Here is a 53,905-nt window from a genome sequence, read left to right as displayed (position 1 = left end):
TTCTTTGGTTTTCGTCGACTTAATTTTAGCACTAGGACATACGGTGTCCTATTTTTTTTGCAAAAAAAGATGTCGATGATTTTACTCATCAACATCAAATAGTGTAGAACCGTTATTAACGCAATATATCCAATAGAAATAAAAGCGCTTAGCAAAGATAAAGTTTGCTAAGCGCTTTTGCGTATGAGATTCCATGGCAGATAACTGTTATTTTACTTGCATTATGCCTAATACATTTTATAAGATTAATATAGTAATTTAAACTTGAGTGACAACTTAAACATTCGTAGGTTTAACTTGCAACATTGTTGTGACCGTACTCGTACTAGTTAGTTTATTACTTGGTTGTTGATGAATTTCAACTTGCCAAGTTTGGAGGTTTTTACCTAGGCTAATTGGCGTGGCTGTGGCAACAAGATGGCCAGTGACAACCGGTCGGAGATGATTTGTATTGATATTGACACCAACAGCAACATAGTTAGCAGGCGCATAGGCGTTGGCAGCTAGGCTAGCTGCTGTTTCAGCCAGAACGGCATTAATGCCACCATGCACGATACCATAGGGTTGTTTTAAAGCATCAGTGACTGGAACAGAGATGATAGTCTTTTGAGCGTCAACGGCGTCAATTTGGATGTTTAAATGATCAAGTAAATTCATATGTTACACTCCTGTAGTAGTTTTATATATTTATTGTACGTGAAAGGATAAGAAAAATGGAAACACGTAAATGGGAAACTGTTAAAGAATATTCAGAAATTTTATTTGAACGAACTGGGGCAATTGCTAAATTGACAATGAACCGGCCTGAACGGCACAACGCCTTCACACCAGTAACCATTGCCGAATTGATTGAAGCCTTCTCAATTTGTCGTGATGATGCCACGATTGGAACCATCATCCTTACCGGGGCCGGCGACAAGGCCTTTAGTTCTGGTGGTGACCAAGGAGTTCGTGGTAACGGTGGTTACGTGGGTCCAGATGATATTGCCCGGTTAAATGTGCTTGATTTACAACGCTTAATTCGGATTATTCCTAAGCCTGTGGTTGCTATGGTTAAGGGCTGGTCAGTTGGTGGTGGTAACATCTTGCAATTAGTTTGTGATTTAACAGTGGCCGCTGATAACGCAATGTTTGGGCAAACTGGTCCGAAGGTTGGTAGTTTTGATGCTGGTTATGGTTCAGGTTACTTAGCCCGGGTCGTTGGTCACAAACGGGCCAAAGAAGTGTGGTTCTTAAACCACTTCTACACAGCCGAAGAAGCGTTGGCCATGAACTGGATTAACCGCGTGGTACCATTGGCGGAAGTCGAAGCAGCAACGTTAGAATGGTGTGATGAAATGCTTACTAAGTCACCAACCGCTTTACGTTTCATCAAAGCAGCCATGAATGCTGATACCGATGGGTTAGCTGGTCTCCAACAATTTGCTGGGGATGCAACGATGCTTTACTACACAAGTGATGAAGCTAAAGAAGGTCGGGATGCCTTTAACGAAAAACGGACCCCAGACTTTTCTAAGTTCCCTAAATTCCCATAAACAACTGGAGGCAATAAATTGCAAAATTGGTTAACAAAACAGGTGAGTTTAAATCCTGAACGCGTCGCTTTAACCGTCGCAAATCAAAGTTGGACTTTCAAAGAATTACAGGCCGCCGTCCTAAAAATTGCCGGCCAGTTAGCAACTTTAACGGCGACAACCAACCAGCGTATTGCAATTTTAGCTAAAAATACCGCGGCTAGTTATATGACTATTATGGCGGTTCAACAGTTGGGAATTCAACCGGTACTTTTGAATTTTCGTTTAGCCAATGATGAACTACACCGGCAGTTACAAGATGCTGGCGTGACAACGTTACTGATCGATGATGAGTTGGCTGATAAAATCCCTAATTGGATGGCGTTGCCAGTTGATATGCATTTACTTTCAACAGTCCAGGCGGCCGCCGTTTCACCAATCGAAGTTGTAGCTGATTTTTCCGATACGGCCGTTGCGTCAATTATGTATACTTCTGGGACTACGGGTAATCCACATGGGGTCTTACAAACATACCAAAATCATTTCTATTCAGCTATCGGTTCGGCGTTAAACCTTGGTTTACAAGCGACCGATCGTTGGTTATGTGCGGTGCCGTTATTTCACATTAGTGGGTTATCAATCATGATGCGTAGTTTGATTTATGGCATGGGTGTTGATTTAGTAGCCCGGTTTGATGATGTTGCTGTCACAAAACGCTTAATTGAACAACCAATTGCGATTATGTCAGTTGTACCAACGATGTTAAAACGTTTATTAGCAGTTGCCCCAATAACGGGTTACAATGCTAAATTTCGGTGTTTTCTTCTTGGTGGCGGGCCAATTGATCCGGCAACGTTAACGCAATGTGAGCAACAAAATATTGCTGTCATTCAGTCATACGGGATGACGGAAACCGCATCACAAATTGTGGCATTAAACTTTGATGATGCGCGAGCTAAAATCGGTTCAGTAGGTAAACCACTTTTTCCGGTGCAAATTCGCTTAGCAAATCCAGAACAAGGCATTGGTGAAATTGAATTACAAGCGCCGAATTTAACGGCGGGCTACTTAAACCAAGCAGCGGATTTTGCGCGTAAAATTACGGCTGATGGATGGTATAAGACCGGTGACTTAGGGTTCATCGATGACGATGGCTTTTTATTTATTAAAGGCCGTCAAGATGATATGTTCATTTCAGGTGGTGAAAATATTTTCCCTGATGAAGTAGAACATGCCTATAGTCAATATCCAGGTATCCAAGCGATTGCAGTTGTTGGTAAAGCCGATAGCGATTGGGGGATGATTCCGGTGGCGTTTGTCATTAGTGATCAAGTCCTTGATACCCAGGCACTTCAACAATTTGGTCGGATGCATTTAGCACACTACAAAGTTCCGGTGGAATTTAGGTCCATTGCCGAATTTCCAACGACGGCGAGTGGTAAAGTGCAACGGCATAAATTACGCGAATTATTTTAGAGATTGTAAAGGAGCTGTGACAGAAGTCGGGCGATATCGAGAAATACACTAAAAATCCTCTATGAAGAAAATTCTTCGTAGAGGATTTTGTCGTATTTCGAATATATCGGACTTCTGGAGCGCGTTTTGATAGCAATTTAGTACTTGAAAAGAGTTATGTCACAACCTGCTTTTTTAATGTTTTATAAGATATGTTTCATGTGAAACAGGGTGGAAGTGAGTAAGGTGGCAGAGCCAAGACGTGCTCGTAGCCCCAAAGTATTCCGCCTAACTTTAAAACGATTAAAATAGCAAGATCGTATTTTATCGTTTTTCGTTAGTGCTCACTGCCTACCGGTTGTTCTCGCACTCTATCACTTTTTCATAAACAAAGCACTTATCATCCGGATGATAAATTCCCGTCAACGTGCCGACTTTTTCAAAGACCATCTTACTTGTGATAATCCGTTGCATTGCTAAATTATCAACGTGCGTATCAACCCGTAAACTCTTAACTTCTGGATGGTCACTAATAATATGATCAATAGCTTGTGTAAAAAGCTTCGTGGCATAACCATTTCCAGCATGGTCAGAATGAATAGCTAAGCGATGAATGGTCAAGTACGCATCCGTATCAATCAACCAAGTACCATCCATACTATCGTAAACGTGATCCGGGGCTGGTTGGGCGGTTACCGTACCAACTGTTTCGTGCGTATCATCGTTGAATAGATAAGCATTACCTGCGGCGATATCTGCTTTTACTTGCTCAACATTAGGATAATCACCTTGCCATTGATTAATGCCTGCCTCAGCAAGTTGGGCCCGCCCATCTTGCAAGATAGTTAGCAAAGTATCAAAATCATTTTGCGTTGCCTGCTTAAAATACATAAATAGCCTCCAAAAGTTAAAATTTATTTCTAAAAGTCAAGTTTAACGATTTAGCTAGTAAATGTAAAATCAGATGTTTTTAATTAATTGTCGGGTGTAAAAATTTGAACTGTTGGGCTTGTTCAAAAAGTTGGCCAATTTGGAGGAGCAAATCTTCACGACCTTTACGGGCAGTAAATTGAATGCCAAGGGGCAAACCATTGCTAGCAAGTGTTGTTGGTAAGCTAATCGCCGGTTGACCTGTCAGATTAGCTTGTTGGGTAAAGGGGGTCAACGCTAGACTATCAGCAAAGAATTCATATACTAAGTCTAACCGGGCTTGTTTTGAAAGTTCGGTCACATGGAGCATTTTATCAATTGTTGCAGCCGTCATTAGTGGTTGACCGTCAATTTTAGGGGCGGTTGTGGCTGTCGTGGGCGTTAAAAATAGATCATAGGTTTGTAAAAAATTGTCCATCACAAAGCTAGCCTGATCCCATGTGGCTAATGTTTGGCTATAGTCAACTGCGGTTAGGGGCAACCCGGCTTGATAAATCGTCCACGTAGTTAATTCCATATCGTCACGGGTAAGGGGTCGTTGCATGGCGGCTTCAATACTGGCAAACATGGCGGCCGTTTCCCCACCATTAATGACGTAATAACTTTCCATCATCGCAATCCCATCAAGGGGGTTATCGATTTCAACCGTGGCAATGCCATGTTGATTCAAAAAATCAACCGCCGTTAAGACACCCTTAATCGCATCATCACTCACTGTGGTACCGACGGGGGATTTTAAACTGTACGCGACGGTTAGTTTAGGTGGTAGGGATGTTGTTAGCGCCTTTGTAAAGCCAGGGGTAAATACAGGGGTGCTAAAGGGGGCGGCTGGTTGATAGCATTGTAATGCATCTAATAGACTAGCAGTATCGCGCATTGACCGGGTTAACCCAAAACTAATTGAAGCGCCTTGCCAACCACGCCAACCATTTGGTCCCACGGGAACCCGGCCACGAGTTGGTTTGAGACCAATTAAGCCGCTAAATGCAGCAGGAATACGAATGGAACCGCCACCATCACTGGCCGTGACAATACTAACTAAATTAGCTGCTAAGGCACTAGCTGAACCGCCAGAAGAGCCCCCAGAATAGTAGGCCGGATTCCAAGGATTACGGGTGGGACCAAAGAGCGTTGGATCAGTGATATTTTTAAAACCAAATTCCGGGGCATTTGTATTGCCGATAATCACAAAGCCCGCATCGATAATGGCTTGGACAAAATTATCAGTCTTGGTGGCAACGTTGGTTTTAAATAATCGGGAACCGGAAGTAGCTGCTAGGCCGACTAAATCTTGCCCAAGATCTTTAAGCAGAATGGGGACCCCAGCAAATGGGCGCTGACTAGGGTGCGCATCGTAATAGCGCGCTTCGTTTAACGCTGCGGTCGTTCTTAAATGGGTAACGGCATTTAACCGCGAGTTAGTGATCTTAATGGCCGTTAAGGCTTGTTCAACCAACGCCACACTGGTTGTTTGCTGCGTACGGATTTGTTGGGCTAAAGCCGTGGCATCGTAAGCTAAATTCATGACACAATCCTCCAATATTTTAACGCTAGTCTAACGTGACAATTTATAAAAGGCAATCTTTTTGCTAATAAATGTAAGCGTTTTCTAAATATTTGATAATATCAAAATATTTCCGGCATAAAAGGTGTAATCGAATTTACAAAGTAGTATTATGAACTCATAAGAATTGACTGTATAAAGCAGCTGATCCTTAGTGAAGTTTCTAAAAAATTTAACGTAATTTGAAAAGAGGTATTTAATCATGAAGGCTGCTGTATGGCACGGTGTTAAAGATGTTCGAGTTGAAGACGTGGAATTGAAACCATTAAAGGATGATGAAGTTGTTGTTCGTGTTGCGTGGGCTGGAATCTGTGGTTCTGACTTACACGAATACTTGGAAGGTCCAGTTTTTATTCCCGTTGATGCACCCGAAGAATTAACGGGTGGACATGCACCATTAACAATGGGTCACGAATTTTCTGGGGTTATCGACAAAGTTGGCGCGAATGTAACTGACTGGAAAGTTGGCGATCACGTATCAATCAACCCAACTGTTACTCACGAAATTCGTCCTGACGGTGATGATGTGTACGATGGTTACGCCTTTATTGGTTTGAGTACAGATGGTGGCTTTGCTTCATTTGCTAACGTTCCTGCAAAGAACTTGCTTCGCTTGCCACAAGACTTCCCATTGGACTTGGCGGCAACAATCGAACCAACTGCTGTTGCTGTTCAAGCGGTTAAAGAAGGTGGCTTGAAATTTGGTGAAACTGTTGCTATCTTCGGGGCGGGCCCAATCGGGGTGTTAGTTGCTGCGGCTGCCAAAGCTGCCGGTGCCACTAAGATTATCGCCGTTGACTTGTCAGAAGTTCGTTTACAAAAAGCCCTTGAAATGGGTGCTACTGATGTAATTAACCCAGCTGACGTTAACGCAATTGAAAAAATCCACGAACTTGTTCCTGGTGGGGTTGATGTATCATTTGAAGTTGCTGGTGTTCGGCCTACTTTCGAACAAGCAATTGATGCCACTAAAGCCCGTGGTACAGTAGTTATCGTTTCAATCTTTGCCCGCCCAATTGAATTCAACCCAATGCAATTGATGAACTCTGGTGTCAAGCTTACAACTACCATTGCTTACTCAAAGAAGACCTTCCAACAAACGGTTGACTTGGTAACTAGTGGTCAAATTGATGTTAAACCAGTTATCACTAAGAAAATCGAACTTGACCAAATCGTAACTGATGGTTTTGACGCCCTTACAAGCGACAAATCACAAGCTAAAATCTTGGTTGACTTTAGTAAATAATTCAATCAAAAAATCCAACCATAAATGGTTGGATTTTTTTAATTGGTATAAACATAATTAGCAGCATGCTCTGAAATTTGAATTTGTTTTTTTGATACTAAGCTTTCAATTACTAATGGCCCGGAAAATGGCATACGGCCAATGAATTTCCAAGTTGAATTGAGAGTAACCCCCGTTAATTCAAGATATTCGAGTAACTCGGCATCTTCGTTAAAACCAACAATTGTGAACTCAGTTCCAGCAACCAGCGTGTTTAAATTACGATGTGGATGTGAATCGCAAGTGTAAGTAGCGTCTGGAATGGGTAAGCCATGTGGACATGTTTGTGGATGACCTAAAAAATCATCTAAAGCTGTTAGCAATGTATCATCAGCATGATGATCAAAATGCACAGCGTTCGCGTAGGCGTTAGTTGATGATAAATGGAGTTTTTCGGAAAAAAAGACTTCCATTAAACGATGAATCCGAGTTAAACGTAGTGCGATTTGTTGACCTTTGGGTGTTAAAGTAACTCCGTAGTAAGGTTCAACATCAACTTCCCCACTTTCTTGAAGTTTAGCCATCATATTTGAAACAGATGATGGGGTTACGTGGAGATGTTCCGCAATTTGATTATTTGCGACTTGTTCGCGACTCTGACCGTATGTAAGTTCGAGAATCGTTTGAAGATAGATCGTTTTTGAAACTGAATCTGCCATGTCTAATACTTCCTTAAGTTGATATGTGTTAAACGGTAAAAAACTAATCAAAGTTAATTATTATTTTTACCTCTTAATTATATAATATTTTGTAATGACTTATACATAATTACTAAAAAAATACAAACTTTTTTGAATAAAATATGAAAATGAGTATCTAAAAAGCAATAAACTTAGGCTAAAGTGATAAATATAACATTAAAATAAAGCGTACAAGGGTCGGAGTTTAATGATAAAATGAATAACAATAAACTAATGTAAATGAAAGTGGGGCTGATTGATGAAAAAAATTCGCATTTGGAAAGTGATAACAGCAATCCTAGTTGTTGTAGTACTTGGGGTAGGGGGTGTCGCTACGTATACGTACATTAAGACGCAAAACTTGGTTAATGATAGTTATAAAGCTGCCCACAATAAACAATTGCGTGATCCGAATGATCAGATTGCAAGTCGGAAACCAATTTCAGTTTTGTTGTTAGGAACTGATACTGGGGCGTTTAATCGAACGGAACGGGGCCGGACAGATACCTTGATTTTAGCAACCGTTAATCCAAAACAACAAAAAACAACTTTGATGAGTATTCCCCGGGATACCCGAACAGCGATTCCGGGTTTTCCGCAATTAGGAAAAATCAAAATTAATGCGGCCTATGCATATGGTTCAACCGGGACGGCGATGAATACGGTCCAAAAGTTAGTCGATAGTCCAGTTGATTATTACGTGCTTATTAATATGGGGGGCTTAGAAAAATTAATTGATGAAGTCGATGGGGTTGATGTTAAGTCACCGTTATCATTTGATTTTGCGGGTTATCAATTTGAAAAAGGCCAAACATACCATATGAATGGTAAAAAAGCCCTTGAATTTTCACGGATGCGCCATGAAGATCCACAAGGTGATTATGGCCGGCAAACTCGGCAACGTTTGGTGATTACAGCGTTAATTAAAAAAATTGCCCGGCCATCAACGTTAGCGGATACGTCATTGTTAGAAGAATTAAGCAAGAACGTGCAAACTAATTTAAAATTTGATCAATTACGTGATTTAGCATTAAATTATCGCGATGGTGCTAAGAAAGTTGTTAGTGATCACATGCAAGGTCAAGGCCAAATGATTGGTGGTCAAGCTTTTGAAGTGGTCTCAGATCAAGAGCGCGAACGGGTAATGAAGGTCGTTAAAGATTCGTTGCAATGAATAGTGTATATTAGATAGTAGAAATTAAGATAGACGAGTTGTTTATCCTGATTTCTACTTTTTTTCAAAGGAGCATTACAAATGCGGATTATTAAACGAATTTTACAAACGTTAGCGATCATCATTATGGGTTTACTTATCGTTATCGTCTTACTTTTAACAGTTTCACCTAAACCAAGTGCTAGTTTTTTTGCACAAGCATTTAACGGGACGGTTAAAATAACTAATCCCAAAATGTACATGAGTAACCAACCAAATGTGAAAGTGACAAAATCAGTTGCGTATGGTCAACAAAAAGACGAAACGGCCGATATTTATCAACCAAAAGCAGCACCGAACAATAAGATTGTGGTGTGGATGCACGGTGGGGGCTTTATTGGTGGTGACAAATCCGGCATGAAAGAATTTGCCACAGATTTAGTTGGTCAAACTAAAGTGACATTGGTGGCCTTAAATTATACGGTGGCCCCTGATGGTAAATACCCAACGCAAGTCCAACAATTGGCGAAAGGCCTTAGTTTTGTTAAACAGCATGCCGCGGCATGGGGGCTTGATCCGCAAAAGGTGCAAATTATTCTAGGTGGTGATTCTGCCGGGGCACAAATTGCGGCGCAATATGCGGCCTTAGCAACGAATGCTAAGTATGCTAAAGCAGTTCCAGAAGTACCAGTGCCCGTTAAGCAAATTGCTGGGACGGTGCTCTACTGTGGTCCATATGATTTTCAACTCTTTATTAAAGACAATAAAAATAATAGTAGTTTAGTAATGAAATGGTTTATCCACACGATTGGCTGGTCAATGACAGGCAAATTCTTCTGGGATAAGAGTTCTTTAGTTGAACAAGGCTCAGTGCCAAATAAAGTTACGAGTGCTTTTCCAACATCATACATAACTGATGGAAATCGCTTTACCTTTGAATCATCCGGAAAAGAGTTAGTTAATGAATTAAGTGCGCATGGCGTCCCAGTAACATCACGCTTCTTCCCGCATAAGGAAGCTGTTAATCATGAATATCAATTTGATTTTGCTACGGACAAAGCCCAAGTAACGTTTGCTCAAACTGTTAAATTTATTAATGCCTTACCAAGCAAAAATTAGGTGAATGATGGAATTTAAAACAACTAATAACCTGAATGTGACAGAATATCAGACAGTTAACGCTTTGATAAGCAAATGTCAAAAAGTGGATCAATTGTTTGATATGCCGTACTTGGCCAATACGTTTAATTTTTATCCGGCAATGCCAGCATTTATATTAGCGTATGAGGCGACTACATTAGTGGGATTTGTCAGTATATATGCCGCGACTGATTTTGATGCGAATTTAATGGTGTACGTTGATCCGATGTATCGCCGCCAAGGCATTGCGACTAAGTTGTTACAGCAGGCCAAACAAATTTGTCAGACGTATGAATATGTTGAAATTGTTATTCAAACAGAAGCCCAACAACTGGCGAAGTTACCAACGTTGGTAACTAAGTTTAAGGTAGCTCATGATCCAACACTGGCTGAAGCACTAATGCAGTGGCACGCTCCAATGTTGGTGCACCCAAAAGAGCCGGCAATTAAAGAGGTGCCGCTAACGGTCCGACTAGTGACGTTAGCTGATGTTAAGCCATTAGCTAAAATTCATGCCCAAGGCTTTGATGATGATGTCCATGAAGTGACGCGTGATTTAACAGCAACTTTTACAAATGATAACTTACAGGTGTATGTTTTTGAATTAAATAAACAGGTGGTAGGTTCAGTAACAATTGAAGTCGCAACGGCAGCTACGGGCTATTTATTTGGGTATGTAATCAAAAAAAGCCAGCAAGGTAAAGGGTATGGGCAACAAGCTTTGGCCCAAGTTTTAGCGTTAATTGCGGCCCAAGGGGTTAAAACGTTGAGCTTAGCAGTTGATAAAAACAACTTACGCGCGCAATATATTTATCAGAAGCATGGATTTGTAATGCAAACAACGTTAGAGTATTTAGTCGGGGTACTTTAGAAAATTAGCAGAAGCAATATTATTTCCCACAAAGTGACTTTTGACTGCTATAATATTTAGGACAAGCTTTAAATAGGAGGAATGAGATTTGTTAACTGTTTCGAACGTTAGTGTCAGTTTTTCTGGCCGCAAATTATATGATGAAGTTAATCTTAAGTTTACTGCCGGTAACACATATGGTGTGATTGGTGCCAATGGGGCAGGTAAATCAACATTTTTAAAGGTTTTAGAAGGTAAGTTATCACCAACAACTGGTAACGTATCAATGGGTGCAAACGAACGGATGAGTAGTTTGAACCAAGATCACTTCGCCTTTGATGAATTCGAAGTATTAGATACTGTTATTCAAGGTCACCAACACTTGTATGACGTGATGAAAGAAAAAGATGCCATTTACATGAAGGAAGACTTCACTGATGCCGATGGTATTCGTGCCGGAGAATTAGAAGCTGAATTTGCTGAAATGGGTGGTTGGGAATCAGAATCTGAAGCCTCACAACTCTTACAACAAATTGGGATTCCTGAATCAATGCACTACAAGAAGATGGCTGAATTGACGGAATCAGAAAAAGTTAAGGTCTTATTGGCCCAAGCTTTATTTGGTTCACCTGATATCTTGGTTTTGGACGAACCAACTAATGGGTTGGACACCCACACAGTTACTTGGTTAGAAAACTTCTTAGCGGACTATCCAAATATCGTGATTGTGGTTTCCCATGACCGTCACTTCTTGAATGCTGTTGCCACAATGATGCTTGACGTTGACTTTGGTAAGATCAAGTTATTCGTTGGTAACTATGACTTCTGGAAGCAATCAAGTGAATTAGCTGCGCGTTTACAATCAAACGCCAATGCGAAAAAAGAAGAAAAAATCAAAGAATTGCAAGAATTCGTGGCCCGTTTTAGTGCCAACGCCTCAAAGGCCAAGCAAGCGACTTCACGTCAAAAGCAATTGGAAAAGATTACGCTTGATGATATTCAACCATCAACGCGTAAATACCCATGGATTAAGTTTGAAATGATCCGTGAAGTCGGAAATGACTTACTCCGGGTTGATAACGTTTCAAAAACAATTGATGGAGTTAAAATTCTTGATAACATCACATTTGTTGCTAAGCCAGGTGAAAAAGTGGCCTTACTTAGTCGTTCAGATGTTGCCACAACTACATTGATGCAAATCCTTGCTGGTGAATTAGAACCAGATACAGGAACTGTAACTTGGGGTGTGACGACACAACGTTCATACATGTCAAAAGATATTAATGATAACTTTGATGACCCTAAAGCAGTTATTATTGACTGGTTACGTCAATTTGCTTCTAAGGAAGAAAGTGATAACACCTTCTTACGTGGAATGCTTGGTCGGATGTTATTCTCTGGGGATGATGTTACTAAAGAAATCAACGTCCTTTCAGGGGGTGAAAAAGTGCGGGTGATGTTATCAAAATTAATGTTGCTTAAAACCAACGTTCTTTTGATGGATGATCCTACTAACCACCTTGACTTGGAATCAATTACTTCATTGAATGAAGGAATGATTGATTACAAGGGTTCAATTATCTTCACATCCCATGACCGTGAATTTATTCAAACGATTGCTGATCACATTATTGAAATCAGTGACAAAGGTTTGGTTGAACGAGCTGAAACAACTTATGACGAATTTGTTGGTCACGACGAAGTTCAAAAGCAAGTTGATGCTTTATACAACTAATTAAATTAAAAAAGCTAGCTGAATTTTCAGCTAGCTTTTTTAATTTGGTATAATAGATGTACGATTTTAAGGAGGGTAAAAATGTTATTTATTTGTTATTCAAAATGCAGTACGTGTGCTAAAGCCCGGCAGTGGTTAGCTACTAACGGAATTGATTATCAAGAACGCGATATTAAAACCCAAAACCCAACGAGTGCGGAATTAGCAACTTGGTACCACCAAAGTGGGTTACCATTAAAACGGTTCTTTAATACGAGTGGTTTAGTTTATCGCGACCTTGGGCTTAAAGATAAATTATCTATGATGACGGAAACGGAGCAACTTGACTTATTGGCCACTGATGGCATGCTCGTTAAACGGCCACTAGTTATTAATGATGGTGGCCAAATCTTAGTCGGGTTTAAAGCGGCGGAATGGGAAAAATGTTTTAAAGGTTAATCGGGCACAAAAAAACCATCTGATAATTCAGATGGTTTTTTTGAAATAAAGTCACGGTTACTTTAGTAACAACATGCAAGCTTTATTTGACTTATGGACAGCCAGGGGATCGAACCCTGGACCCACGGATTAAGAGTCCGTTGCTCTGCCAGCTGAGCTAGCTGTCCAAAATATTAAGTTAAGCAACCACAAAGGTTGAAATGGACAGCCAGGGGATCGAACCCTGGACCCACGGATTAAGAGTCCGTTGCTCTGCCAGCTGAGCTAGCTGTCCAAAATATTAAGTTAAACAACCACAAAGGTTGAAATGGACAGCCAGGGGATCGAACCCTGGACCCACGGATTAAGAGTCCGTTGCTCTGCCAGCTGAGCTAGCTGTCCAAAATATTAAATGTCGTTCGTAACAACAAAAGATATAATATCACGATATTAAAGCCGATGCAAGTAAAATTTAGTTATTTGTCCAAAATGTTTTTATGAAACGAATATTTTAAACTGATTGCATAATCATGACATCTATTATCAAAATACTTGCATTTGATGTTATATGTTATAATTAAGCTTATTATAGACTCATGGGGAGCAATCGTTTGTAATATTTTAATAAAACTGTGACAAACACCCCATAACAGTGGAAGGACTATTTGTGATGAGTAAGATACTAGTTGTAGATGATGAACGCCCAATTTCCGATATTATAAAATTTACGTTAACCAAGGAAAATTTTGATGTGGTTACCGCCTATGATGGTTTAGAAGCCTTAGCAATCTTTGATGAAGAAAAACCAGATTTAGTGTTGTTAGATCAAATGCTACCCGAATTAGAAGGAAAAGAAGTTTTACGCCAAATTCGTGCGAAATCAACCGTACCAGTGATTATGGTTTCAGCTAAAGATTCTGAAATTGATAAAGTTGTGGGCCTTGAAATGGGGGCGGATGATTACGTTACCAAGCCATTTTCAAATAGTGAATTAGTGGCGCGAGTCAAAGCTAATTTACGACGCCAAGCAACCGTACCAGCTGTTGTTGAAGAAGAAGAAGCTAGCAGCTCAGATATTGTCATTGGTGATTTAGTAATTCACCCAGAAGCATATATTGTATCTAAACGGGGCGAAGATATTGAATTAACGCACCGTGAATTTGAGTTATTGCATTACTTAGCCCAACATATTGGCCAAGTTATGACGCGGGAACACTTGTTACAAACAGTGTGGGGTTATGACTATTTTGGTGACGTCCGCACAGTTGATGTGACAGTTCGCCGGCTACGTGAAAAAATTGAAGATAATCCAAGTCACCCAGTATGGTTAGTTACCCGTCGGGGAGTTGGTTACTTCTTGCGCAACAATGATAAAGAAGACTAAATAGAAAACCCAGTTATTTACAGTAATCGCGTGCTGAATAACTTGTGGAGGAGCAATTGTGCAACGTTTCTTGAAATTATTCCAATCTATTCATTTTAAAATCGCACTCGTGTTTGCTTTGATGCTCTTAGTGACATTGGAATTTGTGGGTGCTTTTTTTGTGCATCAATTGGAACAACAAAATCGCAAAAATTTTAGTAGTCAAATCGCTTTGCCAACCTATATTGTGCCCGCCCTGGGGCAGAAATTGATTCTGAATAATCAAGCGAATGCGGATAGTCAAATTCATGCGGTCCTAACGGATATTAATAATCAAAATATTTCTGAAGTCCGGGTAATCGACGCCAAAGGAACGATTCGCGGCACGACTGACGTGAATAATCAACAAATTGTTGGGCAAAAGACGACGGATAATAATGTTAAAAATGCCTTGTCGCAACAGCGATATGAAAAAGATATCGTCGAAGCTGACAATGGCCAACGTTATGAGATTGTGACAACCCCGATTACGACCGTTCAAGATGGTCGAAGTGCGGTTGTCGGTGTGGCGGTTGTTCGAGCGAACATGGAATCGGTTTACCAAAGTATTAATAGTATTACTAAAATTTATTTGTATGCCTCTGTGGTGGCGATTATTTTAGGAATTATCATGTCAATTGTGATATCGCGTGCAATTACCCGCCCCATTGAAGAAATTAACCAACAAACACGGTTAATCGCGGATGGTGATTATAGTGGGCAAGTTAAGATTTACGGAAATGATGAGTTAGGGCAGTTAGCCCAGGCAGTAAATGTGCTTTCTGAGCGGGTCGAAGAATCAACGGCGGCGTCTGAATCGGAACGTCGTCGTTTGGATTCGGTCTTGGCGCATATGAGTGATGGGGTTATTGCCACTGATCGGCGCGGAATTGTGACAATTATTAATGAAGGGGCTTTGAATTTATTAGGAATTGAAAGCCTTGAAGCCGCGGTTGGTAACTCAATTTTGGATATTTTAAGTATTCGCGGTGAGTATTCATTACGGCAATTACTCGAAACCCAAGAAGAATTGGTCCTTGATTTGTCAGGTGCGGAACATGAACTTATTTTGCACGCCTACATTAGTTTGATTCAACGGGCGTCTGGGTTTATTTCTGGTTTAGTAATTGTCTTACACGACGTTACCGAACAAGAAAAAATTGACCGTGAACGGCGGGTCTTTGTTTCAAATGTTTCACATGAATTGCGGACACCACTAACATCAGTACGTTCATATATTGATGCCTTAGTTGATGGTGCGTGGCAAGATCCCGAAGTGGCGCCAAGTTTCTTGAAAGTTACCCAAGATGAAACGCAACGGATGATTCGGATGATTAATGACTTACTCGCGTTGTCACGCATGGATTCAGGAACGACTAAGTTAGAGTTAGAATATGTTAACTTAAACGAGTTATTGAATTACATCTTGAACCGTTTTGATATGATTATTCAAAAAGATGATCAACCGGAAAAACAATATAGTATTGTCCGTGAATTTACCGAAAAAGATATTTGGGTCGAATTAGATACTGATAAATTTACCCAAGTGGTTGATAACTTGATGAACAATGCGATTAAGTACTCGCCTGATGGTAGTGAAATTACGGTTCGATTACTACAAACGAATAACTACGCAATTTTAAGTGTGACTGACCAAGGATTAGGAATTCCCCGTAAAGATATTGCCCGTATTTTTGATCGGTTCTTCCGTGTTGATAAGGCCCGTTCTCGCAAACAAGGTGGGACTGGCCTTGGTTTGGCAATTTCAAAAGAAGTTGTCACCCTCTTAGGTGGTCGTATTTGGGTCGATAGTGTTGAAGGTAAAGGTTCAACCTTCTATATTTCATTACCTTTTGAAAAATATGATGAAGGAGACGATTGGGATGCGGAATAGGAATTCACGATTTGTTAAAAAATTTGGGATTTTTAGCCAATATATTTTACCAATATCATTAGTGCTAGTAATTAGCATAAGCCTGACTTTTACCTGGTTAATTTGGACTAATCCGGCCCACTTTAATAAAAACGCCAATCAAAATACAACCTCAGCGGGGCCAACGGAACTGTCAGCTCGAGCATTGACAGATATTTATTCGCCGACGCAAATTATTCATACTGATAGTAAACAAAATCAAAAATTACTGTTTGATCAAAAAATTAATGTCATTAATGAAGTCGTTAAGGATGTTAAAAATTGGCACTTTAATAAGTTAAAGCCGCTTAAAAAGGTGACGGCCAAACTGTATGCTGAAACCCTTAACCAAAAAGATACCTTGATTTTAAACTATCCCGATAGTATCGCGGGTGGGATGATCAATGATATTTTTACGCAACACCTAACGATTGATAGTAACGTGCAATTTAATCGAATTGTGATTCCACTTGGTAGCCAACTCGATAAAATTTATCTACTAAATGATGATAATTTTGCTATTTATGAAATTAGTGTTAGCGAAAGCAGCCGCACCCAGATTATGCATATAATCAAAAGTGTTAAAACTGTGATTCCGGTGGTGGAACAGTTGTATCATCAACATGTTTTACTAACGTATCCGGAGGCGGTTAGTTTAAAACAATATTCATATTTGCAAAACAAACAGAGCCAACACTTATTTTTGACGGCGTTATTTAATAACGGTACTAATGGTGATTTTAAAACGCGTAAGACATTGGAAACAACGACGTACGAAGAAGGTAATAATCGCCGCGTGGTCTTTGATAATAAGACTGGAGCGGTTGATTATCAGAGTTTTAATGGGACAAAGACTAGTGCCAATTTAAATAACACGTTACGCCAAGGATTTAATGATTTGTTGTCAATTGGTGTTCCGCTTGATAATACGCGCTACTTTGAAACTAATGATGCTGAAAATAGTTTTGTTTACCGCACATATGTCGAAGGTTTTCCAATTTTTAATCAAACACGTTATGGGACCGTTAAGTTAAGTTATGAAAATCCAGGCACCGAACACGCAACTTTTTCACAATATGCCTTGCAAGTGCCATTGCCTAATAACCAACCAGGAATCAAACTTGAAGCAACACCAACCGTAATTCAACAATTAGCAACGGTTGGCATTGGTATTGATCGCGTTGAAGACATGCAGATTGGCTATGAATGGCAAACCGATCCATCATCAGATATGGTTGTTAATTTACGGCCCGTTTGGTACTTGGAAATTAATAACAAGTGGCAACGATTAGATCAATGGTTGCAAAAAGAAGGCTAGAAAGGTAGGGATGAAACATGGACTTTAAACGAATTCAGTGGATTTTCTTACTTATTTTTGTGGCAATTGATGTTTTCTTAGGTTTGCAATGGTATCAAGGAATTCAATTTGATACAGTCGATACGGTTGGTTCGACATCGGTGCTTAAAGAAATGCAAGGTGACGATATTAGTTTTAAACGGCCCTCTGATAAGGTTGGCGAAGGTTTTTATATTGCTGGGCAAGATGGGCCTGAATTTGTGGCCCATACGACAGCTTTACGAGGGGTATCGACCACGTATAATAGCGATACGCGGATGCTAAATGTCCAATTGAGTGATAAAAAACGCTTTAAGTTAAATTTTGATCACCCACAACGAACTTTGGATCATTTTATCCGCCTCCCGCAAAATGTTATTAATGGTAATGAGTATGTCTATAGTGAAGAATTAAGTCGGATGACACGCCACCAAGTAGTTTATGTCCAAGTTGTCCCGGCAGGTAAGGTGTATGATAGTAGTGGTGAATTGCACTTTAATATCGATGATGGCTATGTAAGTGGTTATACCCAAACATATATCAGTCAACCAAAGATTTTACGCGAAAAGACGCCAACGATTAGTGAAGAAAAAGCATTAACGTGGTTGTATCAATATAATCAAATTCCAAATAATACGACTATTTTATGGACTAAGTTGGCTTATACTAAATTGTTAGATGTTAATAATACGACAGTTTACGTACCAACGTGGTTCGTGGGGTTACGGACGAACAATAATGAAGAAGTCCACGTTAAACGAATTAATGCCTTTACGGGGACAATTATTAAAGATACACCGCAAAAGGTGAATATCGTAAATGAGCTACAAGAGAAGGAAGTGTTTAAGTGACAGATATTTTTAATACCGATACCCTTAAAGTTAGTGTGCTTGCTAGCGGGAGTTCAGGTAATGTAACGTATATTGAAACCCCCGAGCAAAAAGTCTTAGTTGATGCTGGGTTATCTGGTAAAAAAATAACCGAATTAATGGCCTCGATTGGGCGTTCATTGACTGATGTTGACGCGCTCTTTGTGACACATGAACACGTTGATCACATCAAAGGGGTTGGTATTTTAGCCCGTAAATATGGTATGCCAGTCTATGCTAATAATGATACTTGGCAAGCGATGGGGACCAAGATTGGTAAAGTGGCCTTAGAACAACAAATGGCTTTTGAACCAGGGAAAGTCATGACCCTTGGTGATTTAGATATTGAAAGTTTTGCGGTTTCACATGATGCTATCAACCCGCAATTTTACCAATTCCATTATGCTGGTAAAAGTTTTGCCATCGTTACTGATACCGGCTATCTTTCAGACCGGTTGCACGGGACGCTAGCAAATGCCGATGGATATTTGATTGAAACTAATCATGATATCAAAATGTTGGAAATGGGTAGTTATGCATGGTCGCTTAAGCAACGAATCTTGGGTGATAAAGGGCACTTATCAAATGAAGACGGTGCCCTAGCAGCGATTGATTTGTTAGGTCAACGGACGAAGCAAATCTACTTAGGACATCTTAGCAAAGAAAATAACCAAAAAGTGCTCGCCCATTTAACAGTTGAACAAATGATGCAGGCTCGTGATATTGGCGTTAATCACGATTTTAAGTTGTATGACACAGACCCAGAACAAGCAAGCCCGTTACGAGCAATTTAATTGCGTAAACGCTTAAAGTCGTTTAACCTTGATTTAATTTTATGACTTTATGATAAAGGGCGTAATTAACGATAAAATTTCTTGGAGGCAAGAGATATGGATAATCAAAAACAACCTGAGCGCCGTCCAGGCGGGATTAAAAACAGCTCAACTAAAATTGTGATCACTAGCCTAATCGCCGGAATGTTAGGTGGTGGGGTAGTGATTGGTGGTAACAATGTCTACCAAGCTTGGCAAAATAACCAAGATAACCAAGCGTTAAATTCATCAAGTAAAAATGCTGGTGGCGTTAAAGTTCAAAAGACGACCGCTGAAGAAAATAGTGCAACTAACGCCTTTAACAAAATTTCTGGGGCGGTGGTATCAGTAATTAACTTGCAACGGCAAAGTACTAAAGGTAATAGTTTAGATGCGATTTTTGGGCCTGACCAAGGTAGTAAAAAAGGCGGGACACTTCAAACGGCTTCTGAAGGTTCAGGCGTCGTTTTTAAAGAAGCTGATGGGGTTGCATACATTGTGACGAATAATCACGTTGTGCAAGGATCAAATGCCTTACAAGTGATTTTAAGTGATGGTACGAAATTAGATGCCAAGATTGTCGGCACTGATCCAACAACCGATTTAGCAGTAATTAAGGTTAGTGCTGCTCAAGTTAAGACGATTGCTAAATTTGGTAATTCCGACGATATTAATGTTGGTCAAACAGCCTTAGCTATCGGTTCACCATTGGGAACGCAATACGCTACCAGTTTAACTGAAGGAATTGTGTCCGCTAAGAAGCGGGCGGTGGCGGTGATTAATGAGCAAGGCCAACAATTAGGAACCGCTAACGTTATTCAAACTGATGCGGCGATTAATCCGGGGAATTCAGGTGGACCATTAATTAATTTAGCAGGCCAAGTCATTGGGATTAATTCAATGAAGTTAGCAAGTGATGCCAACGGGACAAGTATTGAGGGAATTGGCTTTTCAATTCCTTCAAATGAAGTGGTTAACATTATTAATCAGTTAATTGCCCATGGTTCAATTGAACGGCCAGCCCTAGGGGTAACGTTAACGGATTTGACTAATATTGATCCTAATGATCAAAAGAATATTTTAAAATTACCAAGTTCCGTCCAAAATGGGGTGGTAATTATTAATACCTTGAGCGAAAGCCCAGCAAAGACTGCCGGTATTAAAAAATATGATGTCATCGTAAATATCGATGGTAAAGATGTTAAAACTCAATCTGATTTACGCGATATTCTCTTTAGTCATAAAGTTGGTGATACGGTTGAATTTAAGTTCTACCGTGGTAGTAAATTAATGACTGCCAATGTTAAATTGACATTGAATACGACAACGCTCGCTAAAGAAAGTAAGTAGTTAAAAAATCCGTACGATAGCATAGCTGTATCGTACGGATTTTCTTTAGAAATTTATTTAAAGAACTGTGTTAAAAAAGAGAATGCCCCAGAATAGGCGGCAATTGAAAGCGGTTTGGCAATTAGCATAATGATAATAAATGTGCGTAAGCGCATCGCTGATAGGCCTGCTAACATTGATAACAAATCATCAGGCGCTCCCGGTAAGAGGATTGCGATGGCAAAAATTCGGGTGAATTTTTGTTTGTCTTCAATCCATTTTAAATACTTAGTATGTTGACCTTCATCGATATAGTTTTCCACAAAACTTTTACCAAAACGGCGCACTAACAAGAAAGCCAAGGTTGAGCCAAGGACAATTGAACTATAATTATAAATAAACCCAAGCCAAGGGCCAAACAAAACCACGCCAGCGGTCAAAGTAATTGTCCCCGGAATAATTGGGATTAAAATCTGGAAAATTTGTAACGCAAAGAAGATAACGGGTGCTAAGAGCGGATGAGTATCGACGCCCACAATTGCCCGCAAAATTTTAATATCGGTAAAGGCCCCGATATACCACAAATATAAGCCTAATCCGGCTAAAACAATTAACATGACGTAGCTTAGGTATTTGAATATTTTATTAGTATGGTTTTTTTGGGCCATTGAATATTTACCAACCTTTCACTGCGGCCAAGCTTAAAATAACGCTATAATTTATGAAGGGAGTTAGTATATGAAAACTTTAATTATCGTGGCCCATGACGATTATAAACAATCTGGGACCCAACAATTTTTATTGCACCAAGTACCCCAAGCAGGTGAAGTAACTTGGCATTTATTAGCCAATGATCAAGCAATTGATGTGGCGCATGAACAACAACTACTCCGCGAGCATCAACGGATAATTTTCCAATTTCCCCTATACTGGTATAGTGTACCAGTAAATTTGCGCCAGTGGCAAGATGCGGTCCTTACGAAGGGCTTTGCTTATGGTACGAATGCCATTTTGGCTGGTAAAGAATTTGGCGTGGTCGTTTCATTGGGTGAACCCCTTGACGAATATCAAGCAGGAGGCCGTGAACACTATACAATTAGTGAATTACTAAAACCACTGCAAGCAATGGCCAATAAATTAAATTGGCAATATTTGAAACCGTTAGTAATTAGTCAATTTGAATACATGACTGATGAACAACGGTTAGCATTAGTTATTGATTACCAACAATTTTTAACCTTAAATGATACAAGTTTCGCCGGCCAACAACAATGGTTCCTTAATCAGTTACGCAATCGTATTAATACGACACAAGATCCGCTTAAATTAGCGCAGTTAACAACGATTAGCGAGCAAATTGAAGATAATTACGATGAATTAGCTGAATTACGGTGGACAGTAGATTTAATTCGGGATGAGGAGGAGTAATGGAAGAACAAGCATGGTTACTGACGACGATTCAAAGCCTATTAGATACTAGTACTAAATTAGAAGAACGTGCTTTTTATCAAGGGTTACTTGATTTAGCAAATGAACAACTTAAACGCTTAGACCAAAGTAGTGGTGAACTTGATGGCCGAATTTGGAATCCTAGTCGATGGGGATAATAAAAAAACCTGAAGAAAGTTCTTCAGGTTAGGAGTTATGAAAAATAGGTGCCTAAGTCGGCTAATAAATAATGATTAATGGCTATTAACGAGGTTCGCAAGTAAGGTGTTAAGTTGTTCGTTAACTTCCTTAGTATGACTATTCCGTAAACTTAAAAAGAGCGATACGGGGTCAACTGCGAGTTGGTAGTTCTTAGGTAGTAATTGATTGAAGACTTGGGAATCGTATTTCCAAATCTCAAGGGCAGCATTGTTTTTAGGTGTTAGCCGTGCATTAAATTCTGGCATATTAGCTTGTTTTAACGTATCAGTTAATTGGTTACTTGGAATGGCCCAACTAACTAAAGCGGTTGGAGCAATCATTGTAAATTTGCTAAGGGCCGTTAAGCTAGCTAATTTTTTATTATCAATGCTATCAAGTTGACTAACTGGTATGTAGAGCGTTTTTTGGACCGGACTAGGGAGTAAGCGTAGAATCTCGTTCATCCACGAGTTTAAGTCATAACCAGCTGGAATGGCAAAACTATGATTCCGGGTATAACCACTCGTCGCCAACCAACCCGCATCAACAAATGTCCGTAAGGCCCGTGAAATGGTCATAGCCGTAATATTAAGATAATCTGCTAATTGGCGTACTTTAATGTGGAAGGTGTTACTATCGTCATCATGGAGTAATTTCCAGTAAATAAGAGCTAAAATAATAATTTGTTGATTTTTTGATAACGAAATTAGTTGCATCGTTGGTTTGGTAATCTTAATTGGCTTAAGGGATGGTAAGTAGAAGCCCATTTGGCTGATAAACCCAAACTGATTTTTCGTCAATAACATTTGGGTGTCGATTGAAAAGGAATCCGCTAAAAAAATAATTGGTAAAGGGACATTTTTAAGTAATTGAATTAACTGGATTAAGTGATCTTCATTCAATTCAGCTGAAGTATCAATTAAAACAACTTCTTCGCGGTTAATGGTCACATTGGCAAATGAAATTGAAGACCGCAACGTTGATGGCATTAACGCTAACATTTCGTTGTTAGGGGCAAAATCAGTTAAAACTAAACCATATTGATTTAATAGTTGTTGAACATGTTCCAAAGCTATTCTCCTTTTGTAACAATTTTCAATAAATTATAGCAAATGCACTCGTAAATAACTAGTATTCTTAAAAGGATAACAATTTTTTATTGAACAAATACTGTACATTCAATAACCAATTGTTTAATTGTTTAAAAATATGTGGTGTTAGTTGACTTTAAAAATAGCTATGCAATAGAATATATACTTGAGTATAATTACAATTATTTGTAGTCAAATTAGCCTAAAAATAATATCATTAAATAATAAATTATTTATAATAAAAGATGGCGCCGTTGATAGATACTCGCCAACTTATCTCCTAAAGTATAGAAAGAATAGGAATTAGTAATGGAAAACCAAACTAATGATAACCAAATTCCAAGTCGGACACGGAATCATAATAGTCAAAATAATAATACACCTAAAAAGCCAAAGAAAAAGCATACAGCCTTAAAGGTTATTATTACAGTTATTGTCTTGTTATTACTCGGTGGTGGTGTCTTTGCGTATAACACTTACCGGAATGCACGGAATGCACTTGATCAGACCTATAATCCACTTGCCAAAGGCTTTAAACCTGCGCGGGACGTTTCAGACGTCTTGAAGCAAGGACGCCCATTCTCAATTTTATTAATGGGAACGGATACTGGTGATTTTGGTCGGTCATATACCGGTCGGACCGATTCATTAATTCTAGCAACGGTTAACCCTAAAGACAAAACGACAACAATGATGTCATTACCACGGGACTGGATGATTTCAATTCCTGGTAGTGAAGCATATGGCCTTCAAAAGTTAAATGCCGCTTATGAATTTCCATTGGATGGTAAAGCCCACCCTGAAAGTGCTATTTCAGCTGTGCAAGATTTATTGAATGTGCCGATTGACTTTTATGCTGTGGTTAACATGGGTGGTTTGATTAAAACGGTTGATAAAGTTGGTGGGGTGGACGTTGTATCACCACTTTCATTTAACTTTGCTGGTTACACTTTTATCAAGGGTCAAAAGTACCACTTATACGGTAACAAAGCACTCCAATTCTCACGGATGCGTGATCAAGATCCGCAAGGAGACTATGGTCGTCAAATGCGTCAACGTTTGATTTTAACCGCTTTATTGAAAAAATCTGATAAGGTGCAAAGTTTATTTACACCAGGATTCTTTGATTCTATCTCAAGTAACATTCGGACTAATTTATCATTTAATGACATCATGACGTTAGTCGCCAACTACCGATCAGCTAAAGATGACATTACTTCAACAAATATCCAAGGAATTCAATACTTGTACCGTGGACAATCATTCCAAGTAGTATCACCAAGTGCGCAACAAACTGCCACTGATACATTACGTAAATCACTTGATTTAAGTCCTGCTAATACTGGAACGCGCTTCTCAAGTAGCACGCCAGGTCCCGCAGCAGCCAATATTCCAAGTTATTCACAAATCCAAGCATCTGGCCAATAAATATCAATTAAAAAGCCCCCTGACATTTGTCAGAGGGCTTTTTGTTAGTTAAATAACTAATTTTGGCGCTGTAATTTGAAATTGTGCCAAGGATGGAGGAATTTCAATAAAACTTCCGCACTTGGATCAATATGACCAACTAAATTATAGTGAGTATCATTGGGAAACGGTTGTAAGACAACTTGTAGTTCACCTTTGTATTGGCCGAAATTATCATTACCAATGATGATATCCCCGCGTTTAAAGGTAGTAGGTGCGGTGGTAGCCGGAATTGATGTTTGGCGGTATTTAACTCGTGGTTGGCTTGAACGAATCATGTAATCAGAGAAATCCCCGCGGTATTGATGCAATTCTTCAAAGGCAATCGTTGCTTCAACATCACTAAGCTTATCGGCTACAATAACCGGCAATGCCAACGTTGGTTCTTTAAAGACGCTACTTGCTAAGGCTAAATCAGCCTCACTCACTAAGGAGCTACTGATGATGATGTCATCAATTAAATTAGTAGCTTTTAAGAACCGAATTTGCGTGGCCAAATCCATGGTGCGTTCGCGTTCAGCGGTCACCATTAAAGCGGCAAAGGGCCAAGGACCAACTGAACCAGACGTTGTATCAACAAAAGCCGCCGTAGTTAATTGATATTTTTTATACTGTGCAGAAGTTGCTAATAAGTAATCATCGCCTAAACCGGAATATGGTTGGGGATAAAAGTTATGACAACCGGTCAAATTATGGCGGTTAGCCCCAAAATCCATAATCATATCGATATAGTGTTGGCCACGTGAAATATTAATTTCAATCTTGATATTATAGGGATTTTGGGTCATTAAAGCTTCTTCATGACCTGTAAAACCTTCATCCAAACGGACCGCCGCGACCCCTAAATCAGCGAAAAAGGCGAGATCATTGGCTTCAATGCCGATTTCATGTAGGACGGCTGGATTAACATCAATACTTGTTTCAAAGCCTAAGGTGTTACCATATTGAATGATAGCCTTAAAGTCAGCAACGGTTGCTTCAATTGAATCACGTACTTCCAGCATTGAAGTGAAAATACGCCGATAACCTAAGGCAGCAGCCTTATCAAGATAAGCTTGCATGTCAGCGAAAGTTGATTTTGAGGGATAAATTGAAACTCCAAGTTTAGGCATTTTCAACCTCTTTCTTTTGTTGATCTAAATCAATAATTTTAACAAATGGAAGGTATAATAACGTATCCAAAATAAGTAAGATAATTTGTAAAACGGCGCCAGAAATATGTGAACCGGTCGCTAAGAAGCCAGAAATAATTGGTGGCATCGTCCAAGGAATAACAATCCCAACGGTGGCATGGACAATTCCAGTGCTCATTGCAACATAGGCAATGATGGCGTTTAAAGCAGGTACAATTAAGAATGGAATTAATAACTTAACATTTAAGACGACCGGAATCCCAAACATGGTGGGTTCATTAATATTAAAAATTCCAGGCGCAGTAATTAAGCCCCGTAAAGTCTTAAATTGGGTACTCTTAGCAACTAACCAAAATGAAATTACTAATCCAATTGTGGCACCACCACCACCAATATATACAAATAAATCCATAAATGGTTGCGTAACAATGTGTGGCATCACGGCATTGGCATTTTTGGCGTACACTTTGGCATTATCTGCCATTAAACCAAGCCAGATTGGTGACATAATGGCCCCAGTTAAGTTACCACCATGAATCCCAATAAACCAGAAGAGTGAAGTTAACATCGCAACGATAATCGCGCCAATTAATGAGCCCCCAAAGGCTGATAATGGTTTACCTAAAATAACTTGTAGAATTTGGTGAATGTCATGGAATGGGGTGGCAGCTAGGCCGGCGTATACGAGGCCCCAGAAGATAATAATGACAAAACCAGGAATCAAAGCGGCAAACGAACTAGCCACAGCTGGTGGGACCCCATCGGGCATCTTTATTTGAACGTGGTGTTTAACAAACCAGCCAAAAATTTTAGTGGTTAATAAACTAACTAAGATGGCAGCAAATAAACCGGAAGCACCTAAATAGTTGTAACCGATTCCTTCAACCATATCTTTTGTTACAATACTTGGCGTTAATAGGATATAGCTGGCTAGAGCCAAAATCCCATTTGAAACGGGATCAATTTTAAGTGATTGGGCATAGCGATAGGCAATCCCAAAAACGGAAACAATCCCCATTAAACCAAAGGAAGCGTTGTTGACTTTAACTAACCAGTTAAAAATCCCGGTTGCAATTAGCCAATTTTTAAAACTATCAATGGCAAATCCATTCGCGATTAACAACGCCAATGAACCGACAATGATGAGCGGCATTGAAAGTGCAATCCCGTCACGAATGGCATTTAACGCACGATTGGCTGCTAATTTTGAGCCAATCGGGGTTAAATACTTTTCAAGAAACTTAGTAATGTTGTCCATAGTGTACATTTTCCTTTCTTGTAATACTTTAATTGTAAGCGTTTACAAAGAAAATGTTAAGTATTTTTTTAAATTAAATTAATGATTTTATAAGAATTTAGAAAGATAAAAAGTAACCGTCCTTGATAAGGTAACGATCCTAGGGTTAATAAAATCAAAGGTACAAAAAAATCCTTGCTGTTAAGCAAGGATTTTTTAATTGGTAGCAATTAATCTTGGAAACCTTCTGATTCTTCGATAGCAGCTTTAAGCGTTGCTAAATCATTTTCGTGATTACGGAATTCCGGATCATTGATTGGGAAGTGTTGTTCAATTCCATCAAAGATTTCAAAGGTTCCGTCAAGATCAGAACCAACAAAGCTTAAGAGGTGGCCCCCAAATTGGTGATCATCGCTTAAGAAGTGTAAGTGCCAACCAGCGGCGGTAATGTTACCAAATAATTCTGGGGCATAGTATCCAACAATTGTTCCCGTGACATCTTCTGTGTCAAAGATTGGTTGGTTTTTAGTAACGGCCAACAAGCTTGGGTAAGGTTTTTCTTGTTTAGGGGCAACACGAACCTTAACAGCATTAAAGTGACCGTGAAGCTTAATCGTTGCAAAAACGTTTTTCAAGTTTTTGTCAGCGGCAAAAGTTTGGTTTAAGAGGGCAAAATCAGCCTTGGCTAACGTCAATGGTTGTTCATTCTCAGATGGGGTGTGCACAGAAGCAAATGGTAATGTAGTGTTCATATCAGTAATGTGATTAACAGTCCCCGTTTGGTCAACTTGGTAAACATCGTTATCAAGAATAATAACTTCACCATCTAAACCGGTGAAAGTTCCTAAACCATAACTACCGTGCTTAAGTAGTTCGGTCAAAGTGATGGTACCGTCTAATTTAGCGGCAATTAAAACTTCGATGGTACTGTGTTCAAATAAATTACTCATTGTGTTGCTCCTCTTAGATAGTCGTTTAAGTAAAGGGTACACGATAAAATACGTATATCATGTGCCTTTAATAGTATAGCTTGTTTTTGTTGTTAAATTAGTCTTTACGAGTAAATTTAACAATTGCTTCAACCCGTGCCGTTTGTGGGAACATATCAATTGATTGAATGTATTCCACATTGTAGACCTTAACTAGGTCAACTAAGTCACGAGCCAATGTTGATGGATTACATGAAATGTAGACAAATTTTTTCGGTTTAACATCTAAAATGGTCGTCCGTAATTGTTCATCTAAACCAGTTCGTGGTGGATCGACGATAATAGCATCCGGAATCCAACCGTCAGCAACCCAGTTAGGAATGAGGTATTCGGCTTCACCGACAAAGTATTCCGCGTTAGTAATACCATTTAGCTTAGTATTCCGGTTGGCATCGGCAATCGCTTCGGGGACCGTATCCATCCCGCGCACTTCACCAACTTTATCAGCAATCGCAATCCCAAGGGTCCCGATACCAGAATAGGCATCGACTAGGCGATCAGCAGATGTTAAATCAAGGGCATCAAGGGCTTCGCGGTAAAGGCGGGCCGTTTGTTTTGGATTAAGTTGTAAGAACGCGCGCGGTGAAAGCTCGAAAAACTTACCATTAATTTGTTCAGTGATGTATTTTTTACCATCTAAGTGGACCGTTTCGGGGCCCCAAATTAATGAAGTTTTCTCAGGATTAATATTTTGATTAATTGAGGTAACTTGCGGTAATTTTTCGTGAATTGCCGTTAGCAAGGCCCGAAGTTGTGGGAATTTCTTTGAAATCGTCACAAAAGTAACTTGGACTTCACCAGAATATTCTGATACCCGGACGATGATTGACTTAAGAATTCCTGAATCAGCCCGTTCATCATATATTGGAATACTTAAAGTTTCCAATATCGAACGAATCCCACGCATAACCTTCATCGTAGCGGGGTGTTGGGTAGCAACATCGGGTAAATCAACTAGATCATGCGTACCAATTTTAAACATCCCAACAGCAATCCGGTCATCAATCATCCGAACCGGGAATTGGGCTTTATTACGGTAGTGATAAGGGTTGTTCATCCCGATGGTTGGCAAAAGTTTGAATTTGTTAAAACCACGCGGCTTGAACTTTTCTAAAGCTTGCTCAATAACGTCAACTTTATAATCAAGTTGCGCTTGATAATCCATGTGTTCAAGATCAAAACCACCGACTAAGCCCGCGTATTGGTCACGTGGGGTTACGCGGTTAGGTGAAAATTCACGGACTTTGTGAATTTTAGCCACGAGATAGTGGGGTTCAATATCAGTAACTTCAGCAATCACCACTTCATCGGGTAAAGCACCGGGAACAAAAGTAATCTTACGTTTGTAATAACCGATTCCTTCACCGTTAATCCCTAAACGTTTAATTGTTAAGGGGAAGCGTTGACCAATTTCAACGGTTGGTTCAACAGCCGGTTGGGTTGGTTGCTGGGGGCGACGTTTAAACGGTGGCCGGCTAGGACGCGCGGGTCGTTTATTATTATTGTTGTTAGAATAAGCCATAAAAACTCCTCATTAGAGATACAAAGTTCAATTAAGAACAGCTACGCCAAAAGGCAAATAAGTTACTTGTTTAGTATAACGCGATTTCGCCTAGCTTAGCGAATGATTTACAAGAAATCTATTTTAGCAATAAAAAAAGCGTCCAAGACGCTTTTTTTATTGTTAAAATTCAACTTGATCAGCTTCTTTGTGGAAGCCAAACTTACCGTGTAGACCGTCAATAACGGCAGTATCTTCAGCGCTAAGTTCAAAGTCAAAGAGTTGACCGTTTTCAATAATCCGTTCAGTGTGGGTTGACTTTGGAAGGGGTAAGAACCCTTTATCCAAACTCCAACGAAGGACCACTTGGGCGACCGTTTTGTTTAACCGATCAGCCACGGCTTGAACTTCTGGTAAGTCAAAAATAGCCCCAGTTCCAAGTGGTGAGTACGCTTCGTTTAAGATGTTGTGGGCATTATCAAAAGCAACAACTTCATCTTCAGTATCTGAAGGGTTTAAGAATAATTGGTTAACCATTGGTTTGATAGTTGCAGTTTTGAAAAGTTCTTCTAAGTGATGAACTTGGAAGTTTGAAACCCCAATGGCCCGAGCTTTCCCATCATTGTAGGCTTCTTCCATGGCGCGCCAAGTATCAGCATTACGTTGTTGCCATTCGTTACGGAACGCAACGGGATTTGGCCAGTGAATCAAGTATAAATCAACATAGTCTAAACCTAACTTTTGCAATGATAATGCCAAAGCAGCTTGAGCTTGGGCATAACCATGATCAGCATTCCAAAGCTTAGTGGTAACAAATAATTCGTTGCGGGCAATGCCTGAATCAGCAATTGCCCGGCCAACAGATTCTTCATTACCATAAAAGGCCGCCGTATCAATATGACGGTAACCAGCGTTTAAAGCGTCTAAAGTTGCTTGATAAGCCACATCCCCATCAGGAGTTTGCCATGTACCAAACCCAACAACGGGAATTTTAACATCGTTTGCAAGCGTAAATGTATCCGTAAGTGTCATTAAAAATAACCTCGATTCTTCATTTAATACTCATATCTTAGCATTAATAAGGCTTAAAATACATAAATGCTATTAATTAATAAGTAAACTTTACAATCACCAAGCACATGCTTAATGTGCCAATTCATATGATTGGAACTTAGTTTCCATAATTTTTTGGCCTTTAGAAAGGATGGTTGAGAAGAGGGCATACACGACCGCCGCCACAATATACGTATCCAAAATTTGGAAGTTTGTGGCCGCGGTTTCTTGTGCAACTTGCATAATTTCAATTAATGAAATCGTTGAGGCCAATGAAGTATCTTTAACAAGGGCAATAAATGAGTTACTCAAAGGTGGCACGGCAATGCGGAAGGCTTGGGGCAAGATAACGTATAAGAACGTTGTTTTGGTCCCCATCCCTAGTGAACGGGCTGCTTCAAATTGACCCTTAGGCACCCCACCAATGGCACCACGAATTGTTTCAGATGTATAGGCTCCCGTATTGAGGGTAAACCCAATAATGGCAGCAGGCCACACGCCTAAACTGAGACTTGGAAAGGCTTTGGGAATTCCATAGAAAATAATGTATAGTTGGAGCAACATGGGCGTGCTGCGAAAAAGCCAAATATAGAAGCGATTAATTTGTTGGATAAACCACATTGGTGTTAAACGTTTGACATCGGCTAAACTAATGAAGGCGGATAAAGTACCGACAATTAAGCTCAAAATAAACGTAATAATTGCCAAAGGAACAGTTGTTTTAAGACCAATAATCAAAAATTGAAAAAAATGATCTTTAAAAATTTCAAGTAACATAGGTGATCCTTTCAGAGTTGAATATGGGATTATATGGAAAAATGCTTACAGTGAATGGTCATTGTAAGCATTTGAGTATTATTATTTTTTCGTTACATCAGTCCCAAAGAATTGGAGTGAAAGCTTACGTACAGTACCATTAGCTTCAAGTTTTTTAAGAGCTTTGTCTAACTTAGCTTTTAATTCAGGATTATTTTTGCTAAGGACCCCAGCAACAGTTTCAGTTGGGATTTCTTTACTTGCATCAAGCGTCGTTAAATCAGTATTTGGATTAGCTTGCTTGAAGCCGTAGAAAGCTTCACGTGAGTTAAATGCTCCTTTAGCTTGACCAGATTCAATTAATGAAATTGCTTCTGAGAAACCAGGTACCGCAACTACGGAAGCACCAAGCTTTTGCGCAGCCCGACCATTTTCAGTCGTCAAGTCACCAGCAATCTTAAGGCCTTTAATATCACCAGCATTTTTAATGCTTGAACCCTTTTTAACGATTAATACTGACTTGCTGTACAAGTATGGCACCGTATAGGCGTAACTTTTGGCACGTTGGGCAGAAACCGTTACGTTATTGAAGACGGCATCATATTTGTGTGCATCGAGTCCAGCAATTAATGAATCCCATTTTGATTGCACAAAGACGGGCTTAAGACCAAGTTCTTTAGCTAAATCACGTGATAATTCAACTTCAAAACCAGTTAACTTACCATCTTTATGGTAGCTGTAAGGTGCATATGTTCCCTCAAGCCCAATGGTAAGTTTCCCACTTTGGATAGTGTGGTCCTTGTTGTTGGCCGCTTGTTGGTTACCACAAGCCGCTAACGTGACTCCAGTGACAACAACAGCAGCAAGTAATAATAATTTCTTAAAACGAAAATGCATCTTAAAATCTCCTCTATAAAGTATAGTATGGTTTGGTTAAACAATAAAAGCAAATTCTATGATATCCCATAAAGTTATTAAAAGTCAATAAAATTAGTTATTTTTAGTAAGTAGGCATAATTAAAAGTGGCATTATTAATACCTAATAGGTAAAATAAACAATGATTTGATATTTTTAAAGTATAATAGAGCTATGACATACTTAACAAGCTATAGGAGAGGAGCATAAGGCATGGCATTTTTAGCATTACAAGATATTCGTAAATCGTACTATCTTGGTAAAGAAGAGTTTCCCGTCTTGAAAGGGATTGATTTAGCTTTTGAACGGGGGGAGTTTGTCTCAATTCTAGGTGAAAGTGGTGGTGGTAAATCTACTCTAATGAACATATTAGGGGGCCTAGATCATAATTTTACAGGGGATGTAATTGTTAATGGTCAATCGCTCAAAGGCGCCAAAGAGAAAGACTTTGATCAATATCGCCGACAAACGATTGGCTTTATTTTCCAATCATTTAACTTGATTAGTCATTTAACGGTCTTAGAAAATGTATTGATTTCGCTTAAAATGACGACGTTAAGTAGCAAAGAACAAGAAAAACGAGCTTTGGAATTACTTGATCAAGTCGGCTTGAGCGAGCACGTTAAGAAACACCCTAATCAACTTTCTGGGGGGCAAAAACAACGGGTCGCGATTGCCCGCGCGCTTGCTAGTGATCCAGAAGTAATTATTGCCGATGAACCAACCGGAGCTTTGGATGCCCAAAATACGCAAGAAGTGCTAGAAATTTTGGATGGAATTGCTAAATCCGGTAAATTGGTGATTGCCGTTACCCACTCGCAAGCCGTTGCTGACTTTGGTACTCGGATTGTCCATTTGGCTGATGGTAAAATTGATGGTGATACGACTAATCGTGAAAAATACACGACTGAAGAAACAGCCAAATTAATTCCTTCACGGCCATTGTCATACTTTGCCAATGTCCGGATGGCATGGGAACATGTCCGTTATAACATTAAACGTAACTTATTGATTATTTTTGGTGGCTCAATTGGGATTTTTGCCGTGATTCTATTTTTAGGTTTAGGTAATGGGATTAAAGGTTACATGAATCAACAGATTACATCATTAGTTAATCCTAAAACGATTACCTTAAATAAGCCAATCCCAACGGGGGCGGCCGCTGCTAAAACGAATCCGAGTCACTATGAATTAACGAATGCCGATTTACAAAAGGTACAAAAGGTTAAACATATTGATGAAGCGAACTTAGCTTACTTACTTTCTAATGCCAGTTTACAACTCGGTAACGGTAAAAAGGCCGCTACCCAAATTATGACTTGGAACGCAACTTTGAAAGACCAAAAAATTGTGGCTGGTCATCAAGCAAGTGGGAATCAAATTTTACTTTCAAAAGCCGATGCTCAAGCAATTCAAAAGAACTACAAAGCTTTAGTTGGGAAAACTCTTAACTTACGTTTTGTTGATCCTGTTGCGGCGGCTAAAGCCCAATTAGCGAGTGCTCAATTTGGGGGTCAAACTCCACCGGGCATGGCGGCACCACGAACGATTGAAGTGACAATTAAAGTTGCCGGAATTCTTGATGGTGGGGCCTCATCAATGTCATTGGCGAACATGAAACAAATTTTTGCGAATAACAAAATTACTTTCAAAGCTAATTTCTTAGCAGTTGATGTTGATAGCTTAAACGATGTTAAACAAGTTTCTAAAGACTTAAAAGCGCTTAAAGGTAGTGATGGTAAAGCGTTGTATGAAGTCCGTAGTGTGGGTTCAATCCTTGATACTATTAACACCTACATCTCGCTTGCTGCTAATATTTTAGCGGCCATTGCCGGGATTTCATTACTCGTATCAGCGATTATGATTATCGTGGTCTTGTATATTTCAGTTTCAGAACGGACTAAAGAAATTGGGATTTTACGTGCACTTGGTGGTCGTAAAAAGGATATTAGTCGTTTGTTCACGGCTGAAGCGTTCTTTATTGGGGCGTTTAGTGCCATCCTCGGATTAGTCTTTGCTTATATTATGCAAACGGTTATTAATCTTGGGGTTCACAGTTTGATTAATTATCCAATTGTTAACTTTAGTCTTGGTAATGTTATTTTTGCCATGATTATTAGTATCGTAATTAGTCTCTTAGCTGCCGCTGCACCATCGCACGTAGCCGCACGCTTAGACCCAATTCAAAGTTTAGCTGCTGGTGATTAATCATTAGCGAAAGCACGTTAACTTAAAAAAGACAACGCCAGTAGTGATTTAGATCACTGCCGGCGTTGTCTTTTTTTGTAAGCTTAGTGGGACCATAATAAATCATGGGGATACTGAGCGAGCATAAACGTGAGAATTTGGGCGAGCATGGCTTTAACAACCGGGGAACTCGCTTGGCTTTTAGGGGTGGCCACAACAAGTGTCCGGAAGACATCTTGGTCAAACGCATACACGTTAACTTTGTCATGATAATCCGGGAAACTCGTTAGTGATAAGGCTGGTAAAATCCCAAAACCAAGACCAGATTCAACCATGGCAATGATACTTGGGTCATCAATTGTATAGGTTAGTGAGTTAGAAGTAACTTTATATTGATCCAAGGTGGCTTTAGTAGCCCGATCATAATCGGATTCTTGTAGAATAAAGGTTTTATCCCGTAAATCATGTTCAGTGACAAATTGCGCATTCTGGGGCCGAAAATCTTTGGGGGCCACGGTAAATAAAGTATCTAAAATAAGCGGATAGGTAACCAATTGCGCATCAACGGGTAGAGCGGTGAAACCAATATCTAATTGGCCTTGCCGGAGTTTTTCGGCAATATCGTTCAAACTGCCTTGCACGAGTTGAATGGTAATTTCAGGATAGGACCGTCTAAATTGTTGTAAAATTGTGGGTAACCATTGCACTGACGCGGAACTAAAGGCACCAATGCGTAAGGTACCACGAACTAAACCATTGATGTTATCGATTTCTTGGTGTAAGCGATTTTCAGCGTTCAAAACTTCACGTACGTACGGTAAAATTTGTTGGGCATTCGGAGTTAGGGTACTCCCGTTGCGGTTTCGAATGAACAACGGAAAACCGAGTTCATGTTCTAGTTGGGCAATCGCATGGCTGACAGCAGATGGCGTAATATTTAACCGCTCAGCTGCTTGATAATAAGTTTTCGTTTCGGCCACCGTTGCAAAAATTTGATAAGGATAAATCGCCATTGCTAATACCTCGGACAAGAGTAATTTAATTAATTGTACTAAAAAAGTTCCTGAAATAATTAATTTCGGGAACTTTTTGTGTTGTAAAAGCTTTATTTAGTGTTCATCACATAGAAGAAGAGGACAAAGACTGCAAATAATATCCACATGACAAGGTTGACTTCTTTACCACGTTTAGCAGCAATCATTGTGATTGGGAAGGCAAACATTCCTAAGGCAATCCCATCAGAAATTGAGTAAGTCAATGGCATACCGATAACGATCAAGAATGCTGGGATCCCAATTTCAAGTTTAGTCCATTCGATACCGGCTAAGTTAGAAGCCATCAAGACCCCAACTACGATTAACGCTGGTGCGGTAACTTGAACTGTAAAGACGCTTAAAAGGGGTGAGAAAAGCATTGAGAATAAGAAGAAAATCCCAACAAAGACAGAAGTTAAACCAGTTCGACCACCAACAGCAATTCCGGCTGATGATTCAATGAAAGTTGACGTAGGTGATGTTCCAAGAATTGAACCAAGTAAAACTGATGAAGAATCCGCAAACAATGCGCGACCAACGCGAGGCATTTCACCTTTTTCATCAATAAAGCCCGCTTGTTCAGCCAAGCCAATTAATGTTCCGGCCGTATCAAAGAATGCAACAAGGAGGAATGTTAAGACAACAATTAATAATTGGACGGAGTTGATGTTACCAATGTGGGTAATTCCCGCACCAAAAGTTGGCTTTAAACTTGGAGCTAATGAAACGATGCCGCTGGGCGCTTTAATTAAACCAGTTACTAAACCAAGAATGGCCGTAAGCACCATCCCGATAAAGATTGAAGCAGGGACGCGTTTAACAACTAAAATGAATGACACGATTAAACCAAAGATGGTTAGCCATGTAGTAGGGGTTGCTAATGAACCAAGGGCCACCATAGTAGCAGGGTTTGAAACAATCAAGCCACCTTGGTGTAAACCGATAAAGGCAATGAATAAACCAATTCCGGCCGCAATGGCTAATTTTAAATCACGAGGGATGGCATTAATAACGACTTCACGAACCTTAAAGAACGTTAAAACCATAAAAATAATGGCTGAAAGAAAAACCCCGGCCATCGCAGTTTGCCAAGGAATTTTCATGCCAATAACGACTGAGTAGGCGAAAAAGGCGTTCATTCCAAGACCAGGTGCAATGGCAATTGGGTAATTTGCCAAAATTCCCATCATGATAGTCCCAAAGGCAGAGGCGATGGCCGTGGCCGTAAAGATGGCCCCTTTATCCATGCCGGCAGCACCGAGAACAGTTGGATTAACGAACAAGATGTAGGCCATCGCGAAGAAGGTTGTTAAACCAGCAATGAATTCGCGACGGACAGTTGAGCCTTCCTCTTTAAGGCGGAAGTAGCGTGAAATGCTTTCCATAATTGAATTATACCTCATAAAATGTTTTGGTTTGAATAATGAATAACTATATAATAGCACATATTAATACTAAATCAACCTAAAATCCGAACTTAATTGACTTTTATTTTGTTAATAGTTCGAATTTAGTCTAGGTAAGCCGAATAATAAACGTGTGATGATAGTAAATTTAAAAGTATTCATCAGAAAAGAGTTATAAGAATAGCTTTTCCGAACGTTCGTGATATAATGGTATAAGTAGATTAATTAAATGAAAATGTTAAGATAAAAATTAAAAGTGAGGAACATTTTATGAAAACTAGACGTGCAGATCGCCTTGTTGATATGACAGACTACTTATTAAATCGGCCCCGTAAATTGGTTTCGCTAACTCATTTTGCCGAACGTTACGATTCCGCTAAATCATCAATCTCAGAAGATTTAGCCATCTTAAAGCGGGCTTTCCATGAACGTGGAATTGGTCTTTTAGAAACTTTACCTGGCGCTGCTGGGGGGGCACGTTTTGTACCGTACATGTTACAAGGTGAAGCCGACGAATTTATCAACGAACTAGTTACAGAAGTTAGCGATGAAACACGCGTATTGCCAGGTGGCTATGTATTTTTATCTGACTTACTAGGTCGACCAGATATTTTACGCCGGGTTGGTCGCTTGATTGCAACACAATACATCAATGTTGAAATTGATGCGGTTATGACAGCGGCAACTAAAGGGGTACCAATGGCCCAAGCGGTGGCTACAGAATTAAATGTCCCATTTGTGATTGTGCGGAATGACTCAAAAATCACGGAAGGACCAACTATGTCAGTAAACTACTTGACGGGTTCATCAAAACGTGTGGAAAAAATGGAATTATCACGGCGTTCATTACCAACTGGCTCACGTGTGTTAGTTGTCGATGATTTTATGAAAGCTGGTGGTACAATTAAAGGGATGATGAGTTTAATCGGCGAATTTGAGGGAACTGTCGTTGGGGCGGCTGTTTTTGCCGAAGGCCGCGTTAGTGAACGAGTTGTTGATAAATACACATCATTGATTCATGTTGATACATTAACTTCTGATGGTGCGGGGATTACTGTGGCACCGGGTAACTATCAAAGTGAAATCTACACAACCGAATTATAAAACAAACTAAAGGAAACAAGTTATGACTAGAAATGCAATCATTTTGGCGGCCGGAATGGGTTCGCGGATGAAATCAAAATTATATAAAGTGTTGCAACCGGTTGCTGGTAAAGCGATGGTTGATCACGTTTTAACTGAAATTGAAGCTACGAATGTCGATCATGTTGTGACTGTGATTGGTCATGGAGCAGATGCTGTTAAACAACTACTAGGAACACGGACCGAATACGCGATACAAGCGGAACAGTTAGGGACTGGTCATGCTGTCTTACAAGCCCAAGCGTTATTAGGGACCTATGATGGGACAACTTTAATTGCCAGTGGGGATTCACCACTATTTACCGCTGAAACTTTTAATAAATTGTATGCTGAACATGAAAAAGCTGGTAATGCGGTGACGGTGTTAAGTTCTAAAGCTCCCGATCCATTTGGCTATGGCCGGATTATTCGCGATGCCAATGGGAATGTTGCAAAAATTGTCGAACAAAAAGATGCGACGGTGGCCGAACAAGCAGTTGATGAAATTAGTACCGGGGTATTTGTTTTTGATAATCAATTGTTATTTGCATCCCTTGCCCAAGTTACTAATGATAATGCCCAAGGTGAATACTACTTACCAGACACTTTAGAAATTTTAAAAGCCGCTGGCCATACTGTCGGTGCGTACCAAATGAGTGATTTTACTGAAAGTATGGGGGTTAATGACCGGGTTGCCTTGGCGGCAGCTAACCTAGCGATGCGCGAACGCATTAATGAAAAGCACATGCGCAATGGGGTAACGTTGATTGATCCGACAAGTACTTATATTGATGCGGATGTCGTAATTGGTAACGATACAACGATTGAACCCAATGTTTATCTTAAAGGCCAAACCGTTATTGGGAGTGATGTTTATATCACAAGTGGTTCAACGGTGATTGATTCAACGATTGAAGATAACGTGACGATTACTTCATCACAAATTGAAGAATCAGTAATGCGGGCCGGTTCAAACTGCGGTCCATTTGCACACTTGCGCCCTAAGAGTGATATTGGTCAAGATGTCCACATTGGTAACTTTGTCGAAACTAAAAAAGTTGTTATCGGTAAAGGGACAAAAGTTGGTCATTTAACTTATGTGGGGGATGCCACGTTAGGTGAAGATATCAATATTGGTGCCGGGACAATTTTTGTTAACTATGATGGCGTTAATAAATTCCATACAACAATTGGTGATCACGCCTTTATTGGTTCAAATACGAAAATTATTGCACCAGTAACAATTGGTGACCATGCCATTACGGCAGCTGGGTCAACGATTACTGATAATATTCCGGCCAAGGCGCTTGGAATTGCACGTAGTCGGCAAACGACGAAGCCTGATTTTTGGGCACGGACGCCACAAGGCAAAAAAGATGAAGGACAACAATAACATGACAGACAAGCAAATTATTTTAACTGGTGATCGCCCAACGGGTAAAATGCACATTGGTCACTATGTGGGTTCACTCCGTAACCGGGTGGAACTCCAAAATTCAGGTAAATATGAAAGCTACATTATGATTGCTGATAAGCAAGCCTTGACTGATAATGCACGTGATCCCAAGAAAGTGCACGATTCAGTTTTACAAGTGGCCTTAGATTATTTAGCCGTGGGGGTTGATCCTGCAAAATCAACTATTTTCCTCCAATCACAAATTCCAGCTTTATCAGAATTGACCGAATACTACTTGAATTTAGTATCATTAGGGCGTTTGGAACGGAACCCCACGGTTAAAACTGAGCTTAAGATGCGTAATTTTGGTGAAGGAATTCCCGCTGGTTTCTTAATTTATCCAGTATCTCAAGCAGCTGATATTACGGCCTTTAAGGCGACAGTTGTGCCTGTTGGGGATGACCAAGAACCAATGCTTGAACAAACACGTGAAATTGTGCGGACATTTAACAATATTTATGGGGATGATATTTTAGTTGAACCCCAAGGTTACTTCCCACCAAAGGGTCAAGGTCGGATTCCAGGACTTGATGGGGTTAAGATGTCTAAGTCATTAGGTAATGCGATTTACTTGAGTGATGATGCAGATACCCTTGCCAAGAAAGTTAAATCAATGTATACCGATCCAGAACACATTAACATTGATGATCCTGGTCACATTGAAGGTAACATGGTCTTTACGTACCTTGATATCTTTGATGATGATAAAGACGAAGTTGCCCGTTTGAAAGAACACTACCAACGCGGTGGTCTTGGTGATATGAAGATTAAAAAGTACCTCATTGAAGTGCTTGAAAATAAATTAGCACCAATTCGGGAACGACGGGAAGCCTTTGCCCAAGATCCAGCGGCCGTGATGAAGATGCTTGAAGAAGGTTCAAAGAAAGCTAACTTAGTAGCGAGCCAAACAATGCGCGAAGTTCGTCATGCCATGGGTGTTGACTACTTCGGTGAATTTTAATAATTATGATGAAAAAGTCTGTTTGAATTATTCAAACAGACTTTTTTTGTATTTTTTTAAAATTTAATCGCTTTTTAATGTAAAATGAATAGTGAAATTAAAAGGACGAGGTAGGCGGATGGCATATTTAGCAATTGTAGACTTAGGTTCAAATTCAACACGGATGGTCGTTGAAGAAATTAATCCAGATGGCACATATACTGAAATTCAACGCGTAAAAGAAGATACCCGTTTATCAGAGGGGATGGGCGAGGAAGCAATCTTACAAGATTTCGCAGTTGCCCGAGTATTAAAAGCACTTAAAAAATTCCGGCAAATTTATAACCAATATCCGGCCGTTGAGATTAAAGCGATTGCGACCGCTGCGGTCCGCCAAGCCAAAAATCAAGCGGATTTTTTAGCGCAAGTTAAAGCGGCCGTTGGCATTGATATCCATGTGTTATCAGGGGATGATGAAGCGTACTATGATTATTTAGGGGTTGAACATACTTTGCCAATTGAAAATGCGCTCTTAGTTGATACAGGTGGGGCCTCAGTTGAATTGATCTTAGTCAAAGACCGGCAAAAAGTCGCCTTGATTAGTGTGCCATTTGGGGCGGTTAGTTTATCGGAAAAATTCGGCTTACATGATGCTCCAACGGCGCAAGCAATGTTTCAAGCTAATCGGTATGTCCAAGATATTTATAATCAAATTACGTGGTTAAGTGGGGCCCACCATTTACCAATTGTCCTTCTAGGGGGGGCTAATCGGACGTTAGCACGGATGCAACAAGCGCAAACTACCGGAATTTTAGGGCAAAACTTCCATGGTTTTGAAATGACAGCTGATCAAGCTCTCGATTTATTTGAATTATTACTTAGCCACGATAAACACGGCCGCACAACCTTACCAGGTTTAGATGCCAATCGGGCTGATATTATTTTAGGTGGTTGTGTCCCAATTTTAAATTTAGTAATGACGTTAGCGACACCGAAAATTATTTTTTCAGAAAGCGGTGTGCGGGAAGGCATTATTACGGAGTACATGCAATTGTTGAAAGCACAAAAAAGCTAGCCGAACCTTCGGCTAGCTTTTTTAATTTAAATTGAGATTGAAAGTTAATAATTAACCTTCGTAAACCCACTTGTGACCATCACGGGCAAGTAATTCGTCAGCGGCAACAGGTCCCATTGAACCTGAAACGTAGTTAGGGAATTCTTGGTGAGTAGCATCCCAAGCTGATTGAATCGCATCAACGAACTTCCAAGCAACGGCAACCCCGTTCCAGTCAGCGAAGTTTGAACCGTTACCATCCATTGTATCGTGGATCATGCGTTCGTATGGTTCTGGTGTTTGGGCTTTATCTTCAGCAGAAACTTTCCATTCAAGCGTAATTGGACGCGTCTTGAATTCAGGTGTTGTATCCTTAGCGATGATTGAGTATTCAATCTTACCTTCAGGGTCAACAATGATTGAAAGCACGTTCTTTTCAAGTGGTTGTGCACTGTTAAAGATGTTGGCGTCTTGTTTGAAGACCACATCAATCCGAGTTGTTTTAGCAGCCAAACGCTTACCTGAACGAATGTAGAATGGTACACCATTCCAACGGTCAGTAGCAAATTCTAACTTACCAGCAACATACGTGTTGTTTTGTGAGTCAGCAGGCACATCCTTTTCTTGGAGGTAGCCATTTTGCGTGTTAGCAGCATCGGGACCATATTGGCCACGAACAAAGTTTTCAGCAACTTCTTCAGGTGTGTAAATCTTAAGTGCGTTGAAGGCTTTGTTTTTAGCTTCACGGATGGCAGTATCAGTCCATTCAGTTGGTTCGTCCATTGCTAACCAACCAACAACTTGCATCGTGTGGTTTTGGATCATATCACGGAGCGCACCAGCAGTATCGTAGTAACCGGCACGGTCTTCAACCCCAAGTGTTTCTGAAAGGGTAACTTGGATGTTATCGATGTAATCTTTGTTCCAAGCATTGTTAAAGATTGGGTTACCAAAACGAAGGGTGGCGATGTTTTGAACCATTTCTTTACCTAAGTAGTGATCAATCCGGTAAACTTGGTCTTCTGAGAAGGCATCGCTTAATTCGTTTTGTAATTTTTCGGCGGTTTCAAAGCTAACTCCGAAAGGTTTTTCAATCATAAGACGGTTAAATTCACCATCGGTTGAAAGAAGTTCTTCTGATTTTAAGTATTGAGCAACTGTTCCAAAGAAACGAGGGGCAATTGACATGTAGAAGATACGGTTACCCTTCAATGCAAATTCTTGATCAAGCTTTTCAATCTTAGCTTTAAGTGGTGCATAGTCAGCAGCTACGGTGATATCACCTTTTACATAATCAAAGTGACGGATGAAATCAGCGTCCGCGTCTTCATGCATGAATTCTTTGATTGAATCACTTACAAATGTTTGGAATTCTTCAGTGGTCATTTCTTGCCGTGAAGTTCCTAAAATAGCAAAGTGTTCTTGTAAAAAGCCTTTCTTGTACAAGTTGTAAACTGATGGGAACAATTTACGTTTTGCGAGGTCACCAGTAGCACCAAAAAAGGTTACTAAAGTTGTAATTTCTTTAGGCACGATAAATATCTCCTTTTAACAATCAATGTTAGTCTAATAAACAATTTCAACATTATTATATACTAGATTTTGAGGTGCCGGCGATAAATTTACGTAATTTTCGAAAGTTTTTTTCAAAATAACGGTAAATTTATGAAAATTGATTTCAAAACGGCCGGAATGCGAAATTAAACAATCTAGGCGGGCTAGTTTAGCCAAATTTTTAATTATAATTAACCGTGGTAACGTGTTAATCAAAGACTTTTTCTTTACGTTCAACTAGTAGCGCACACGTCATCATGATTAAAGTTGCAATAATTAAAGCGATGGTTTGAATGCTCCAACTATGGAAGGTTGCATAACCAAGGCCGAATAAAAATGGACCAACCGCCGCGATTAAGTAACCACCAGCTTGGGCCATGCCTGATAATTCAGCAGTTTCGGCCGGATTATTCGTTTTCTTACCAAATGACGTCATCAAGTATGGGAAGAGGGCTCCCGTTGCTAAACCATTAAGTACATTAAGCACTAACCAGAAAATAAAGCTGTCATTGGCAAAGAGCAACATTGTAAAGGAAATAATTGCTAATAATGAGACCCCGATTACAAATAAACGGCGTTTCGGTGCACTAGCATGCGCGATAATATTGGGTACAAGAAATGAAACCGGTAGTGACACTAAGGCGTTGACTCCGGCTAAAATACCAGCGGTACTACCACTAACACCATGGGAAATCGCAATCGTTGGCAACCAAGAAATTGATGTGTAAAACAGAGCTGATTGTAGCCCCATGAAGACTAATAAATACCAAGCAGTAACGTTTTTCCAAGCTGAAGGAACGGAATTTTTACCAGTTCCTTTCGGCGCAAGTAAGTGATTGTGCCGAACATTAGGGAACCAGACTAACAGATCGATGATGACTAAGCCACTCAAGAGCCCGATTAACGTTTGCCAGTTAGTCGCCAAAACAATTGGCACAGAAATCGCTGAAAATAAAGCTGTCATTAAGCCCATGGTAAAGGTATAAATTGAGGTGTAGCCCCCGATTTTAGTCGGAAAGTTAGCCGCGATTAAAGTTGGTAGTAGGACATTCATTTGTGAAATCGCAATCCCAACTAACAAAGTACCAATAAATAAAAAGGGGGTTGAAATTACGCGGATAATTGAACCAATGAACATTAATATTAAAACGCCAATAAAGGTTGCTTCAATCCCGAATTTACGAGCAATCATAGGTGCAATTGGTGAAAAAATAGCAAAAGCTAATAGGGGTAAGGTCGTTAAAATTCCAAGGGATGCGACTGGAATATGAAGGCCATGAGCAATTTCACTTAGAACTGGTGGAATACTTGTAATTGGAATCCGTAGAACGGCTCCCAATAAGATAATTCCAGGTAACAAAAAAGCACTGTGCTTAGGGGTGGTTTGCATGTAAGACTCCATTCTAAATAATCAGGTGCAAGATTACGGTTAAGCGTAATCTAAAAATAGCTAATAGCATTAACAATTATTATACATAAAATATGAACAAAATAAAAAGTGCAATAATAACCTCCTTGGGATAGTTCTTTCAAGGAGTTATTATTGCACTAAGTGACACACTTTTGCGCGCTTATTTTTTTGGTAACTCATTCGGTTTGAACAATTGCGTCGCGGCGACCGCATTTTGCCAACCGTGATAAAGCTTTTCACGGCGTTGCTTGTCCATGTTAGGTTTAAAGGTGCGCCCAGCAATCGTCATATTTTTAATATCTTCGACTGATTCCCAATAATCAACGGCCAGTCCAGCTAAGAAGGCAACCCCGAGGGCCGTCGTTTCTTCATCGGTGGCGCGTAAAACTTCTGCATCTAAAATATCAGCTTGGAACTGCATTAAGTATTGATTACGAGAAGCACTTCCATCGGCATGCATCGTTTTGATTTCAAAACCGGTATCTTGGCGCATCGTTTCAATAACGTCGCGGGTTTGGTAAGCAATGGCTTGTAAAGTCGCTTTAATGAAATCATTGCGATTTGTTCCACGTGTAACACCAAAAATCGCCCCCCGTGCATGGGGATCCCAATAAGGTGCCGATAAACCAGAAAAGGCGGGGACAAAGTAAACTTCATCATCATTAGTTGATTGTTCCGCTGCCGTCCGGGTTTCTGGTTCATTATTGATCATTTTTAACCCATCATGGAGCCATTGAATCGCTGAACCAGCGACAAAAATGGCCCCTTCAAGAGCGTATTTAACTTCACCTTGCATTGAGTACGCCACGGTGGCCACTAAATCATGAGATGATACGACGGGTTTGTCACCAGTATTTAAAAGAATAAACGAGCCAGCACTGTAGGTATTTTTAGTAAAACCTGTTTCAAAACCCATTTGACCAATTAAGGCGGCTTGTTGGTCACCCGCTAAACCAGCAATCGGTACTTCACCACCAAAGAATTGATATGATTCGGTGGTCGTATAAACTTCAGAACTCGTTTTAATCGCGGGTAGCATACTAGTTGGAATATTGAAAAGGTTGAGCAGTTCATCATCCCAAGTTAAGGTGTGAATATTAAAGAGCATCGTGCGACTAGCATTGGTATGATCGGTCACAAATGCTTTCCCACCAGATAATTTCCAGACAAGCCAAGTATCGACGGTTCCAAAAAGTAATTCACCAGCTTCCGCGCGTGCTTGAGCTCCTGGAACGTGATCGAGAATCCACCGAATTTTTGAAGCTGAAAAGGCGGTACTTAAAGGTAAACCAGTTTTGGCTTGAATCATGTCCGCGTGACCATCTGTGCGGAGTTTTTCAATAATTGCGACCGATTGGTTACTTTGCCAACTAATGGCATTGTAGACTGGTTGGCCGGTGTTTTTATCCCAAATAATCGTGGTTTCCCGTTGATTGGCAATCCCAATTGCTTTAATTTCATCCGGGCGGACCCCAGAGTTAATCATGGCACTGGCAATGACCGTTTGCACACTGTGCCAAATGTCTTGGGGATTTTGTTCAACCCAACCAGAATGGGGATAAGTTGCCGTAATTTCGGTCTCGGTTTCGGTAACTCGACGGCCATTTTTATTAAAAATTTTGGCGCGTGATGAAGTGGTTCCTTGGTCAATTGCGAGAATATACTCGGGTTTAATAATGGCCATTGTTAGTACCTACTTTCAGATTGATATAGTTTTTTATTAGGGTTGCGATAGTAAGCTTAGAATGCTATAAATCCGTTCAACATCTTGCGTCGTTCCCCGTAGTTCGTAATCGGCAACGACTTCGGTTTGCGTTGCGTGGGCATAGCACCGGGCAGTTAAAATATATTGCTCATTGAAGTTACGATTACCTGAACCAATGATACCTTGAACAAGATGGGCATTGTTATTGTAAGTAATATATTCACCTAACGTATTAGTCATTAATTCTTTAACGCCAGAATCAATACCATTACCACCACTTAAATAAGTTGGCACACATACGAAAAAAGGACTCGTTTCGTCAGCGAAATTTGTTAAATCTGATATTTCAACTGCTTCAATGAGTGGGGCAGTTGGGTTAGTCGCTTGTTGCTCGGTAGCATAGGTAGCTAATTTTTGCAGAAAGCCACGGGTGTTACCAGAAATTGAGCTAAATAAGATTCTAATTGGTTGCATGAAAACGCCTCTTCTTAATATTCGATACTATTCATTATAGTAACCTTTGCAAAATCATTCAATAATTGTGTGAAAAACCGTGAAAACGCTTGCAGGAAGTTTATGGTTTGGTAGAATTAACATGAACAAATAGAATCTAACTGGCACAAAATTGAGGAGAGCATATGAAACGACATTTAATTTTTATTGATATTGACGGTACGCTAATCCATGATGATCAGACAGTATCAGCTAGAACCAAAGATGTTTTAGAAAAGTTGCAAGCTCAAGGCCACATTGTCTACATTGCGACGGGCCGGATGCGGGTCCATGCTGAACTCGTGCGTGACATGATTAATCGCGAAGTAAACTTAATCAACTCAAATGGCGCGATGTATGATTTGGGCCCTAACCAAGGTATCGAATACTTAGGAGTTGAAGCCGTCCAACAAGTTATTAATATTGTAAACGAAAATGGAGTTTCAGTGCGCTTATTTACTCCCGACCATGTTTATCATAACGTGACCGAAAAATGTCAATTATCAGTGATGAGTTTTGCAGCCAAAATTATGAAGCGTGGGGCCATCTCATATTTTAAGGAATTTGGTGAAATTGATGCCAAAGCGGTTACTAACGGAATTGTCGCTGGTGGTGATCCTGAAATGATTGAATTAACCCGTAAAATTTTAGGTGCTTTAGATACGCTTGATATTTCATCATCTGCTCCGGAAAACATTGAGTTATTACCTAAAGGGGTTAACAAAGCCACGGCGGTTAAGCATGTCCAAACATACTACCAAATTGGGCGTGAAAATACCTTAGTGTTTGGTAATGGTGAAAATGATATTTCAATGCTGGAAGCCGGTGATGTTAGTGTTGCCATGCAAAATTCAACGCCCGATGTCTTTGAACACGCTAAATATGTAACGGGCACGAATGAAGAAGATGGGGTTGCTGAATTCCTCGAAAAATACTTTGAACTTTAAAATGGAGCTGTGACAGAAGTCGGGCGATATCGAGAACTACACTAAAAATCCTCTATGAAGAAAATTCTTCATAGAGGATTTTGTCGTATTTCGAATATATCGGAATTCTGGAGCGAGTTTTGGCAGTAAATTTCTACCAGAAAAGAGTTTTGGCACAACCCATTTTTGTATCTAAACTAGTAAGGCCCCAACAATAATTGCTTAATAACTAGCAAAGTAGTTCAGTAAGTCATCTTTGGTTAATTGTGCTTTTTGGGCCCCAGTTACATCCAAGGTGATTTGCCCATCGTGAAGGACAATCAAGCGGTTACCGTAAGTTAAGGCATCTTCCAAATTATGGGTAATCATTAGAGCAGTTTGCGCATTGGCGGTCACTTTTTCATCGGTTAACTGCATTAATTGGGCACTTGTTTTGGGGTCAAGCGCTGCCGTGTGTTCGTCAAGGAGTAATAATTCTGGTTTTTGAATGGTAGCCATTAAAAAGCTTAGTGCTTGGCGTTGACCACCTGAGAGACTGCCAACACTTGTTTGGAGCCGTTGATCAAGCCCATTGCCCATTTGTTTGGTGATTTGCGTAAAGGTCGCTAAATGTTTATTGAGGCGGCGTGGCATGAGAGAAAAACTTTTATGCCGGTTTAAAGCCAGTAATAAATTTTCAGCCACGGTCATGCGTGGGGCCGTACCTAACTTAGGATCTTGAAAGACGCGACTAATATATTTAGTCCGGGTAAGTTCACTTTCATGCGTAATATCACGCGCATGTAGTTTAATTGTTCCATTGGTAGCGGTAATCCCACCAGCAATGACATTAAAGAGGGTTGATTTACCAGCCCCATTGGAACCCAGTACGGTAATGAAATCACCTTCGTTAATGGTTAGATTGAGCTTTTTTAAAATGTTAATCTGGGCCCCAGCACTATTTTGAACAGTTGTGGAAACGTCCGTTAAGGTAATTAAAGGTTTATTCATGACGAGCCACCGATCCTTTGATAACTTTTTTAATTTTGAAAACATTTTGGAGTTTTGGGGTTAATAAAGCCAATGCTAAAACAATCGCTGAAAGTAAGTTTAAATCATTCGGGTTAAAGCCAAGTTGTAAGACGAGGAGTAGTACGAACCGATAAAAAATTGAACCAACGGCAATGGCAATTAAGCGGAAGTTAAGTGATAAATCACCGAACGCGACTTCCCCAATAATAATTGATGCCAAGGCGATAACAATAATCCCAATCCCCATGTTAACATCCGCGTAACCATTGTTTTGGGCAACCAAGGCCCCACCAAAGGCAATCAAAGCATTTGAAAGCATTAGGCCAAAAATCGTCATCGAATCGGAGTTAATCCCAAATGAGCGTGCCATTGTTGGATTATCCCCAGTCGCGATAAAAGATTGGCCGAAATTGGTTTGTAAGAGATAGATTAAACCGCTGATAATCACGGCAAGGACAATCATTCCTACGAAAACGGTGTTAAAAAAGGGTGGTAATTGTTGCATTAAATGGCCATTGAGAATCGTTTTTTGGTTTAATAATGATAAATTAGCACCATTAAGGATGCGTAAGTTAATCGAGAAGATGGCGGTCATCGTTAAAATTCCGGCTAATAAAATCGGAATCTTACCTTTAGTATAGAGTAAACCAGTGATTAAACCGGCTGCTGCTCCAGCTCCGGCCGCGGCTAACATGGCTAAATATGGGTTAACGCCATTATGAATTAATGCGACTGCCGTGGCCGCCCCTAATGGAAAGGTTCCTTCAACGGACATATCAGCAAAATTTAAAATACGGAAAGTTAAAAATAATCCTAAACCTAGGACGGCCCAGATTAATCCCTGGCCAATCGCGGAAACTAAAATACTCATTTAACGATACCTCCTTTAGTCGCTTGGGCTTGTTTTAATAAATCAGCCGGGATTGTAATCCCTAGTTTGTGGGCTGCCTGAACGTTAATCACTAATTCACCTTTTTTCATGAATTCAACCGGCGTATCTTTAATTGCTTGGCCACGTAAGATTTTGGCAATCATCTTACTAGTTGTAACCCCGATTTGGTATTGGTTAATTGAATCAGCAGCAATCCCACCCGCTTGAACCATCGTGCTTGCCGTTGGAAAGACTGGCATTTTGGCCGGGTTAGTGGCTTGTAAAAGGACGGGCATTGAACTGGCAATCGTATTATCAGTTGGAACAAATACGGCATCAATAGCTTTGTTGTTAGCCATTGATTGGGCAACTTGTGCTAAATCATTTGATTGGGCAATTGTGTAAACTTTGGTTTTTAAACCAGCCTTAGTCGCAAGGTTAATCATTTTCTTGGCTTCAGTCGTGGCTGAAATATCAGATGAAGTGTAAATAATCCCAAGGGTTTGTAAGGTTGGTACGAATTTTTTGATTAATGCTAACTGATCCTTGATGGGTGCTTGATCAGAGACCCCTGATACATGGTCACCAGGATGTTTGAGGTCCGTCACTAGCCCAGCGGCCACCGGGTTAGTTGATGGTGCAAACAATACTTTGCCAGGGACGGTGTTAGCTAATGCTTGCGCAGCGGGTGTGGCAATCCCAACTGATAAGTCGGCATTTTCATTGGCAAATTTAGTCGCCATTGATTTAAGGTTACTTTGATCACCTTGAGCGTTTTGAAAATCAATATGAATCGTTTTGCCATCGATATAACCTTCTTTGGCAAGTTCTGCGACCATCCCTTTATGGATTGCATCCAACGCGGGGTGGGTTAAAAATTGTAAAATCCCTACCGTGGGAATTTTTTTAGGGGAACTGGCTTGATTGTTGTCATGACTAGCACCAAAAAAGGCACCGACTAAAACTGCTAGGATAAGACCAATTGATAAAAATAAACGTTTCATAATTTAAGTCCTGCTTTCAAAAAAATAGTGGATTAAGCGCAATACACCTGCACCTAATCCACTACTTGTTTCTAGAATAAAGTAAATAAAAAAGGCCGGCATATTTAGCTTGATAATTGCTACCTATGCTGACCTTCGTTGTACGAAAAAGTTGTCGGCACAGATGCGAAATGATCTGTTTGATCAAGTCACACCTGTGATGTAACTTGAATTTACCGACGCCACCAACTATTAATATTGTTGTTAATAAAGGTTTTCATAATAACTTCCTCGTTTGAAATGTCTATAAGTTGTGATTAAATATAGCAAGTTAGTAATTATTTGTCAAACATTTATTTATAATTAGATTAATTAATACGTATTAAAGGAGTTGTAATGAACAAAAAAATAATCGCAGTTTTAATTGGCGGCTTTATCGGCGGTGGGTTACGAGAAGCCCTCGAATTAGCCTTACATAGTAGTGCTTTTCCTTGGGCCACGTTAGTTATTAATTTAACGGGGACATTTATGTTAAGTTTTTTAAATTATAAAATTAGTACGCGATGGGCCTTGTCGCCAGCAATTGCAACTGGTTTGACGACGGGGATTGTCGGTTCATATACGACCTATTCAACCTTAATTTTAGAAAACAATCAGTTGCTCCTGAATAACCATCTTGGCCTAGCAGTGGTGTATTTAGTAGTTAGTTTTGGTGGTGGCTTAATTGCAGCACAATTAGGAATGCGCATGGGAGGGAAACATGCTTAATATTTTAATTGCGGGTAGTGGAGCAGCTTTAGGAAGTGTTGTACGCTTCTTAGTAATGGATTACGGTAAACGCATTACTAAAGGGCCATTACCAATGACGACGTTACTAATTAATTTATTGGGAGCGTTTTTATTAGGACTCTTGGCACCATTAACGTGGTCACCGGCTTTGAAATTGTTTTTAGGAACCGGCATTATCGGCGGATTTACGACTTTTTCAACTTTTATGGGTGAATTACTTAGTTTACACGACGATCATCGGACCGTTGCGTGGGTCTATGCTGGGTTAACAATTATAATTGGTATAGGTGTTGGTCTAGTTGGGATATACGTTGGCCGAGGGCTAATGTAAAAAAAGAGGGATAACTTGATGTAATGGGGTTTGTTGGTTGCATTTAAAATTGGTATAGAGCAATAAAAAACTTGATTTAATTGATATTCGGTGTAATATATTCTCTATTGGTATAGAGAAGGAGAGATACAACATGAAGGAATATTTCCAAAAAATGGGACGTTCATTGATGTTGCCAATCGCAATTTTACCGGCAGCATCAATTTTAGTTGGGGTTGGTAATTGGTTGGCATCATTAAAGATTGGGTTTGTCGCCCAATTTATGATTGCAGGTGGGAATGCAATCTTAGGGGTTTTACCTTATTTATTTGCTATTGGTTTGGCATTGGGGATGTCAAAGAAGCGTGACGGGGCGGCTGCATTAGCCGGATTTGTCGCTTTGACCATCCCCTTGCAGGTGTTATCACCAGCTAACATGGCCTTACTTTTTGATAAGCCAGTTAGTCATATCAATCCCGCCTTTAGTGCAATTCAAGGAAATGTTTTGATTGGGATTATTGCTGGATTAGTAGCGGCAGCAATGTTTGATAACTTCAGTGAAGTTAAGTTACCGCAAGCAATTTCTTTCTTTTCTGGGAAACGGTTAGTGCCAATTTTAACGGCAATTGTAATGTTAGTTGTTTCATTATTAATGCTCGTTATCTGGCCACCAATTTTTACGGCCTTAGTCGATTTTGGTAAATTAGTTGTTAACTTGGGTCCAGCCGGGGCCGGGTTATACGGATTCTTCAACCGGTTGTTGATTCCAACCGGGTTACACCACGCGTTAAATTCGGTTTTTTGGTTTAACGTGGCGAACATTAATGATATTTTCAATTTCCTTCACGGAACCGGGGTTAAGGGAATTACCGGGCGTTACCAAGCTGGTTTCTTCCCAATTATGATGTTTGGGTTACCAGCCGGGGCGTTAGCGATTTACCATCAAGCTCGCCCAAGTCAAAAGAAGCGTGTTGGTTCATTAATGCTTGCGAGTGCGTTTGCGTCATTCTTTACTGGGGTGACAGAACCACTTGAATTTTCATTCATGTTTGTTGCATGGCCATTGTACGTTGTGCACGCAGCTTTGACTGGGTTATCAATGTTTATTGCGGCAAGCTTCCATTGGACGAATGGGTTTGCCTTTAGTGCCGGATTGGTTGATTTTGTGCTTGATTATCACTTGCCATTGGCCAACAAACCATACATGCTCTTAGTGCTTGGGTTATTCATGGCCATCTTGTACTACGTTTCATTTACGTTCATGATTCGGACATTTAACTTAATGACGCCTGGTCGTAATCCTGAAGAAGATGATTTGATGGATGAAGATGCCGTCGTTGTTGATGGGCCAGCTAAAAAGATTAGTAGTACTGATCGTTATGCCCAATTGGCAGAAAAAATTTGGTTAACATTAGGTGATGGTTCAAGTGACCTTGCTAAAGAACGGTTAACTGAAACGGCCCACTGTACGACTCGTTTGCGGTATAAATTCACTGATACTAGTGCGATTGATGTTAATGCGCTTAAACGAATTAACGGGGTTGCCGGGGTCAATGTGTTAAACGAGCATCAAATGCAAATTGTGATTGGACCAGAAGTTCAATTCATTGCTGATAATATTGATAAAATTAAAAATGGTGAATTAACGGTTTCAGCGATGCCATTGGCTACTGAAGAAATTAGTGATGGGCCAAGCGAACCAGCTACAACACCAGCAACTAAGCTTACGATGGTTTCAGTTGCGAACGGAACTCTCAAACCATTGGCGGATGTGCCGGATGAAACCTTTGCTAGCAAAATGCTTGGTGATGGGTTTGCAGTTGTGCCCAACGAAGGCCAAATTGTGGCACCCGTTGCCGGTGAAGTTACGTTAATCTTCCCAACCCAACACGCGATTGGCATTAAAACGACGGATGGGACCGAAGTTTTAGTTCACATGGGGGTTAATACGGTTGAGTTAAATGGGACACCATTTGATGTTCAAGTAACGGTTGGGCAACAAGTTGCAGCGGGCGAAACGTTAGCCCAAATGGACTTGATTGCGATTGCGGCATCACGTAAAGCAACCGATGTTATCGTGGTGGTTACTAACCATCCAGAATGGCAAGCAACCTTGTTGACAGAAGCAACCGATGTCGAACGTGGAGTAGCAGTAGTCGATTTAGCTTAAATTTTAGCTTTCTAAGTTGTACTAATAAACAATCTAGTTACAAAGTATATTTAATAAATACAATTTCAAAAAACGCCAACCATTAAGATGGTTGCACTGACCCCCTCGAATTGGAGTAAATCCAATCGAGGGGGTTTTCTTATGGCTCTTTGTCAAATGATGTTGATATTGAGTTTTTAGACTCTAAATCGTAAAAGATTTAGGGTCTTTTTTTATGCCAATTCTAATCGAATACGATTAAAAAAATTGGCTAAGTTTCGATAGCCATAACCGCTTCGACTGATTTGTTTTATTTTACGATTTAAACCTTCTAAAGGGCCATTTGAATA

At 40.0% G+C, this 53,905-nt stretch carries 49 protein-coding genes and 3 tRNA genes; 26 read left to right on the top strand and 26 right to left on the bottom strand.

The features are described from left to right. Positions 1 to 276: 276 nt before the first annotated feature. The gene (locus LQZ76_RS05970; protein WP_230098842.1) at positions 277 to 657 is read right to left on the bottom strand and encodes a PaaI family thioesterase; all 381 of its coding nucleotides are present in this window, start codon (positions 655 to 657) and stop codon (positions 277 to 279) included. A 56-nt stretch (positions 658 to 713) separates the two neighbouring features. Between LQZ76_RS05970 and menB the strand changes: the two genes are divergently transcribed. Both menB and LQZ76_RS05960 read left to right on the top strand, forming a co-directional pair. Further along, entirely contained in the window at positions 714 to 1,535 is an 822-nt protein-coding gene (gene menB, locus LQZ76_RS05965) for a 1,4-dihydroxy-2-naphthoyl-CoA synthase (RefSeq protein ID WP_230098841.1), read from the top strand. Between the two features lie 18 nt (positions 1,536 to 1,553). Continuing rightward, entirely contained in the window at positions 1,554 to 2,990 is a 1,437-nt protein-coding gene (locus LQZ76_RS05960) for an o-succinylbenzoate--CoA ligase (RefSeq protein WP_230098840.1), read from the top strand. 330 nt (positions 2,991 to 3,320) lie between these two features. Here LQZ76_RS05960 and LQZ76_RS05955 read toward each other — a convergent pair whose 3' ends face one another. Both LQZ76_RS05955 and LQZ76_RS05950 read right to left on the bottom strand, forming a co-directional pair. Beyond that, the gene (locus tag LQZ76_RS05955) at positions 3,321 to 3,860 is read right to left on the bottom strand and encodes a GNAT family N-acetyltransferase (protein WP_230098839.1); all 540 of its coding nucleotides are present in this window, start codon (positions 3,858 to 3,860) and stop codon (positions 3,321 to 3,323) included. A gap of 79 nt (positions 3,861 to 3,939) precedes the next feature. Beyond that, on the bottom strand, positions 3,940 to 5,424 hold the full coding sequence (locus LQZ76_RS05950; protein WP_230098838.1) for an amidase: 1,485 nt from the start codon (positions 5,422 to 5,424) through the stop codon (positions 3,940 to 3,942). A gap of 241 nt (positions 5,425 to 5,665) precedes the next feature. On the opposite strand from LQZ76_RS05950, the gene LQZ76_RS05945 reads away from it, so the two are divergent. Next, on the top strand, positions 5,666 to 6,709 hold the full coding sequence (locus tag LQZ76_RS05945; RefSeq protein ID WP_230098837.1) for a 2,3-butanediol dehydrogenase: 1,044 nt from the start codon (positions 5,666 to 5,668) through the stop codon (positions 6,707 to 6,709). Positions 6,710 to 6,747: 38 nt separating this feature from the next. On the opposite strand, the gene LQZ76_RS05940 is transcribed toward LQZ76_RS05945, so the two are convergent. Beyond that, positions 6,748 to 7,407, bottom strand: coding sequence for a metal-dependent transcriptional regulator (locus LQZ76_RS05940; protein ID WP_230098836.1), 660 nt, complete (start codon positions 7,405 to 7,407; stop codon positions 6,748 to 6,750). 280 nt (positions 7,408 to 7,687) lie between these two features. Between LQZ76_RS05940 and LQZ76_RS05935 the strand changes: the two genes are divergently transcribed. From LQZ76_RS05935 to LQZ76_RS05915, 5 genes are all read left to right on the top strand, one after another. Beyond that, positions 7,688 to 8,602: an LCP family protein gene (locus LQZ76_RS05935; protein WP_230098835.1), complete on the top strand. Its 915-nt coding sequence runs from the start codon at positions 7,688 to 7,690 to the stop codon at positions 8,600 to 8,602. Positions 8,603 to 8,683: 81 nt separating this feature from the next. Beyond that, positions 8,684 to 9,700 (top strand): alpha/beta hydrolase, encoded by a 1,017-nt coding sequence (locus LQZ76_RS05930; protein ID WP_230098834.1) that lies wholly within the window; start codon positions 8,684 to 8,686, stop codon positions 9,698 to 9,700. Positions 9,701 to 9,704: 4 nt separating this feature from the next. Then, a complete protein-coding gene (locus LQZ76_RS05925) occupies positions 9,705 to 10,592 on the top strand; it encodes a GNAT family N-acetyltransferase (RefSeq protein ID WP_230098833.1) in 888 nt (295 codons plus the stop codon). A gap of 88 nt (positions 10,593 to 10,680) precedes the next feature. Further along, positions 10,681 to 12,306, top strand: coding sequence for an ABC-F family ATP-binding cassette domain-containing protein (locus LQZ76_RS05920; RefSeq protein ID WP_230098832.1), 1,626 nt, complete (start codon positions 10,681 to 10,683; stop codon positions 12,304 to 12,306). A gap of 81 nt (positions 12,307 to 12,387) precedes the next feature. After that, the gene (locus LQZ76_RS05915) at positions 12,388 to 12,744 is read left to right on the top strand and encodes an arsenate reductase family protein (RefSeq protein ID WP_230098831.1); all 357 of its coding nucleotides are present in this window, start codon (positions 12,388 to 12,390) and stop codon (positions 12,742 to 12,744) included. Positions 12,745 to 12,838: 94 nt separating this feature from the next. On the opposite strand, the gene LQZ76_RS05910 is transcribed toward LQZ76_RS05915, so the two are convergent. From LQZ76_RS05910 to LQZ76_RS05900, 3 genes are all read right to left on the bottom strand, one after another. Next, positions 12,839 to 12,911, bottom strand: a tRNA-Lys gene (locus LQZ76_RS05910). Positions 12,912 to 12,945: 34 nt separating this feature from the next. Further along, positions 12,946 to 13,018 (bottom strand) — tRNA-Lys (locus LQZ76_RS05905). Positions 13,019 to 13,052: 34 nt separating this feature from the next. Beyond that, positions 13,053 to 13,125: transfer RNA gene (locus tag LQZ76_RS05900), tRNA-Lys, on the bottom strand. A 268-nt stretch (positions 13,126 to 13,393) separates the two neighbouring features. Between LQZ76_RS05900 and yycF the strand changes: the two genes are divergently transcribed. The 6 genes from yycF to LQZ76_RS05870 all read left to right on the top strand — a co-directional run bounded on the left by yycF (position 13,394) and on the right by LQZ76_RS05870 (position 20,404). Beyond that, positions 13,394 to 14,107, top strand: coding sequence for a response regulator YycF (gene yycF / locus LQZ76_RS05895; protein ID WP_230098830.1), 714 nt, complete (start codon positions 13,394 to 13,396; stop codon positions 14,105 to 14,107). A gap of 58 nt (positions 14,108 to 14,165) precedes the next feature. After that, on the top strand, positions 14,166 to 16,019 hold the full coding sequence (gene walK, locus LQZ76_RS05890) for a cell wall metabolism sensor histidine kinase WalK (RefSeq protein ID WP_230098829.1): 1,854 nt from the start codon (positions 14,166 to 14,168) through the stop codon (positions 16,017 to 16,019). Beyond that, a complete protein-coding gene (locus LQZ76_RS05885; protein ID WP_230098828.1) occupies positions 16,009 to 17,355 on the top strand; it encodes a YycH family regulatory protein in 1,347 nt (448 codons plus the stop codon). The genes walK and LQZ76_RS05885 overlap by 11 nt, the downstream gene beginning before the upstream one ends. A gap of 17 nt (positions 17,356 to 17,372) precedes the next feature. Further along, entirely contained in the window at positions 17,373 to 18,224 is an 852-nt protein-coding gene (locus LQZ76_RS05880; protein ID WP_230098827.1) for a two-component system regulatory protein YycI, read from the top strand. Next, on the top strand, positions 18,221 to 19,036 hold the full coding sequence (locus tag LQZ76_RS05875) for an MBL fold metallo-hydrolase (protein WP_230098826.1): 816 nt from the start codon (positions 18,221 to 18,223) through the stop codon (positions 19,034 to 19,036). Before LQZ76_RS05880 ends, LQZ76_RS05875 begins: the two co-directional genes overlap by 4 nt. A gap of 96 nt (positions 19,037 to 19,132) precedes the next feature. Next, positions 19,133 to 20,404, top strand: coding sequence for a S1C family serine protease (locus LQZ76_RS05870; protein WP_230098825.1), 1,272 nt, complete (start codon positions 19,133 to 19,135; stop codon positions 20,402 to 20,404). 53 nt (positions 20,405 to 20,457) lie between these two features. Here LQZ76_RS05870 and LQZ76_RS05865 read toward each other — a convergent pair whose 3' ends face one another. Beyond that, positions 20,458 to 21,051 (bottom strand): TVP38/TMEM64 family protein, encoded by a 594-nt coding sequence (locus LQZ76_RS05865; RefSeq protein WP_230098824.1) that lies wholly within the window; start codon positions 21,049 to 21,051, stop codon positions 20,458 to 20,460. Between the two features lie 70 nt (positions 21,052 to 21,121). On the opposite strand from LQZ76_RS05865, the gene LQZ76_RS05860 reads away from it, so the two are divergent. Together LQZ76_RS05860 and LQZ76_RS05855 are read left to right on the top strand one after the other, a co-directional pair. Beyond that, positions 21,122 to 21,811, top strand: a complete 690-nt coding sequence (locus LQZ76_RS05860) for an NAD(P)H-dependent oxidoreductase (RefSeq protein ID WP_230098823.1) — start codon at positions 21,122 to 21,124, stop codon at positions 21,809 to 21,811. Beyond that, positions 21,811 to 21,990, top strand: a complete 180-nt coding sequence (locus LQZ76_RS05855) for a hypothetical protein (protein WP_230098822.1) — start codon at positions 21,811 to 21,813, stop codon at positions 21,988 to 21,990. Before LQZ76_RS05860 ends, LQZ76_RS05855 begins: the two co-directional genes overlap by 1 nt. A gap of 75 nt (positions 21,991 to 22,065) precedes the next feature. On the opposite strand, the gene LQZ76_RS05850 is transcribed toward LQZ76_RS05855, so the two are convergent. Next, the gene (locus LQZ76_RS05850; RefSeq protein ID WP_230098821.1) at positions 22,066 to 23,082 is read right to left on the bottom strand and encodes a helix-turn-helix domain-containing protein; all 1,017 of its coding nucleotides are present in this window, start codon (positions 23,080 to 23,082) and stop codon (positions 22,066 to 22,068) included. A 330-nt stretch (positions 23,083 to 23,412) separates the two neighbouring features. On the opposite strand from LQZ76_RS05850, the gene LQZ76_RS05845 reads away from it, so the two are divergent. Beyond that, positions 23,413 to 24,531: an LCP family glycopolymer transferase gene (locus LQZ76_RS05845; RefSeq protein WP_230098820.1), complete on the top strand. Its 1,119-nt coding sequence runs from the start codon at positions 23,413 to 23,415 to the stop codon at positions 24,529 to 24,531. Positions 24,532 to 24,587: 56 nt separating this feature from the next. On the opposite strand, the gene LQZ76_RS05840 is transcribed toward LQZ76_RS05845, so the two are convergent. The 7 genes from LQZ76_RS05840 to LQZ76_RS05810 form a co-directional block, all read right to left on the bottom strand. Beyond that, the gene (locus LQZ76_RS05840; RefSeq protein WP_230098819.1) at positions 24,588 to 25,682 is read right to left on the bottom strand and encodes a DUF871 domain-containing protein; all 1,095 of its coding nucleotides are present in this window, start codon (positions 25,680 to 25,682) and stop codon (positions 24,588 to 24,590) included. Further along, positions 25,675 to 26,961 carry a PTS sugar transporter subunit IIC gene (locus LQZ76_RS05835; RefSeq protein WP_230098818.1) on the bottom strand — a complete coding sequence of 429 codons (1,287 nt, stop codon included), beginning with the start codon at positions 26,959 to 26,961 and terminating at the stop codon, positions 25,675 to 25,677. The genes LQZ76_RS05840 and LQZ76_RS05835 overlap by 8 nt, the downstream gene beginning before the upstream one ends. Positions 26,962 to 27,170: 209 nt before the next feature. Continuing rightward, entirely contained in the window at positions 27,171 to 27,890 is a 720-nt protein-coding gene (gene budA, locus LQZ76_RS05830) for an acetolactate decarboxylase (protein WP_230098817.1), read from the bottom strand. A gap of 97 nt (positions 27,891 to 27,987) precedes the next feature. Then, positions 27,988 to 29,451: a 23S rRNA (uracil(1939)-C(5))-methyltransferase RlmD gene (gene rlmD / locus LQZ76_RS05825; protein WP_230098816.1), complete on the bottom strand. Its 1,464-nt coding sequence runs from the start codon at positions 29,449 to 29,451 to the stop codon at positions 27,988 to 27,990. 162 nt (positions 29,452 to 29,613) lie between these two features. Further along, entirely contained in the window at positions 29,614 to 30,462 is an 849-nt protein-coding gene (locus tag LQZ76_RS05820) for an aldo/keto reductase (protein ID WP_230098815.1), read from the bottom strand. Positions 30,463 to 30,573: 111 nt separating this feature from the next. Further along, positions 30,574 to 31,260, bottom strand: coding sequence for an amino acid ABC transporter permease (locus LQZ76_RS05815; protein WP_230098814.1), 687 nt, complete (start codon positions 31,258 to 31,260; stop codon positions 30,574 to 30,576). 81 nt (positions 31,261 to 31,341) lie between these two features. After that, on the bottom strand, positions 31,342 to 32,136 hold the full coding sequence (locus tag LQZ76_RS05810) for a transporter substrate-binding domain-containing protein (protein WP_230098813.1): 795 nt from the start codon (positions 32,134 to 32,136) through the stop codon (positions 31,342 to 31,344). 232 nt (positions 32,137 to 32,368) lie between these two features. On the opposite strand from LQZ76_RS05810, the gene LQZ76_RS05805 reads away from it, so the two are divergent. Beyond that, the gene (locus LQZ76_RS05805) at positions 32,369 to 34,363 is read left to right on the top strand and encodes an ABC transporter ATP-binding protein/permease (protein WP_230098812.1); all 1,995 of its coding nucleotides are present in this window, start codon (positions 32,369 to 32,371) and stop codon (positions 34,361 to 34,363) included. An 83-nt stretch (positions 34,364 to 34,446) separates the two neighbouring features. Here the strand turns inward: LQZ76_RS05805 and LQZ76_RS05800 are convergent, their stop codons facing one another. Together LQZ76_RS05800 and LQZ76_RS05795 are read right to left on the bottom strand one after the other, a co-directional pair. Beyond that, on the bottom strand, positions 34,447 to 35,355 hold the full coding sequence (locus LQZ76_RS05800) for a LysR family transcriptional regulator (RefSeq protein WP_230098811.1): 909 nt from the start codon (positions 35,353 to 35,355) through the stop codon (positions 34,447 to 34,449). 92 nt (positions 35,356 to 35,447) lie between these two features. Then, positions 35,448 to 36,761 carry an NCS2 family permease gene (locus LQZ76_RS05795; protein WP_230098810.1) on the bottom strand — a complete coding sequence of 438 codons (1,314 nt, stop codon included), beginning with the start codon at positions 36,759 to 36,761 and terminating at the stop codon, positions 35,448 to 35,450. A 291-nt stretch (positions 36,762 to 37,052) separates the two neighbouring features. On the opposite strand from LQZ76_RS05795, the gene purR reads away from it, so the two are divergent. The 4 genes from purR (at position 37,053) to LQZ76_RS05775 (ending at position 41,375) form a co-directional block, all read left to right on the top strand. Next, positions 37,053 to 37,886 carry a pur operon repressor gene (gene purR / locus LQZ76_RS05790; RefSeq protein ID WP_230098809.1) on the top strand — a complete coding sequence of 278 codons (834 nt, stop codon included), beginning with the start codon at positions 37,053 to 37,055 and terminating at the stop codon, positions 37,884 to 37,886. A gap of 22 nt (positions 37,887 to 37,908) precedes the next feature. Continuing rightward, complete coding sequence (gene glmU / locus LQZ76_RS05785) at positions 37,909 to 39,297, top strand: bifunctional UDP-N-acetylglucosamine diphosphorylase/glucosamine-1-phosphate N-acetyltransferase GlmU (RefSeq protein ID WP_230098808.1); 1,389 nt, start codon at positions 37,909 to 37,911, stop codon at positions 39,295 to 39,297. Between the two features lies 1 nt (position 39,298). Beyond that, positions 39,299 to 40,321: a tryptophan--tRNA ligase gene (gene trpS, locus LQZ76_RS05780; RefSeq protein ID WP_230098807.1), complete on the top strand. Its 1,023-nt coding sequence runs from the start codon at positions 39,299 to 39,301 to the stop codon at positions 40,319 to 40,321. A 118-nt stretch (positions 40,322 to 40,439) separates the two neighbouring features. Further along, a complete protein-coding gene (locus LQZ76_RS05775; protein ID WP_230098806.1) occupies positions 40,440 to 41,375 on the top strand; it encodes a Ppx/GppA family phosphatase in 936 nt (311 codons plus the stop codon). Positions 41,376 to 41,426: 51 nt separating this feature from the next. On the opposite strand, the gene zwf is transcribed toward LQZ76_RS05775, so the two are convergent. The 4 genes from zwf to LQZ76_RS05755 form a co-directional block, all read right to left on the bottom strand. Continuing rightward, positions 41,427 to 42,887 (bottom strand): glucose-6-phosphate dehydrogenase, encoded by a 1,461-nt coding sequence (zwf, locus tag LQZ76_RS05770; RefSeq protein ID WP_230098805.1) that lies wholly within the window; start codon positions 42,885 to 42,887, stop codon positions 41,427 to 41,429. A gap of 229 nt (positions 42,888 to 43,116) precedes the next feature. Next, positions 43,117 to 44,298: a CynX/NimT family MFS transporter gene (locus LQZ76_RS05765; RefSeq protein WP_230098804.1), complete on the bottom strand. Its 1,182-nt coding sequence runs from the start codon at positions 44,296 to 44,298 to the stop codon at positions 43,117 to 43,119. Positions 44,299 to 44,479: 181 nt separating this feature from the next. Next, positions 44,480 to 45,997: a glycerol kinase GlpK gene (glpK, locus tag LQZ76_RS05760; RefSeq protein WP_290368170.1), complete on the bottom strand. Its 1,518-nt coding sequence runs from the start codon at positions 45,995 to 45,997 to the stop codon at positions 44,480 to 44,482. A gap of 42 nt (positions 45,998 to 46,039) precedes the next feature. Then, a complete protein-coding gene (locus LQZ76_RS05755; protein WP_230098802.1) occupies positions 46,040 to 46,498 on the bottom strand; it encodes a class Ib ribonucleoside-diphosphate reductase assembly flavoprotein NrdI in 459 nt (152 codons plus the stop codon). Positions 46,499 to 46,662: 164 nt separating this feature from the next. Between LQZ76_RS05755 and LQZ76_RS05750 the strand changes: the two genes are divergently transcribed. Then, positions 46,663 to 47,463, top strand: coding sequence for an HAD family hydrolase (locus LQZ76_RS05750; RefSeq protein WP_230098801.1), 801 nt, complete (start codon positions 46,663 to 46,665; stop codon positions 47,461 to 47,463). Between the two features lie 201 nt (positions 47,464 to 47,664). Here LQZ76_RS05750 and LQZ76_RS05745 read toward each other — a convergent pair whose 3' ends face one another. The 3 genes from LQZ76_RS05745 to trpX are packed head-to-tail and all read right to left on the bottom strand — an operon-like array spanning position 47,665 to position 50,328. Next, positions 47,665 to 48,432, bottom strand: coding sequence for an ABC transporter ATP-binding protein (locus LQZ76_RS05745; protein WP_230098800.1), 768 nt, complete (start codon positions 48,430 to 48,432; stop codon positions 47,665 to 47,667). After that, complete coding sequence (locus tag LQZ76_RS05740) at positions 48,425 to 49,324, bottom strand: ABC transporter permease (RefSeq protein WP_230098799.1); 900 nt, start codon at positions 49,322 to 49,324, stop codon at positions 48,425 to 48,427. The genes LQZ76_RS05745 and LQZ76_RS05740 overlap by 8 nt, the downstream gene beginning before the upstream one ends. After that, positions 49,321 to 50,328, bottom strand: coding sequence for a tryptophan ABC transporter substrate-binding protein (trpX, locus tag LQZ76_RS05735; protein ID WP_230098798.1), 1,008 nt, complete (start codon positions 50,326 to 50,328; stop codon positions 49,321 to 49,323). Before trpX ends, LQZ76_RS05740 begins: the two co-directional genes overlap by 4 nt. A gap of 375 nt (positions 50,329 to 50,703) precedes the next feature. On the opposite strand from trpX, the gene LQZ76_RS05730 reads away from it, so the two are divergent. From LQZ76_RS05730 to nagE, 3 genes are all read left to right on the top strand, one after another. Continuing rightward, complete coding sequence (locus LQZ76_RS05730) at positions 50,704 to 51,075, top strand: fluoride efflux transporter FluC (protein ID WP_230098797.1); 372 nt, start codon at positions 50,704 to 50,706, stop codon at positions 51,073 to 51,075. Then, positions 51,068 to 51,427 (top strand): fluoride efflux transporter FluC, encoded by a 360-nt coding sequence (locus tag LQZ76_RS05725; protein WP_230098796.1) that lies wholly within the window; start codon positions 51,068 to 51,070, stop codon positions 51,425 to 51,427. Before LQZ76_RS05730 ends, LQZ76_RS05725 begins: the two co-directional genes overlap by 8 nt. A 133-nt stretch (positions 51,428 to 51,560) precedes the next feature. Further along, positions 51,561 to 53,576: an N-acetylglucosamine-specific PTS transporter subunit IIBC gene (nagE, locus tag LQZ76_RS05720; RefSeq protein WP_230098795.1), complete on the top strand. Its 2,016-nt coding sequence runs from the start codon at positions 51,561 to 51,563 to the stop codon at positions 53,574 to 53,576. A 212-nt stretch (positions 53,577 to 53,788) separates the two neighbouring features. Here the strand turns inward: nagE and LQZ76_RS05715 are convergent. Next, a partial coding sequence (locus LQZ76_RS05715) for a transposase (protein ID WP_230098843.1) occupies positions 53,789 to 53,905 on the bottom strand: 117 nt, incomplete at its 5' end.

Source organism: Periweissella ghanensis (assembly GCF_918814755.1).
In the GTDB taxonomy this organism is placed as follows: domain Bacteria; phylum Bacillota; class Bacilli; order Lactobacillales; family Lactobacillaceae; genus Periweissella; species Periweissella ghanensis.
This window is presented reverse-complemented; position numbering and strand designations above follow the sequence as displayed.

Coding starts and splice junctions, on each gene's coding strand:
- LQZ76_RS05835 (WP_230098818.1), bottom strand. CDS start 26,961: ATGGACAACATTACTAAGTTTCTTGAAAAGTATTTAACCCCGATTGGC.
- LQZ76_RS05880 (WP_230098827.1), top strand. CDS start 17,373: ATGGACTTTAAACGAATTCAGTGGATTTTCTTACTTATTTTTGTGGCA.
- LQZ76_RS05955 (WP_230098839.1), bottom strand. CDS start 3,860: ATGTATTTTAAGCAGGCAACGCAAAATGATTTTGATACTTTGCTAACT.
- LQZ76_RS05945 (WP_230098837.1), top strand. CDS start 5,666: ATGAAGGCTGCTGTATGGCACGGTGTTAAAGATGTTCGAGTTGAAGAC.
- LQZ76_RS05860 (WP_230098823.1), top strand. CDS start 21,122: ATGAAAACTTTAATTATCGTGGCCCATGACGATTATAAACAATCTGGG.
- nagE (WP_230098795.1), top strand. CDS start 51,561: ATGAAGGAATATTTCCAAAAAATGGGACGTTCATTGATGTTGCCAATC.
- glmU (WP_230098808.1), top strand. CDS start 37,909: ATGACTAGAAATGCAATCATTTTGGCGGCCGGAATGGGTTCGCGGATG.
- LQZ76_RS05815 (WP_230098814.1), bottom strand. CDS start 31,260: ATGTTACTTGAAATTTTTAAAGATCATTTTTTTCAATTTTTGATTATT.
- budA (WP_230098817.1), bottom strand. CDS start 27,890: ATGAGTAATTTATTTGAACACAGTACCATCGAAGTTTTAATTGCCGCT.
- LQZ76_RS05865 (WP_230098824.1), bottom strand. CDS start 21,051: ATGGCCCAAAAAAACCATACTAATAAAATATTCAAATACCTAAGCTAC.
- LQZ76_RS05925 (WP_230098833.1), top strand. CDS start 9,705: ATGATGGAATTTAAAACAACTAATAACCTGAATGTGACAGAATATCAG.
- LQZ76_RS05950 (WP_230098838.1), bottom strand. CDS start 5,424: ATGAATTTAGCTTACGATGCCACGGCTTTAGCCCAACAAATCCGTACG.
- purR (WP_230098809.1), top strand. CDS start 37,053: ATGAAAACTAGACGTGCAGATCGCCTTGTTGATATGACAGACTACTTA.
- menB (WP_230098841.1), top strand. CDS start 714: ATGGAAACACGTAAATGGGAAACTGTTAAAGAATATTCAGAAATTTTA.
- LQZ76_RS05745 (WP_230098800.1), bottom strand. CDS start 48,432: ATGAATAAACCTTTAATTACCTTAACGGACGTTTCCACAACTGTTCAA.
- LQZ76_RS05725 (WP_230098796.1), top strand. CDS start 51,068: ATGCTTAATATTTTAATTGCGGGTAGTGGAGCAGCTTTAGGAAGTGTT.
- LQZ76_RS05800 (WP_230098811.1), bottom strand. CDS start 35,355: ATGGCGATTTATCCTTATCAAATTTTTGCAACGGTGGCCGAAACGAAA.
- LQZ76_RS05855 (WP_230098822.1), top strand. CDS start 21,811: ATGGAAGAACAAGCATGGTTACTGACGACGATTCAAAGCCTATTAGAT.
- rlmD (WP_230098816.1), bottom strand. CDS start 29,451: ATGGCTTATTCTAACAACAATAATAATAAACGACCCGCGCGTCCTAGC.
- LQZ76_RS05870 (WP_230098825.1), top strand. CDS start 19,133: ATGGATAATCAAAAACAACCTGAGCGCCGTCCAGGCGGGATTAAAAAC.
- LQZ76_RS05740 (WP_230098799.1), bottom strand. CDS start 49,324: ATGAGTATTTTAGTTTCCGCGATTGGCCAGGGATTAATCTGGGCCGTC.
- yycF (WP_230098830.1), top strand. CDS start 13,394: ATGAGTAAGATACTAGTTGTAGATGATGAACGCCCAATTTCCGATATT.
- LQZ76_RS05730 (WP_230098797.1), top strand. CDS start 50,704: ATGAACAAAAAAATAATCGCAGTTTTAATTGGCGGCTTTATCGGCGGT.
- LQZ76_RS05795 (WP_230098810.1), bottom strand. CDS start 36,761: ATGGAAAGCATTTCACGCTACTTCCGCCTTAAAGAGGAAGGCTCAACT.
- LQZ76_RS05765 (WP_230098804.1), bottom strand. CDS start 44,298: ATGCAAACCACCCCTAAGCACAGTGCTTTTTTGTTACCTGGAATTATC.
- LQZ76_RS05970 (WP_230098842.1), bottom strand. CDS start 657: ATGAATTTACTTGATCATTTAAACATCCAAATTGACGCCGTTGACGCT.
- LQZ76_RS05840 (WP_230098819.1), bottom strand. CDS start 25,682: ATGCCTAAACTTGGAGTTTCAATTTATCCCTCAAAATCAACTTTCGCT.
- LQZ76_RS05775 (WP_230098806.1), top strand. CDS start 40,440: ATGGCATATTTAGCAATTGTAGACTTAGGTTCAAATTCAACACGGATG.
- LQZ76_RS05930 (WP_230098834.1), top strand. CDS start 8,684: ATGCGGATTATTAAACGAATTTTACAAACGTTAGCGATCATCATTATG.
- LQZ76_RS05885 (WP_230098828.1), top strand. CDS start 16,009: ATGCGGAATAGGAATTCACGATTTGTTAAAAAATTTGGGATTTTTAGC.
- LQZ76_RS05845 (WP_230098820.1), top strand. CDS start 23,413: ATGGAAAACCAAACTAATGATAACCAAATTCCAAGTCGGACACGGAAT.
- LQZ76_RS05940 (WP_230098836.1), bottom strand. CDS start 7,407: ATGGCAGATTCAGTTTCAAAAACGATCTATCTTCAAACGATTCTCGAA.
- LQZ76_RS05810 (WP_230098813.1), bottom strand. CDS start 32,136: ATGCATTTTCGTTTTAAGAAATTATTATTACTTGCTGCTGTTGTTGTC.
- LQZ76_RS05935 (WP_230098835.1), top strand. CDS start 7,688: ATGAAAAAAATTCGCATTTGGAAAGTGATAACAGCAATCCTAGTTGTT.
- trpS (WP_230098807.1), top strand. CDS start 39,299: ATGACAGACAAGCAAATTATTTTAACTGGTGATCGCCCAACGGGTAAA.
- LQZ76_RS05755 (WP_230098802.1), bottom strand. CDS start 46,498: ATGCAACCAATTAGAATCTTATTTAGCTCAATTTCTGGTAACACCCGT.
- LQZ76_RS05915 (WP_230098831.1), top strand. CDS start 12,388: ATGTTATTTATTTGTTATTCAAAATGCAGTACGTGTGCTAAAGCCCGG.
- LQZ76_RS05820 (WP_230098815.1), bottom strand. CDS start 30,462: ATGACACTTACGGATACATTTACGCTTGCAAACGATGTTAAAATTCCC.
- LQZ76_RS05805 (WP_230098812.1), top strand. CDS start 32,369: ATGGCATTTTTAGCATTACAAGATATTCGTAAATCGTACTATCTTGGT.
- trpX (WP_230098798.1), bottom strand. CDS start 50,328: ATGAAACGTTTATTTTTATCAATTGGTCTTATCCTAGCAGTTTTAGTC.
- LQZ76_RS05750 (WP_230098801.1), top strand. CDS start 46,663: ATGAAACGACATTTAATTTTTATTGATATTGACGGTACGCTAATCCAT.